Here is a 42,309-nt window from a genome sequence, read left to right as displayed (position 1 = left end):
AACCCCCCCCGCCCGTCTCGGGCGCTCGGCCCGCCCCGCGCTGCCCCCTTGCAACCGCCCCGCCCTAAATGCCCCGTTTGGCCCGGGGCCCGGCTACCGGTTACCTCTCCGTTCGCGGCGACCTTCGCCAGCACGCCGCAGCCCACCCCGCAATAGGGGCAGGTGGTCCTCACCTCGCGCGCTTCGTCAATCTTCATAATTCAAGCCGCGCGACTGGCCAGCGCTTCCAGCGCAATGAACAGGCGCTCGCCCTCGATCCGCACCGGAATGGTGCGCACCGCACCTTCGTCAGCGCCAAGCGCCTTGCCGGTTTCCAGCGAGATCACCCAATTGTGCAGAGGACAGGTTACCGCCGCGCCATGGACGATCCCCTGCGAGAGCGGCCCGCCCTTGTGCGGGCAATGGTCCTCCATGGCAAAGACCTGGTCGTCTGCCGTGCGGAAGACGGCGATCTTGCCTTGAGGCGTGGCGACGCAGCGCGCGCCGCGGCGCGGAATGTCTGAGAGCGTGCCGACAGCAATCCAATTCATCATCATCACTCCGCCGCCTGCGCGAAGCCGACCGAAGCCATCGGCCGGAATTCGTGCTTGTCCTTGCCGGAAACGCGTTCCGACCACGGGTCGACCTGGGCGAATTTCTGCGAAAAGACGAAGCGGTCGAAATAAGCCTTGCGCTTCTCGCCATCGTCCATGATCTGGCGCTTGATCTCGGCGATGCCGATGCGCTTGGCCCATTTGTAGATGCGCTCGAGATAGCGGCCCTGCTCGCGATACATCTGCGTCAACGCCACGATATGCTCCAGTGCCTCGTCCTCGGTCTTGACCAGGCCGAGTACCTCGGTGCCCTTGATGTCGAGGCCGGCCGCCCCGGCGAAATGGATCTCGTAGCCTGAATCGACGCAGATCACGCCGACATCCTTGCAGGTTGCCTCGGCGCAGTTCCGCGGGCAGCCCGACACCGCCATCTTGACCTTGGCCGGCGTCCACGAGCCCCACATGAATTTCTCGATGCGGACGCCGAACCCCGTCGAATCCTGCGTGCCGAAGCGGCACCAGTCCGAACCGACGCAGGTCTTTACAGTGCGCAGTCCCTTGGCATAGGCGTGGCCGGAGACGAAGCCGGCCTGGCCGAGATCGGCCCACACCGCCGGCAGATCCTCCTTGCGGATGCCGAGCATGTCGATGCGCTGGCCACCGGTGACCTTGACCATTGGAATTTCGAATTTGTCGACGACGTCGGCAATGGCGCGCAGTTCGGCGGCATTGGTGACGCCGCCCCACATGCGCGGCACCACCGAATAGGTGCCGTCCTTCTGGATGTTGGCGTGTACACGTTCGTTGATGAAGCGCGACTGGTAGTCGTCGGCATACTCATCCGGCCAGTCGCAGACGAGATAGTAATTGAGCGCCGGCCGGCATTTGGCACAGCCGCAGGAGGTGGTCCATTCCAGTTCCTGCATGACGGCGGGAATGGTCTTCAGGCCCTTGGCCTTGATCAGCCGGCGGACCTCATCATGGCCGAGCGTGGTGCAGCCGCACATCGGCTGCACCGCCGCCGGATTATATTTGTCGCCGATGGTAAGTACCATCAGCTTCTCGACCAGCCCGGTGCAGGAGCCGCAGGAGGCGGACGCCTTGGTGTGAGCGCGCACGTCGTCGAGCGAGGTCAGGCTTTTGGCCGTGATCGCGCCAGTGATCTTTCCCTTGCAAACGCCGTTACAGCCGCAGATTTCCGCATCATCCGGCAAGGCTGCAACGGCCGCCATAGGGTCCAGGGAGGCGCCTCCCTGGTATGACTGGCCGAAAATAAGCGTGTCGCGCATTTCCGATATGTCGGTCTGCTTCTTCTTGAGGTCGTTGAACCAGGCGCCGTCCGCCGTCTCGCCGTAAAGCACGGTGCCGATGATGCGGTCATCCCTGAGCACCAGCCGTTTGTAGACGCCGGCGGCGGCGTCGCGCAGCACGATCTCCTGGCGGTCCTCGCCCTCGGCAAAGTCGCCGAGCGAGAACAGCTCGATGCCGGTGACCTTGAGCTTGGTCGGCGTGTCCGAATGGACGAAGGCGGCGGCCTCGTCGCCGGCCAACTGGCTGGCGGCGACACGCGCCATCTCATAGAGCGGTGCGACCAGGCCGTAGACCATGCCGTTGACCTCGGCGCATTCGCCGAGCGCGAAGATGTCGGGATCGTTGCTGCGCATGCCGGCGTCGACGACGATGCCGCGATTGACGGCAATGCCGGCGTCTTTCGCCAGCGTCGCATTCGGCCTGATGCCGACCGCCATGACGACCAGCGTCGCCGGGATGACGGTGCCGTCGGCGAGTTCCACCTGCTCGACCTTACCCTTGCCTGTGATCGCCTGGGTGTTGGCCTTGGTGATGACCTTGATGCCGCGTTGCTCGACAGCGCGCTGCAGCAGATAGCCGGCGGCCGGATCGAGCTGACGCTCCATCAGCGTCGGCATGACATGCAGCACGGTGACGTCCATGCCCTGCGCGTTCAAGCCCGCTGCCGCCTCCAGCCCGAGCAAGCCGCCGCCGATGACCACGGCCTTGGCCCGTGACTGCGCGGCCAGCATCATCGCCCGAACATCGTCGAGATCGCGATAGGTCAGGACGCCCGGCAGATCATGGCCGGGCACCGGGATGATAAACGGCACCGAGCCGGTGGCGATGACGAGCTTGTCGTAGGGCTCGGTCACGCCATGATCGGAGGTGACGGTCTTTGCCTGCCTGTCGATGGCGACGATCTTGTGGCCCTTGTAGAGGGTGATCCCGTGCTTGATGTACCAGCCATCGCCATGGATGATGATCTCCTCATAGTCCTTTTCGCCTGACAGAACCGGCGACAGCATGATGCGGTCGTAGTTCACGCGCGGCTCGGCATTGAAGATGGTGACCTGGTAGAGGTCCGGCGCCTTTTCCAGCAGGTGCTCCAGCATGCGCCCTGGGGCCATGCCGTTGCCGATGATGACGAGTTTTTCGGTCATGTCCTGATCCACTCCTGTCTCATTCAGCCGCGTAGGAAAGGCCTGAAGCTTCGGCGGCGGCCGCGCGCTCCATCCGCCGGATGCTGAAGTGCATCCAGGCAAAGCAGGTGGCGACGATGACGAAGAGCAGCATGAAGCAACTCGACCAGACGCCGGTGAGGTCGTTGAGTGCGCCGAAGGCGATTGGCAGGATAAAGCCGCCGAGCCCGCCAATCATGCCGACAACGCCGCCGACCGCGCCGACACTCTGCGGGTAGTAAACCGGGATGTGCTTGTAGACGGCGGCCTTGCCAAGGCTCATGAAGAAGCCGAGCACGCAGGCAACGGCTATGAAGGCGAACGGGCCGATCTCGAAATGGAAGGCGATCGGCCCGCTGATGCCGTGCACGACGTAGTCTGCCGAGGGGAGAGACAGAACGAGAGTCACGACGGCACTGACCGCGAAGGTCCAGTAGAGCACGGTGCGGGCGCCGATCCGGTCGGATAGCACGCCGCCATAGGCGCGAAAGATACTCGCCGGGATCGAATAGGCCGCGCCGATCATGCCGGCGGTCGCGATGCCGAATCCGTAGACGCCGATCAGGTAGCGCGGCAACCACAGCGACAGCGCCACGAATGCACCGAAGGCGAAGAAATAATAAAAGGCGAAGCGCCAGACCTGCAGGTTCTTGAGCGGCGCGAATTCCTGCAAGAAGCTTCTCGCGGGCGCTGCCTTGCCGGCGCGGCGCTCGCGGATGACCGGATCGTCGTCGGTGGTGAACCAGAAGACGGCGGCCATGACCACGAGTGCTGCCGCCCAGATCAGCGCGACCGACTGCCAGCCCCAGGAGAGAAGCACGAATGGTGCCAGGAACTTGGTGACCGCGGCGCCGACATTGCCGACACCGAAAATGCCAAGCGCCGTGCCCTGCTTGCCGGCCGGGAAGAAGCGCGAGACATAGGCGACACCGACGGCGAAGGAACCACCGGCGAGCCCAACGCCTAACGCGGCGACCAGCATCTGTCCGTAGGTTTGCGCAAAAGCGAGCAGGAAGGTCGCGACCGCCGCCGCAAGCATGGTCGCGGTGTATACCAGCCGTCCGCCAAAACGGTCGGTCCAGACACCGAGCACCATGCGCACGAGCGAACCGGTGAGGATCGGCGTGCCGACCAGCAGGCCGAACTCCGTCTCGTTCAGCCCAAGGTCCTGCTTTATGCGCACGCCGATGATTGAAAATATCGTCCACACCGCGAAGCAGACGGTGAAGGCGATGGTGGACATCACAAGCGCCTGGCGGGGAGCATTGTCCTGGCTGGGCGCGGCTGGGAGATTTGCGGTCAACGTCTGGCTCCGGTTTGCGGCGTGGGAGGCACCGCGGATGTTTGTGGGTGAATGATCAGCGGCGCGGCATCGGTGCGTGCAACGAGACCGGGCTCGCCACGGTCAGGTCCTTGCTTTCCGTCTTGGCGCCGACGGGAAACAGCAGGAGCGCGGCGGTGAACAGTGCCGCCGTCAGCGCGCTGCTGGCCAGAAAATCGCGGCGCGTGAAGTCCGCGAGGGACGCGCCAGTTCCGATCCGTTTCGTCATCGTCGTCTCCGGTTGGGCGCCGCTTGGGACCAGCGCCGTCGATCGCGTAAAAACAAAAAAGCCGCCGGTCAGGTCTTTGCGCGTCCGTCCATCCGGGATCGCGTATTGACCTGAGCGGCAGCTTTGCCTGTGGCGCCCGCCATTGGACGCCGGTGTCACTTGGCCCTTTCGGACCCACAATCTGAAAAGCAGGAAGCGTGCCAATTCGACAGCGCTCCAGATTATCAAATGAAATCAATGTGAACCGCAGCCGCGCGATTTTTGACAAAGCCCGGCAGCGGATCAAAGATTAGTCAGAATGCCTTGCACAGCAGCATAATATTTGTGCAATGCGGTAGATTGCCCATTGCCGATGCAGATTGCCAATTGTGGATGATGACGCGATTTCCGGCCATGGCCTTACTCCGCGGCTTCCACGAAGCGGTGGCGTTCGTAGAGGAACTTCAGCACCGCCTCGCGGCAGCGCAGGAAGGTCCGGTCGGAGGAAAGCTCGATGCGCCGGCGCGGCCGGGCCAGCGGCACCGCAAGCACCTCGCCGATGGTCGCCGCTGGACCGTTGGTCATCATGACGATGCGATCGGACAATAGCACCGCCTCGTCGACATCGTGCGTGATCATGATCGTCGTCGAGCCAAGCCTCGAATGGATATCCATCACCGCATCCTGCAGATGGGCGCGCGTCAGAGCGTCCAGCGCACCGAAGGGCTCGTCGAGCAGCAGGATCTTCGGCTCCATGGCCAGCGCGCGGGCGATGCCGACGCGCTGCTTCATGCCGCCCGATATCTCGGCGGGCCGCTTGTCCCTGGCATGCGCCATCTGCACGAGGTCGAGATTGCGCATGATCCAGTCATGCCGCTCGGCCTTGGTCCTGGTCGAACCGAAAACTTTCGACACCGCCAGATTGATGTTCTCGTAGACGGTGAGCCACGGCAAAAGGCTGTGGTTCTGGAATACCACGGCGCGCTCGGGTCCGGGGCTGTCGACCTCCTTGTCCTCGAGCAGGACCGCGCCGGCGGAGACTCTGGTCAGCCCGGCGATCAGGTTGAGCAAGGTCGACTTGCCGCAGCCGGAATGGCCGATGATGGAGACGAATTCGCCTTTGTCGATGGTCAGCCGGATGTCTTTCAGCACCTCGCTGACCTGGCCGCCGCGGGCAAAGGATTTGTCGATATGGTCGAGTTTCAGGTAGGCCGTCATCGCCCCTTTCCTCACTTTGCCGTTGTGCCGCGGGTGACGAAGGCGCCGACCGCCGCGACCAAGCGGTCGAGGCAGAAGCCGGTGACGCCGATATAGGCGAGCGCGACGATGATGTCGGGCAGCCGCGACGAGTTCCAGGCGTCCCAGATGAAGAAGCCGATGCCGACGCCGCCTGTCAGCATTTCGGCGGCGACGATGGCGAGCCAGGACAGGCCGATGCCGATGCGCAGGCCGGTGAAGATGTAAGGTGCCGCGGCCGGCACCATGATCTTTACGAAGAATTCGAGCTGGTTGAGCCTGAGGATGCGGGAGACGTTTCGATAATCCTCTGGAATGTTGCGGACGCCGACGGCAGTGTTGATGATCACCGGCCAGATCGAGGTGATGAAGATGACGAAGATCGCCGACGGGCTGGAATCGCGGAAGGCAGCCAGCGACAGCGGCAGCCAGGCGAGCGGCGGCACGGTGCGCAGAATCTGGAACACCGGATCGAGGCCGCGCATGGCCCAGATCGACTGGCCGACCAGCGCACCGAGCGCGACGCCGACGATGGCAGCCAGGCCGAAGCCGATGGCGACCCGCTGCAGCGAGATCAGCACCCGCCAGGCCAGTCCGATATCCTGCGGACCATAGTCGAAGAACGGATGGGCGATCAGATCGTAGGCCTCGTTCCATACTTGGCTAGGTGGCGGCAAGCTGGCATTGGGCGACGAGCAGGCGACCTGCCAGACGACGAGCATGACGATGATGACTACGGCCGGCGGCACCAGCGTGCTCGCCAGCTTGCCGGCGATCGCGGCGGGATCGAAGCGGCGCCTCACCTTGGCGGTGAAAGCTATGACCTCTGCAGGCTTGGCAGGCGCGGGGAACGCCTTCACCTTGGTGTCCTCGATGGCTTGAATAGACATTTTCGCAAAAAGCTCCTTGAACACTGGCAAGCGGCGCAGCGGGCGGCGCTTGCCGTCGACGTCAGGCCGATGCCTTGATCTTGAGGCTGTCGAGATAGGCGGACGGGTTGGCCGGATCGAAAATCTTGCCGTCAAAGAAGGTCTCGACGCCGCGCGATGGAGACGCCGGGATATCGGCCGCAGCAACGCCAAGATCCTTGGCCGCCTCGCGCCACAGATCTTCGCGGTTGACTTGATCGACCAGCGCCTTGATGTCGGTGGTCGCCGCGAATTTGCCCCAGCGGATGTTTTCGGCGAGGAACCAGCTGTCGTGGCTCTTGAACGGATAGGACACACCGCCCTTCCAGAACTTCATGTAGAGGTCGGTGCCGGTGGCGACGCGGTCATTGCCGTAATTGATGTCGCCCTTGAGGCGGCCGATGATGTCGGCTGTCGGCACGTTCATCCATTGCCGCTTGCCGATGATGGCCGCCATCTCGTCCTTGTTTTCCATGGCTTCGCACCATTGCTGGGCTTCCATGACGGCCATCAGGATCGCCTTGGTGGCGTTCGGGTTCTTGTCGATGAAGGCGGCGCGCAGGCCGAGCGCCTTTTCCGGATGGCCTTTCCAGAGTTCGCCTGTCGTGGCGGCGGTGAAGCCGACGCCCTGGTGGACGAGCTGCTCGTTCCATGGCTCGCCGACGCAGAACACGTCCATGTTGCCGACCTTCATGTTGGCGACCATCTGCGGTGGCGGCACGACGATGGTCGAGACATCCTTGTCGGGATCGATGCCGCCGGCGGCCAGCCAATAGCGCAACCAGAGATCATGGGTGCCGCCCGGGAAGGTCATGGCGGCCTTCACCTCCTTGCCTTCGGCCTTCTTGGCCGCGAAGGCGTCCTTCAGCTTGGAGGCATCGAGGCCGACGCCGGTGCCGGCATATTCCTGCGCGACGGAAATCGCCTGGCAGTCGTAGTTAAGCCGCGCGACGATCGCCATCGGCATCGGCTGATTGTTCTGCGTCACCTTGCCGGTGTGCATCAGGTAAGGCATCGGCGTCAGGATATGGGCGCCGTCGATGCCGTTGGCTTCGCCGCCGAGCATCAGATTGTCGCGCGTCGCGCCCCAGGAGGCCTGCTTGAGCACCTCGACATCGGGCATGCCGAATTTCTCGAACAGGCCCTTCTCCTTGGCGATCATCAGCGGCGCCGCGTCGGTCAGCGCGATGAAGCCGAGCTTGGCGCCGGTGACTTCCGGAGCTGCCGTCGCCGCATAGGCGCCGGACGGCAGCAGCGCGCGCGCCGCTGCCAGGGTTGCCGCGGTGGCAGCACTTGCCATCAGAAAATTGCGGCGGGTCATGCCCTCGAGAGGGGCTTCAGTCTTGATGCGTTTCGTCATCGTCGTCTCCCGTTGGGCACTGCTTGGGATCAGCGCCGTCGATTGCCGTGCTCGGTCAAAACAAAAAAGCCGCCGGCCAGGCCGCGCGCGTCCGTCCATCCGGGATCGCGTGTTGACCTGAGCGGCAGCTTTGCCTGTAGCGCCCGCCATTGGACGCCTGTTCCGTGACCCCGAGAAGAGTCTGCTTATTGCAAAGCAGGAACCGTGCCAGTTTCGGAATGGATGAAAAACACCAATGAGATCAACGGCATGCCACAATCATCGGCGCGCTGGCCCGCTGGGCGAGCAAGCCAAAGATTGTTCATTAGCGCGGTTGCACGCATAATTTTTGTGCAATGCACAAGAATGGCGCGAAAATGATCAGGCTTCGGCGCGCGCCAATTTCTGCCCGGCAATGTAGGCGTCGACCTCGTCGGGATCGAATATCTGGCCATCGAAGAAACCATCGGGGCCGAGCACCAGACTGGCGCCGGCGGAGCCGACAGGTGTGGCAGACGCCAGCGCGCCCTCCACCTTAGAATTGGCGCCGGGAAGTGCGACGCCGAGCGGCTTCAGCGCTGCGCGATAGAGGTCGGGCCGGTAGCTGTCCCGCGCGAGCGCCACGTGGGCAGCGCTGTGCTTGACCTGCCCCCAACGAACCATCTGCGTGTAGAACCACAGCGCGTGGCTTTTCCACGGGAAATTTGCCGCCTTGCCGAAAGGCAGAAAGAAGTCCTCGACGGTCAGTTCCGCGCCGCCGCCCAGCGCAAGATGTCCGGTCAGAATCGGCATCTGCAGCGCCGGCGAAAGGCCGAGGAAGGAAGGCTGCGCAATCAGGGCGGCCAGTTCGCCGCGGTTTGCCGGATCCTGGCACCAGCGCGCGGCGTGATGGAGCGCGCGCAGCAGCGCCGAAAGCGCTTCCGGGTGTTTTTCGGCCCAGGCCTTGCGCACGCCGACGACTTTCTCGGGGCTGGTCTTCCAGATGGTGGCCTTGACTGTGGCGATATGGCCGGTGCCGGCGACGACCGAGGCGCTGTTCCAGGGTTCGCCGGCGCAGTAGCCGTCGATCCTGCCGGTGGCGAGTGCGTCGGCCATGAACGGCGGCGGCACGATGACGATTTCTATTTCGCGCGACGGATCGATGCCGCAGGCGGCGAGCCAGTAGCGCAGTTCGTAATTGTGTCCGGAGTGCGGATGCACGACCGCAAAGCGCAGTGGGTCGCGACCGGCATTTGCCCGTTCACGGATCAGCGCTCCCAAGGCCTTGCCGGCCCGCGCCGGATTGAGATCGGGCAAGGCGCCGTGCGCGGCCATGCCTGCCCAGAGCGTGTTCGAAACCGTTACGCAGTTGCCGCCCAGCCCCAGCGAGAACGGCACGATCGTGTCGGAGGCGAGTGGGGTGAGCCCCAGATTGCATGCGATCGGCATCGGCCCCAGCATATGCGCCAGGTCGAAATGTCCGATCGCGATGCGGTCGCGGATGTTGGCCCAGGACGTTTCGCGACTAAGCGTCAGGTCGACGCCTTCGCGCGCGGCAAAGCCGATCTCCTTCGCTGCGACAAGAACGGCGCTGTCGAAGAGCGGCATGAAACCGGCATTGATCTGGTGTTCGGCCGCCATGCTCAACTCTCTCCGGGATCCAGAAGGCCTGCCGCCGTCACCAGGCTCTGCGCGATTTCGCTGATCTTGCGGTTCTGGTTCATGGCTGTCTTGCGCAGAAGCGTATAGGCCGCGTCCTCCGACAGGCCGCGGGATCGCATCAGGATGCCCTTGGCGCGGTCGATGACCTTGCGGTCCTCCAATTCACTGCGGGCTTCCTCAAGTTCGCGCGCCATCCGCGAGAACGCGTTGAAGCGGCTGATCGCCATGTCGAGGATCGGCTTGACGCGCTCCTGTCGCAGCCCGTCGACGACATAGGCGGAGACCCCCGCTTCCACCGCAGCTTCGATTGAAGCCTGATCCGACCGGTCCACGAACATGGCGATCGGCCGCTTCACCACGCGCGAAAGCTGGAACATGTTTTCAAGCATATCGCGGTTGGGATTTTCGAGATCGATGACGATTACGTCCGGTTCGATCTCGGCGATGCGCCGCGCTATTCCCGCAACATCGTGAACGACCGTGACCTGCTCATGCCCGGCCTCCCGCAATCCCGCCTCGATGATGGAGGCGCGGATGTGGTTTTCGTCGATCACCAGGACGGTGAGGGATTTCCGGATCATGCCGCATTTTGCGCACGCAGCGTGATTGTGCAATGCGGCATGGCGAGAATTGACGAAGTCATCGCTTCGGGGACCGTAACATGTTCGCGGAACCGACCGTTAAGCCTCTCTAAACGCATCTGACTTTGCTTTTGTATCCACCGCGCTATTTCCCAATTGCGACCTTGTCTCGCTGGCTTTGAAATTGGAGGTTCCATGGATCGGCGATTATTTTTGACAGGAGTGTTGGGCGTTGCTGGGGCAGCAGCCCTTGCGAGCGCAGTTCGGCCAATCAACGCGGTGGCCGGCGTACCGAGCGCCAGAAGTGGCATCCTCGATGAACTCGACGCGCTGGAGACAGAGCCGTTCGAAGATGAGGATACTCAGGCGGAGCCGGTCCGACATCGGAGCTGGCACCGCAGGCGGCGGCGCCGGCGGCGGGCTTGGAGAAGGGCCTGTCGTCGTGCCTGGCGATATGGCCGTCTGCGCAGACGGTGTTTTCGCAGGCGTGTTTGGGTCTGGGGCTGGTATTATTAGCAGTTAGTGTGCTGAAAACCCCGGTGGTTGCCGGGGTTTTCAGTCTCAGACTAGCCGAATACGGATCAGCCAGTCCTTCGCGCTCAGAAATTTCTACCAATCATTCCTAACCCCTAATGCAACCATTCCGTGACCTGCGAGTTGCGGCAGGGCGGGGTAGGGACATGCAGACATGGCAAAGCGTGAAAGGCTGGGCTACCCCCCCACTTGCCGAGGCCATTCGGCAGTTCATCAGCGCTGAAGACAATCGCCACCACGTACACAAGCTGCTTGGGCTGGAGGTCGAACAGGAATTGACGCCAACGCTGGCATCATTGCTTGAGGCGATCGGCAAGGCCGGTCGGGACGAAACTCCATAGCTGCCCTGACGGGTCCTGCTAAGGGAAGCCCGCCGCCGTTGAGGAACAAGCGACGGGCCCACAACGGCTGTGCTTCCACGGAGAACTGGCCGCCGCAATTCTAAACCCGCGCGGGCCTACATCGTTCCTCTTCCCGCTCTAAATTACCCTCCATGGCAACCTACTGGTTCTCCCCTCCGGTGTTCGTGAAGACCGAAATGGTCGGTGTCAGCTATGCCTGTAACAATGTCCGAGGTGCATCCGAGCAGCTCCTGAAGTGGTCCAAGAGGGCCCAAGTGGGAACGTGCGTCGGCCCTCTGCCTTCAAGCCCTGGGGGGTGAGGAGGTTGACCCTAAGGAAGTACGCAAGGACTTGGAGGCTGCTGCCGAGGAGGAGGGGGTACTATGGCCCATGAAGCTCTCACTTTAGCTCGCATGAGCCTGTTATCCGATGGGTCGTAAGAAAATTTGGCCCGGGATATTCCGACCCTCCTTTTGACCCGTTGAACCCGCTCACCCGAATTGTCTATCCGAGCTAGCTCAAGCGGCCGATTTGGGGGCGATCTTTATCGGCTACTAATGACCTGTCGCTTGACGCTGGGTTGGGTGGGCACGCGCGTCAGGCCGGGTGTGTAGGCTGGGGTTACGGAAGTCGCAATCTTTGAGGGTCCGTCCCCGGCCGCACGCTTGAGACACCCGCCCGGGTGGCCTTGGGGGCGGCACTAGCCGGTGTAAGACTGACAGGGTGCCCAAGGCTCCACTGTCTGGGTCATGTCATCGCTCAGTCACTATTTAGTTGTGCTGCCACTGCACCCCGCGAAGGCAGCTCAAAGCAGCGGGGACTAACCCCAAGCCCCCCACCCGGTCCCCGCTGCTCATTTACCGTCACGGAACCCCGAAGGTCGAGCCGACCCAGAGCGCCATCTTCAGCGCCTATGCCAGCGCCTTCCGCATCGCCCTCGTCGCATGCTCCAGCCGCCTCTCAGGCCCGCCGTATCGTTCGCTACGTCGCCAAGCGCGTGGCCCTCTCTCCCAAGCATCCGTGCCTAGGCCCTCGCCTCTACCAAACACATGAGCATCCCTAAATTACCCTCATAGCTCTCCATTGGTTTCACCCTCCGGTCAACATCGAGACAGACCGACCTGGACTCACCTATGGCTGCAACAACGTCGAGGGTGCCGCCACGGAACTTATGAAGTGGGCCAAGCGAGGACCCAAGAAGCCTGCATGGCCTGCCTTGGAGGCGAGGGCACACCCGACGACGTAAGGAAGGCCTTAGAAGCCGCTGCCAAGGAGGAGGGGTTGCTGCGCTCCCTGGTTAGGTTTCCATTTGCGTTATTTGTTCTATCTCGTCTCACGTTGGTCGCTACAGTGCGTTTGATGGGGCAGCCCGGCAGCCCTACTTGGGGGCGCAACGGCCGCCGGGCCTGGCCGGCTGGCAGGTCGGGGGGCGGTCGCCGGCTTGGGCGAAATTGTATGCCGCTTCATGCATCGTTGCTAATTTAGTAAAATGGTCATGGTCCGTTCCCCTAGCCATCAAATCGGATGAGCCTACACTCGAACCTGTGCGTAAACGAGTGACTGCCGGTGCTGGCCGGCTAGAGTTCATTCCTCCGATGATGCCTACCTTGGTCGCCAAGCCGCCCCAAGGCGACGACTGGATGCATGAAGCCAAATTCGACGGCTACCGCTCCCAAATCATCATCGACGCCGGCGGTGTGCGGATCTTCACCCGCCGCGGCCTAGACTGGACATCGAAGTACCGCGATCTAGCTGCGGCGGCGCGAACGCTGGACGTCGAGAATGCCATCATCGACGGCGAAGTCGTCGTCTTGAATGAGGCTGGGCCTGTCGGACTTTGCCGCGCTGCGCAAGGCCATCACCAGACGCCAGCACGACCTCTATTTCGTTGCGTTCGATCTCCTGCATCTCAACGGCCACGATCTGCGCGACATGGTACTTGAGGATCGGCGGGAAATCCTAGCCGGCCTCATAGGGTCTGACAGCCGCATCCAGTTCAGTGAGACCATGCCGGGCGAGGCTAATGCGATCTATCATCTTGATCGACGCGGCTGGCCTGGAAGGGATGGTATCGAAGCGTCGGGACAGCAAATATCGCAGCGGCCCGACCACCAATTGGCTGAAGACAAAATCCTTCACAGAAAGCGAGTTTGAACTACTCGGCGTCGAACGCGAGAGGGGCAAGCCCGCGTTTGCTCTGATGGCTGACCCAGCCACCGCAAATATGTCGGCAGCGCGTTCGTGAGCGTCAATCGCGAGATGCGGGAACGACTTTGGAAAAGGGTCCAGGAGCATGCCGGGTCACCGCCCAAGGACATGCCAAAGCGACCGGCAACGCAGTGGGTCAAGCCGGGCATCAAAGCCCGCGTGAAGCACCTCAGGGGCGAGGACGACCTTCGCCACGCTTCGCTTCAGGACTTCTGGGATGAAAGCTAGCTTTCCGCGTTCTATGCGCTGCCGCTTGTCTCGCTTTCCTCGTCAAGTGCTGAGGCACCGGCAAAATAGGCGTTGGCAATCAGCCAAATTAAGCGGACTAATGGTTTCCAGCAAAGGACGCGCGGCGTGGTATACCATCACTATCCGGGGAAACATTGGATACGCAGCCGCTCAGCGCCATCAAAATCAACACCAAAAATAGTCGCATCTTTCCCTCCGAATTGGGGGCACTTAGCACGGATGTCATGCTGGTGCCTGGCCGCCGACCGAAAGCGAGGCCCGTTCAGAAACTTATGGAGACCGACATTCCCCGGATGAACCCGGTTCTGGCGACACAGTAGCCGTCATGGCCGCCCCAGGCAATGTTGAGCGCGGTGCGGGAGGGTAAGGCCGCCATTGCACAGCTGCCCTGCGACATGCGAGTTTGTCAACCAAATGGCTCATCATGGGAGTCTCGTCATGTCCATTCGCCGGATTGCGTTGACCTCGGCAGCGGTCATGCTTGCCTTCACAACCCTCGCCCAGGCCAGGCCGGACCCCGCGCCATGACCTGCCAACAGACGCAGGCGCTAATCCAGAGCCATGGCTCGGCGGTGCTGACCACCGGCCCGAACACCTATGCCCTCTACGTCCGCCGGTACAGCAATGCGTGCGACTGGTCGGAAATCCCAGCGGTAGGGTTTGTGCCGACGCTCGATGGCCAGTGCCTGGTTCATCGATGCAGAGAGCCGCTCTACACTCCTCCCGGCTGACGGTGACGAGCATAGCTATTCTGCTGCGCCTTTCGGCAGGTAGCCCTTAGCCTCAAGGTTTTCTCGACATAGGCAGCAACCATGCGCCTGTCTGGGAACGGAGTCGCATCATCGGCGTTACCGGCCAGCCAAACGCTGCGATGATATGGAGGAACGGCGTGATCGAGTTGACTGAGAAGGAAAAGCGCTTTCTCAAGCGCGTTGACACCATCACTCACGTTCCCTGGTCGAACAAAGTCACCGCGCAGATGCCAAAGGCAAGCCCATGCGTATCGCAAGGGGAACGTTTGCCCGATTAAGAGACGACGGTATCATCATCCGATCTACAAGCGACCTGACCTCGAACACCTACGTCATTAATCCTGCACCCGTGACGCCACAAGTCGAGGAAGTGCAGGAAGCGTCCTGATCGGGCGGGGGCACGGCGGCGCGTCAATCCTCAGCCTCACGCCGGCGCCGCCACCATTCTCTAGGCCGGAGGGTGATGACGCGCAAACATTCGCCGTCGAGCGTTCGCAATGAGAGAGGCGGGCGCTCATTCCGCCTCTCGGTGTCGACTCAAAACGTCGTGCAGTTCACGGTGTTGCCGAAGCGGTTGCAAGTCGTCGTTTTCGGCTGACTGTTTTGCATGTTGGCAAATGCCGCATTCGCCCTGGCAGATGCCCTGCCGCGAGACGAAATGGACTCGTTTTGGATGCATTGGGCCATGGCCGGGGTCCCTGGCTCGAAGCCGTAGGAAACGCATCGGTTGCGGAAATAGGTTGCCTGTTCCGCCTGCGGTGTGGTGGCAAACCAAGCAGGTGAGCCAGGCATACCTAGGCCCGAACCGGAGCAGCCGCTTAAAAGGATGGTCGCGGCCCCTGCCGCCGCGAAAATATGGTATTTGCGCATGCTGCCCCCTGCGCATGCACTGAACTTCAAAAGCTTCGGCCCCGCAAGGGCCGGCGCGGCGCGCAAATATCCCTTCGAAGCCGAACTTTGGGCAGCGCAGCTGGCGGCGTCGGTTTTCCAGCTGGCTTCCGGAGGGGACGCATCAGCATGAGCGCCGGCGTCAAGACAAAGGCGCTGGCTGCATTCGTGCGGCAGTGCCTTGATCCGCTGCCCGATGCCGTCCTCATCGACACGCACCACAATCAGCTCATGCGTCAGGCGCGCCGACTTCCTTGGCGCAAGGCCGATGCTGTCACCAGCCTGGCAAGAGCGAAAACGGCTTACTGGCAAGAGAAAAGCATTCACGCGATGTACGTCCTGGAGGACGAGGACAAATCTAGCGCCTATTCTGACAAACGGATGATCAGCGTCGACAGGAGCCGGCAGGCTGTGGCCGATCAAATCCGAGTTCCAGCGCCCGATCTAATGGCCGTCCAATGGAAGCGAGAAGCCGCAAGGGACCGATATCTGCCGATCGGCGAGGACGAAGTCGCCAAGCTCATTGCGGCGGACGTTTCTTGCAGCGCATCCGATCACGAAGCGACCTCGTAGAAAGCGTGGGGGAGCGACCATCACTGAACCGGGCAAAAACTGTCATAGCCCGCTGCCTCACGGTGGCGGGTTTTTCTTTGCGTGAACCTCCGATTAGGATTGACACCTAGCGGCGCATTTCTCCCTCGCCCGTCATGACCGAACCGTAACCTCGACCGGCAAGGGGGAGCGCTGGTTTTGCAGCGAGGCAGAAGCCCGAGCGGCCGGCTGGCGAAAAGCGCGACGGTGGCGTCCGCCTTGCTCCTGTCCCTCAGCTATTGCGCGACTTTGGTTCCGTTGACGCCCGGCAATCATGGAAGGCCGAGGGGCGAGTGATCGAGTTCCGGTTCCCATAGCACACTAGCCCAGCACTAAGCCTGCAATCAAAACGGCAAATCCGATAGAAAGCGGGACCGCCAAAAGCCAGCCAGCCTCCAAAACGCTATTTTCTTGCCGATCCATAACAGTCTCCTCTTTGACGCCGCCCCTGATTACGAAAGCCATTGGGAGCGGTTCGGTTCCGACGATTTTGCCAAGGACCCGGGGAGATGGCACCACCGGGTGCTCGCGTTCGTCCTCACCATTCGCGTGTTCGGCATCGCATCGCGTCGCGTCAGGTCGACGCTGTTCGAACCGCTCGCGCGGGGATAAGCGGTTGAGGATCTGAGTCCTACTTGAAGGTACCGCAATTGCTCATCGCGTTCGCCATATCTGTAGGTCTTCGCACTGGTAACGGTTCTGATGCACTATGAAGTGCTAAATATCGCCGGAACGATGAGGCGTCGTTTTTCACTTCCGATGCGGGTTGATCTGCTGCTCTTGGTCGTCGCAGCAATCATTGCTCACGTGGTGGGGATCTGTCTTTTCGCGCTCGCCTACGCCTGGATGCACCACCATCCAGACCTTGGAGGTCTCGCAGGCTTGTTTTCCGGAAGCGCAGCGGATTTCTTCTGTTTCTCGGTTACCTGCTACACGACGATCGGCTTTGGCGAAGTCTATGCCACTGGGCCGATGCGAATCGTTGCTGCCTTGGAGGGTCTCAACGGACTCGTCCTGATCGCTTGGTCAGCATCGTTCGCATACGCATCGACTTCGGATCTGTGGAAGCGGGAGCAAGACTGATGCGCGTTTCAGAGGTCGTGTTCCTTCGTCATAGCTGTTCGCGCCGAAAGGTGCGGCGGGCTTTTCGTTCGGGCGCCAAGGAGCTTGTAACTGTTTGCCTGAATGTTCCCCATAGGGGCTTATTCAAAATTTCGCCACTGCACCGCTATCAGAACGGCCCGTTGCTATAGCGTGGTAATCGCGGCCATTATCCCCTATTGGGGAGGGTAATTTCGGGACCGGACGCGCATGCTCGCGAGGGGGAGTTAGTTCAAAAGCCCCTATAGAGGACAATGGCTTAGGCCAATTTAGTTAACAGGTTTCCGGTTAATAGGTCGCTTGGCCGCAGCGCATCGAGGACCACTTCGTAGACACTCCCCTATGTCTTCCTCGACCTCGACTTCGCCGATACCTACAGCTGCTTACTGCCGGTCCGGGCGATAGACGAGGAAAGCGAGACGGACGGCAGCGCGTAGACTGGGACGCGACCTCTATGCAGAAGACCCGCCGCTACATTTGCGAAGCGACGGGCCTCCGCCCCATTCCCCCATACCTGACTATGCAACTGCCGTGCCAGACTTATTGACCCATCGCGAGACACCTTATGGCTTCTTCGCAGACCTCGATGTTGCAACAAGGATATGACAGTCGAACCAGGCTCGGCTGTGGGAATTCCCACACCGGGGAAAACATTGGAAAAATCCGCTCCCAGTTTTGCTTTCCGGAAAGCGGGGCCTGCGGCCATCAAATTTCCTTGGATAGGGAGTAAGATGAAGTACACCTGATTGAACAAGAGGCTGTTGTGACAGGCTCTCCGGCCTTCATCTCAAGACTTTGCGATGCCGACCTCGCCGCGCTGACCAAACGGTGGCACGAGCGCAGCGATCGACACAACGAGCTGATCATTTCCCACGGCGACACTGGTCGCGAAGTCTACTTCCTGCTGGAAGGACGGGCTCGCGTGACACTGGTTTCAGCGGACGGCAGGGAGATAGCGTATCGCGATGTCGAACCGGGTGACATTTTCGGGGAGTGCACGCCGCAGCCTGAATTTCATTCGAGCAGTCGGCCAGACTTTGCCTCGCCCCGAATGTCGAAGCTGGCCAGCGTCGTCTGCACCGCCTCATGGAAGCTCTCAGGGGTGTCTAAAATAGATGGTGAGTAGATTGCTGGACAGAAGACCGGCGGACGCGAGCCGGCCCCGCAACGTCTGGTCGGCCAGGGGGCTCGCTGTCCGACTCTTGCCGGCGTCTCAGGTCCATCATTATTCCGCGAAGTTTGATCGGAAGACCCGCTGGTTGCTGGCTCCGCTAACACAGCGTTTCGCACGGGGTCCCGTCGCCATCGCGATCCAGCTTGGAAATGTGCGGAACCGTACGAAGCGGATTGCACGCAACCAACGCGGTGGCCGGGCATTAATTTAGCAAAGCATCAAATAGGAAAGCATCGGGAGGAAGACCATGCTGCACCTTAACATGCCTGGCGAATTTGAGGTCGGCGATGAGGTTGCGCTAGCAGGTACCGTCATCACCATTCTCCCTAGCGGCCGAGCCAGAGTGAGCATTCCATCCTATGACCATCCTTACACGCTAGAGCCGCCACCCAAAGCCCGGGCCGGCGACCGAGTAGTTCTTGTTGGGGACGTCACCCGCATCGATCGCGGAGCAGACAAACTCACCGTGCGGATTGACTGCGGCGGCGTGATTACGGTCGACAGGTCGGCAATCACTCGGCTGAGGAAGCACCGCCGGGCTTCAGCCGGTTGACGCTACGGCGACACAACGGCCTGCGCTCGTCGGCATACGGAACATGCAAGCGTATCGTGCCTCAAGCCAATCTAACTTCGAGGGACCTAGGCCCGCGCTAAAAAGTCCGAACATTTCCCATCCCCTCGCCTTTCGGCAAATCTGGCGGAAAACGGAGACTAGGCAAATTTTGCGACCCCCAAAAAACGCCTCGGGGTGCCCCGGCGGTGCCCCGAACCATTTCAGGGCAACAGGCCCCCGAGGGGGAGAATGCTAATCAACTGAAATCATTATAGAAATTTTGGTGGAGCCAATCGGAATCGAACCGACGACCTCTTGAATGCCATTCAAGCGCTCTCCCAACTGAGCTATGGCCCCACTCCGGCAGTCAACCGGCGCCGTTGCCGGCGAAGAGATCCGGCGCGGGTTGAGACCGCGCCGTTAGTGCAGGCGGCTTCTAACCCCGCCTTCCGTCAATATCAAGCCTTTAAGAGCCGCTTTTTATCAAGAACCCGCGAAAGTCGGCGGGCGCTGTGTGAGAGGCCGGATCAGACTTCGTCGTCGTCATCGCCGACGCCGATCATGTCGGCGACATCGTCGTCCTCTTCCTCTTCGTCGGCGAGGAAGGTATCGTCGTCGTCGCCGAGGTCCACATCGTCCTCGTCATCGCCGAGATCGGGAAGATCGTCGGGCTTCGTATCCTCGTCCGCCTCTTCGAGCGAGACGACCTCGACGCCCTCTTCCTCCTCGGCGTCGACTTCCTTCTCGGCAACTTCCTCTTCCTCCTCAAGGGCGGCAATCTTGCCTTCCTCGAAATAAGAGCGGGGATAGTTCTTGCCGGTATAGGGCGAGACGATCGGATCCTTGTTCAGATCGTAGAATTTTTGACCCGTCTCGGGGTCGATGCGTTTGGTGCCAAGTTCGGGTTTTGCCACAGCAAGCCTCGTCGATGAAAGTTTGGTCCCCATAACCACAGTTTACGGCGCTGTCAAAGCCTAAAGCCAGCGTCACAAATCCCCGCGTTGAGCGACCTCTCGCAAGGGGATGACCAATTCCGCCCGCCGTGATACGAGACCGCGCAAACCAGAAGAAAAAGGCCAGCCACCGGCGTTTTTCACCCAAGGAAAACCCATGTCGCATACTGCCGCCCCGAAACCGGCCACCGCCCGCAAATCGCCAGCGCTTTCAGGCACAGCACGGGTGCCCGGCGACAAGTCGATCTCGCACCGCTCGTTCATGTTCGGCGGCCTCGCCTCCGGCGAAACCCGCATCACCGGCCTGCTGGAAGGCGAGGACGTGATGCGCACGGGCGCCGCGATGAAGGCAATGGGCGCGCATATAGAGAAGCGCGGCGCTGAATGGGTGATCCACGGCACCGGCAACGGCGCGCTGCTGCAGCCGGAAGGCCCGCTCGATTTCGGCAACGCCGGCACCGGCTCGCGCCTCACCATGGGCCTGGTCGGGACCTACGACATGGAGACGACCTTCATCGGCGACGCCTCGCTGTCCGGCCGGCCGATGGGCCGCGTGCTCGAGCCGCTGCGCCAGATGGGCGTGCAGGTGCTGAAGGCGACGCCCGGCGACCGCATGCCGATCACGCTGCGCGGCCCCAAACACGCCGCGCCGATCACCTACCGCGTGCCGATGGCCTCGGCCCAGGTGAAGTCGGCGGTGCTGCTCGCCGGGCTGAACACGCCCGGCATCACCACCGTCATCGAGCCGGTGATGACGCGCGACCACACCGAAAAGATGCTGCAGGGATTCGGCGCCAATCTGTCGGTCGAGACCGACGAGCGCGGCGTGCGCCACATCTTCATCGAGGGCCAGGGCAAGCTCACCGGCCAGACAATCGCTGTGCCGGGCGACCCGTCATCGGCCGGATTCCCGCTGGTGGCGGCGCTGATCGTGCCGGGCTCGGACATTACAATCGAAAACGTGCTGATGAACCCGACCCGCACCGGTCTTTTGTTGACGCTACAGGAAATGGGCGCCCGGATCGACGTTCTCGAGCCGCGCAATGAAGGCGGCGAGGATGTCGCCGATCTGCGGGTGCGCTACTCCGAGCTGAAGGGCGTCACCGTGCCGCCCGAACGGGCGCCGACGATGATCGATGAGTATCCGGTGCTTGCTGTCGCGGCGAGCTTTGCCGAGGGCGAGACGCTGATGCAGGGACTGGAAGAGCTGCGGGTGAAGGAATCGGACCGGCTGTCGGCGGTCGCCGAAGGGCTGAAGCTCAATGGTGTCGACTGTACCGAGGGCGAAGCCACACTGGCGGTGCGTGGAAAACCCGGCGGCAAGGGGCTTGGCCAACATCCGAACGGAAAGAGCACCATCGTCCAGACCCATCTCGACCACCGCATTGCCATGAGCTTTCTCGTCATGGGACTGGCAACGAAAAAGCCTGTCACCATCGACGACCAGGCGATGATCGCGACCAGCTTTCCGGAGTTCATGGGGCTTATGAAGGGCCTGGGGGCGGAGATCAGCTAAGGTCTGCGAATGTTTTGGACGTTGCTCGTCGGCGGTTTGGTTTTGACGGCATTGGTCGGGCGCGTGGCGGCGCAGTCAGGTTTCGATCTGGGATATTCCGACAGGAAGCCAGGTGCGATTAGCCTGATCGGGTTTCTTTTTTTCCCGTTTTGGATCGTCCTCTTCATCTTGCTGGCGACAACGGCGCATTTTTTTCCAGACGTTAGCGGCGCTCTCATGCCATATGTTTCGAACTTCGTTTTTAAGCTGGCTGCCGGGATCACATTCGTCGCGATCGCCACGTTTCCCATTTCCGTACCGCTTCTGATAGGAATTCCCGTTGGATTCTTGGCCGGATATTGGACCGGACGGCGGTCTTCCGGACTTTGACGTTGAACCCGTATGATTGGTTCTTGATTTAACGACCTTCCTCCGTTTGAAGCGGCACGTATGAGCTCAATCACTGATAAAGCTGGCTTCACCATCGCCATCGACGGCCCAGCAGGCGCGGGCAAAGGCACCCTTGCCCGCCGACTGGCCGACCATTACCGGCTGAACCTGCTCGACACCGGCCTCACCTATCGCGCAATGGCGCATGCGCTGCTTCGGCTCGGCCTGCCGCTCGACAATGTCTCGGCCGCCGAGACCGCTGCCCGGCAGGTCGACCTGGCCAAGCTCGACCGGTCGGTGCTGACGGCGCATGCGGTCGGCGAAGCGGCTTCGAAAGTGGCTGTCATCCCTTCGGTGCGGCGCATACTGGTCGAAAAGCAGCGCGAATTCGCCAAGGCGCCGCCGGGCGCCGTGCTCGACGGCCGCGACATCGGCACCGTGGTCTGTCCCGACGCCGACATAAAACTCTATGTGACGGCGAGCGCCGAGGTGCGGGCACAACGCAGGCTGGCCGAGATCGAGAGCATCGGCGGCACCGCCGATTTCGACGATATCCTCGCCGATATCCTGCGCCGCGACGAGCGCGACATGGGTCGCGCCGACTCGCCGCTGAAGCCGGCCGCCGACGCGCACTTGCTCGACACGTCGGAAATGGCTATAGAAGCCGCGTTCCTGGCGGCCAAGGCGATCATCGACGACGTTCTGGCCAAGAGAAACAAAGCCTGAGCCGGGTTTCCTGCTGTTGCCGATTGCCGGCGGCGAAAAGATACCCATATCGGGCACGAACCAGCCTGCCAGCATTCTTCATGCGCCGGAATTGCCGCTTAGGCGGCCAAGGGCTTTTTTGAGGCCCGGAACGCCGGCAGGCCAACGCAACGCTAACCCACGGCGCCCGCCCCGCTTGAGATGCGGGGCATTCCAGGAGAAACTATGTCAGTTGCAAATCCCACTCGCGATGATTTCGCGAGCCTGCTCGAAGAATCTTTTTCCGCCGGCCATTCCGGCGAAGGCCAAGTCGTCAAGGGCACGATCACTGCGATCGAAAAGGACATGGCAATCATCGACGTCGGCCTCAAGGTCGAAGGTCGCGTGCCGCTGAAGGAATTCGGCGTCAAGGGCAAGGATTCGACGCTTAAGGTCGGCGACACAGTCGAGGTCTATGTCGAGCGCATCGAGAACGCGCTTGGCGAAGCGATGCTTTCGCGTGAGAAGGCCCGCCGCGAAGAGAGCTGGGTCCGCCTCGAAGAGAAGTTCACCAAGGGCGAGCGCGTCGAAGGCGTCATCTTCAACCAGGTCAAGGGCGGCTTCACCGTCGATCTCGACGGCGCCGTGGCCTTCCTGCCGCGCAGCCAGGTCGACATCCGTCCGATCCGCGACGTCTCGCCGCTGATGCACAATCCGCAGCCTTTCGAGATCCTCAAGATGGATCGCCGCCGCGGCAACATCGTGGTGTCGCGCCGCACCGTGCTCGAGGAGAGCCGCGCCGAACAGCGTTCGGAAATCGTGCAGAACCTCGAAGAGGGCCAGGTGGTCGAAGGCGTCGTCAAGAACATCACCGACTATGGTGCGTTCGTCGACCTCGGCGGCATCGACGGCCTGTTGCATGTCACCGATATGGCATGGCGCCGCGTCAACCATCCGACCGAAATCCTCAACATCGGCCAGACGGTCAAGGTGCAGATCATCCGCATCAACCAGGAAACCCACCGCATCTCGCTCGGCATGAAGCAGCTCGAGAGCGATCCGTGGTCCGAGATCGGAACGAAATTCCCGATCGGCAAGAAGATCAAGGGCACCGTCACCAACATCACCGACTACGGCGCGTTCGTCGAGCTGGAGCCGGGCATCGAGGGTCTCATCCACGTTTCGGAAATGTCGTGGACGAAGAAGAATGTACATCCTGGCAAGATCCTGTCGACGACGCAGGAAGTCGACGTGGTGGTGCTCGAGGTCGATCCGGCCAAGCGCCGCATCTCGCTCGGCCTCAAGCAGACGCTCGAGAACCCGTGGCAGGCTTTCGCCAGCAGCCATCCGGTCGGCAGCCAGGTCGAGGGCGAGGTCAAGAACAAGACCGAGTTCGGCCTGTTCATCGGCCTCGAAGGCGATGTCGACGGCATGGTCCATCTTTCCGACCTCGACTGGACCCGTCCGGGCGAGCAGGTGATCGAGGAGTACAATCGCGGCGACATCGTCAAGGCGCAGGTGCTCGACGTCGACATCGACAAGGAGCGCATCTCGCTCGGCATCAAGCAGCTGGCCAAGGATACGGCCGGCGAGGCGGCGACTTCGGGCGAACTGCGCAAGAACGCGGTCGTCACCTGCGAGGTTACCGGCGTCAAGGATGGCGGCCTGGAAGTGCGGCTGGTCGACAGCGGCATCGAGACCTTCATCAAGCGCTCCGACCTCAGCCGTGACCGCGACGAGCAGCGCCCCGAGCGCTTTACGGTCGGCCAGAAAGTTGATGCCCGCGTCATCGCCTTCGACAAGAAGACCCGCAAGCTGCAGGTCTCGATCAAGGCGCTGGAAATCGCCGAAGAGAAGGAAGCGGTTGCCCAGTACGGCTCGACCGACTCCGGCGCTTCGCTGGGCGACATCCTGGGTGCCGCGCTGAAGAAGCAGGGCAGCTAACTCTACAACGCCGCGCCTCTCGCGCGGCCAGCAAACAAACCCCGCCGGAGCGATCCGGCGGGGTTTTTGTTTGACCATGGTCAAGCATCGGACCCAAAAGCCTGCCCCTCGGACCTGCCGGGGATGGACGCGATTTTGCGCAAAATCCGCGCTCAAGCAGAAAGAGGGATCAGGCCCTGCCGTAAAGCGGCACCAGTGTGCCGCTCATCGCCAGATTGGCCGGCGAAGCGAGATAGGTGATGGCCTCCGCCGCCGCTTCGAGGCTGACCCATTTGCCGAAATCGGCGGCCGGCATGTCAGCCCGGGTGGCCGGCGTGTCGAGGGTCGAGGGCGCGACCGCGTTGACCAGGATGCCCTTGCCCTTGAGTTCTTCCGCCATCGCCACCGTCATTGCCGCAACGGCCGCCTTGCTGGCGGCATAGGCGACCATGCCGGAACCGCGCCGCAGGTCGAGCCCGGCGCGGGCCGTGACATTGACGATGCGGCCCGATACGGAAGATTCCAGCATCGAGCGGATCGCCGCGCGGCAGCACAGGAAGGTGGTGCGGGCGTTGGTGTCCATCATTTCGGCAAAGGACGCGGGCTCGATCTTCTCGACCGGCGCGGCGGTGAAGCCGCCGGCCAGGTGGATGGAGGCCCACAAGTCGGTAACACTGGCGTAGAACGCATCGACCTTGGCGGGGTCGGCGAGATCGACATTGTGCGCCAGCCTGACGCGCTCATGTGCCGGGAAGGGAAAATGCGCGGGCGCGGCGGCATGGGCATTGGGCACATGGCAGACCGCGCCCTGCTCCAGCAGTTTGCCGACAACCGCGCCACCGAGCGCCCCGGTGCCGCCGGTCACCACAACATGCCTGCCGTCCAATTTATCCGTCATCTTCGACCGCTCCAGTCACTCATATGCCGCTGCCCGCCGCAGCCGAAGGTCGCGCCTTTCGCGCGATCACTCAACCGAAATCTCGATGACGGGGCGTCGTTTGCGCGCTTCAAGCCGGCGGCCATCAGTCGAGGATCGCATCCCCAAGACGCTGCCACAGCACTCAATCGACAGTGATCTCGATGACATAAGGCAGTCCGGTCGCACGCGCGCGCTTGAGTGCGTCTGCCAGGTGACCGATGCTGGCGAGCCGCTCGGCGGCAATGCCGTAAGCTTCGGCCAGCTTGCAGAAATCAGGCGGCGCCGGCGAGACGCCGACCGGCTCGACGCCGACATCGAGCATCGAGGTTTCGATTTCGCGATAGCCGAGATTGTTCCAGACGACGAAGATCACCGGAGCCGCAGCGTCGAGTGCGGCGCCAAGCTCGGGCAGCGTGAACTGGAAACCACCGTCGCCGGTGAGACAGACGACCGGCGCATCAGGCACGGCAAGGGCTGCGCCGATCGCCGCCGGCGGACCATAGCCCAGCGCGCCGAAGCCGGTGGCGGCGTTGAACCAGCCGCCTGGACGGTCGTGATCGTAATAGAGGTTGGCGGCATAGACCGGCTGGGTCGAATCGCCGACGATGATCGAGCCCGGCAATGCATCGCGGATCATCTCGACGGCGCGGGTTTGCGCCTGGAGGGCCGGAGCCATTTCGGCAAAGGCTGCTTGCCTTGTCGCAGCGGCGCGAGACTGGCCGTCGCCCGATGGCGGCTGGTCCGTACCAATCTCGACAAGCAGCGCCTCGAGTGCTGCGCCGCAATCGGCATGGATCGAAATCCGGGCGGGCCGGCGGGCAAGCTGGTCGGCGCCGATGTCGATGCGGATCAGATTGGACGGCAGGACAAAGCCACCGTCGCTATATCCGTCGTAGTCGGTCGGGCCGAATTCGGTGCCGGCGGCAATGACCAGATCGGCCTCGGCCATCAATGCACGCACCGCCTTCAGACTGGGGCTGGCCGGCACGCCGAGCGGATGGCGGTGCAGCAGGCCGCGGGCATTGGCCGTCTGGACAACCGGCGCTCCCAGCCTTTCGGCAAGGCGCTGTAACGGCGCTTCGGCTCTCTTGGCGCCGCCGCCGGCAAGGACCAGCGGGCGGCGGGCAGCCGCGCAAAGTTTTGCCGCCTCTGCTATATCAGCCGGATTCGGCTCGGGCGGCGCGACATTCGTCAGCAAAGCGGCGATGCCGCCGGCCGGCTTGACCATGATATCGGTCGGGATCTCGATGTGCACCGGGCCCGGACGCGACGACGAAAACAGGGCGAAGGCGCGGGCAAGAACGCCCGGCAGTTCGTCGGCGTCGGTGACACGGTGCGAAAACAGCGCGACCTTTTCCATCATGCCGCGCTGGTCGGGCAGTTCGTGCAGATGGCCAAGGCCCTTGCCCAGTGTCGGCGTGGCGTTGACGCCCGAGATCACCAGCATCGGAACCGAATCGGCACGGGCCTGGCCCATGGCGGTGATGGTGTTGGTCAGCCCCGGTCCGGTGATGACGAGGGCGATGCCGGGCTTGCCGCCGGCGCGCGCATAGCCGTCGGCCATGAAGCCGGCGCCCTGTTCATGACGCGGCGTGACGTGGCGAATCTTCGAGCGCGCCAAGCCGCGATAGAGTTCGACCGTATGCACACCCGGAATGCCGAAAACCGTGTCGACATCATGGGCTTCGAGCAAAGTGATGAGCGCTTCGCCGACTGTCGTCATTGCCTGAGCACCGGACGTGTGAGGCAGGTCGGTCCGCCCTCGCAGGCGATGCACAGCGCGTCCGCCTCGAAGGTTGAAACCCTGCAGCCGGCGGCCGCCATGGCCGCCGCCGTCTTCGGGAAGCCGGCAACGGCGATCACCTCGCGCGGCGCGGTCGGCAGCACATTCAGGCTGAGGCCGTTGGAGGCGAAGAATTCCCCGGCGTCGCCTTCGACCAGGCGAATGCCTCGCGCCCGCAGCATCTGGTAGAAGGCAGCCGGCAAAAGCGGTGCATAGACCAGCGCCAGATCGTCGGCGAGCGGACTGATCACCGACATCAGATGCAGGCAGGCGTCCTCGCCATGCCAGAGCGGCAGGTCGTAGCCATAGACCTGGATACCCTTGGGGGTGAGCAGGTTGGCGAGTTGCTGGATGCCGTCCTGGTTGGTGCGCACACCGCGGCCGACGGCCAGGGTCCCTGAATCCACCCAGACGCAATCACCGCCCTCGACCTGTCCGGGAGGCTCGATGCGGCCGAGGATTGGTACGCCCATGCGCTTGTAGGCCGCCTCGTGCAGGCCGGGCTCGGCACGGCGCAGCGCCTTGCCCATGGCGAGGATGATGGCGCCGTGGTCGGTCATCAACGATGGATCATGCGTGAAGACCGAATCGGCAAGCCCGTCATCGGCTTCGGTCAGCCATTCGATCGCGGCGCCGGACGCAAGAACCAGCGTCGTCAGCGCCTCATGCTGGGCGGCGGCCTTTTGAGGATCGAAGCCCGCACCATAGTGCCATTCCGATGTTTTGGCGCGGGCCATGGCGCTTGCGGCGGACCGCATCAGCACGCGCTGCAGGGGCCCGGCCATGGACTGCGACCCGTATGCTTTACCCACCAAGTGCTCCTGAACCATCCCATCCAGCCAATAGCCACTCAGCGAGCAGTGATCAATGGTCCAAAAAGCATGGTTGACGGAGGCAAGCGGAACGGTACATCTTGAGAATGAGAAGTCTGTCCAGTGATGGTAATGGGTAAAAAATTCCAGCAGCGACGGGTCTGGCCATTTCGTGAGGCACCGCAAAGGTGATAGCGCAAGGCACCGCCCCCGCCCTGAAGTACACGGCGCAGAACGACGCCGCCGAAGCCATCCATGTCGAGAACCTGCATAAACGATTCGGCGAACTGCATGTGCTGAAAGGCGTTTCGCTGTCGGCGCGCGACGGCGAGGTCATCGCTATCATTGGCGGCAGCGGCTCGGGAAAATCGACCCTGCTGCGCTGCATCAATTGCTTGGAGAACCCGACCAGCGGGATCGTTCGCGTCAATGGCGAGGAGATCCGGATGAAGGCCGACAGTCACGGCCACACCGTTCCCGCCGACCGCAAGCAGATCGAGCGCATCCGCTCCAAGCTCGGCATGGTTTTCCAGAATTTCAATCTGTGGAGCCACATGACGCTGATCGAGAACGTCATCGAGGTTCCGGTGCATGTTCTGGGCGTCAAGCGCGATGTGGCCATCGCCGAGGCGGAAAAGCTGCTTGCCCGCGTCGGCCTGGCCGAAAAGCGCGATGTCTATCCGGCCTATCTGTCAGGCGGCCAGCAGCAGCGTGCGGCCATCGCCCGGGCGCTGGCCATCAATCCGCGCGTCATGCTGTTCGACGAGCCGACCTCGGCGCTCGACCCGGAACTGATCGGCGAGGTGCTGAAGGTGATCGGCGACCTGGCACGCGAAGGCCGCACCATGGTGCTGGTCACCCATGAGATGAAGTTCGCCCGCGAGGTCGCGACGCATGTCGTCTACCTCTACAACGGACTGGTCGAGGAAGAAGGGCCGCCGGAGCAGATCTTCGGCGCACCGAAATCCGAAAGGCTGAAGCAATTCATCCGCAACATCGGTTAAGCCGAGGCGGACGAACAACGGGAACAACAACAAACTGGGAGTTTTTGGCATGAAGACCGTTCTGAAAACATTTGCCGCAGCACTTCTGCTCGGTGTCGCCGCGATGAGCATGGCAAAGGCCGAGCCGGTCAAGATCGGCGTCGCTGCCGAACCCTATCCGCCGTTCACCTCGCCGGATGCTTCCGGCAAATGGGTTGGCTGGGAGATCGAATTCATCGACGCGGTCTGCGCCGAGCAGAAACTCGATTGCGTCATCACCCCCGTCGCCTGGGACGGAATCATCCCGGCGCTGACGACCAAGAAGATCGACGTCATCGCCAGTTCCATGTCGATCACCGACGAGCGCAAGAAGACGATCGACTTCTCCGACAAATATTACAACACCCCGACAGCTATCATCGGACCGAAGGACCAGAAGTTCGGCGCTACCCCGGAAGATCTCAAGGGCAAGATCATCGGCGTGCAAGTTTCGACCGTGCATGCCGACTACGTCAAGAAGCACTTCACCGAAGCCGCGGAAATCAAGGAATATCAGACCCAGGACGAAGCCAATCAGGATCTTGCCGCCGGCCGTGTCGATGCCGTGCAGGCCGATTCCATCGCGCTCGATGCCTTCCTGAAATCGGATCAGGGCAAGCAATGCTGCGATCTGAAGGGCACGGTCGCGCCGGATCTGGCGATCCTCGGGCCCGGCGTCGGCGCCGGTGTCCGCAAGGAGGACACGGAGTTGAAGGAGAAGATCAACGCCGGCATCAAGGCGATCCGCGCCAACGGCAAATATGACGAGATTTCGAAGAAATACTTCGATTTCGACATCTATGGCGCCGACCCACAGTCGAATTGACGGCGTGCATCCCCGAGCGAACAACCACGCGGCGCAGACAGCGCGCCGTGTGGCTTCGTCGAACTCTACCTACGCAAGCTTTCCGCTGACGGCATCGCCGGTGGTTTTGGCGCCAGCAATTCGGGGGCGACGCTGATCGACGCATTTCTTCCGGCCTCTGTGGCCCGCATCATCGAACTGCTTTCGCCGACGCCACCCGGTTGGGGCGCAACGCTTCTGGTCGGACTGCTCCACTCGGTCGAGATCGCTGCCGGTGCGTTCGGTCTCGGCCTCGTCATCGGCATTTGCGGTGCGTATGGCAAGCTCTATGGCGGGCCTGTGGTGCGCGATCTGCTGGCAGTCTATACGACGATCGTCCGCGCCGTGCCGGAGCTAGTGCTGATCCTGCTGCTCTATTATGCCGGCACCGATTTGATCAACCAGTTGCTGACGGCAATGGGATATCAGCGCATCGATATCAGCGGGCTGGTGGCCGGCATTGCCGTGCTCGGCTTCGTCCAGGGCGCTTATTCGACAGAGGTGATGCGCGGCGCGATCCTTGCCATCCCGCAGGGACAGATCGAAGCCGCGCGCGCCTATGGCATGTCTCCCGGCCTGCTGCTGCGACGCATCACGCTGCCGGCGATGCTGCCTTTCGCCATACCGGGCCTTGCCAATCTCTGGCTGATCGCCACCAAGGACACCGCCCTGCTGGCGGTCGTCGGCTTCTTCGAACTGACATTGGCGACGCGGCAAGCGGCGGGCGTAACCAAAGCCTATCTTACCTTCTTCCTCGCCGCGGGCGTGATCTATCTTCTGTTGACGCTGGTCTCCAATCTGATCATCGGCCGCATCGAGGTCTGGGCTCGGCGCGGCATGCCCTCGCTCAAGGAGGCGCGTTGATGGCTGTCGAAACGACCATCGTCAACGTAGCCGCCCGCGCGTCGCTGTGGTTGCAGCCGCACCGCATCGTGCTGATTGTGACTGGACTGGCGCTGGTTTTCGCGGCCGCTTTTTTCATGCGCTGGGACTGGCTGCCGCAATATTACGAAATGGCGCTTGTCGGCCTCTGGCGCACGCTCTGGATTCTCGCCGTCACCTGCACACTGGGCTTCCTGCTCGCCGTGCCGCTCGGATTGGCGCAGGCTGCCGGCCCGTTCTGGCTCGCGGCGCCTGCAAAGGCCTTCTGCACCGTCATCAGGGGAACGCCCCTGCTGCTGCAGCTCTGGCTGCTCTACTATGGGCTCGGCTCGCTGTTTCCACAGTACCCATGGGTACGCGAGTCCTGGATGTGGCCGTATCTCAGGCAAGCATGGCCCTATGGCGTCCTGGCGCTGACCTTGTCCTTCGCCGGTTACGAGGGGGAAGTCATGCGGGGTGCCTTGGCCGGCGTGCCGAAAGGACAGTTGGAAGCGGCGCGCGCCTTCGGCATGAGCCGCTGGAAGATCCTGCGGCGGATCTGGCTGCCACAAGCCTTCTACCGGGCGCTGCCGACGCTGACCGGCGAAACCGTGCTGCAACTGAAATCGACGCCGCTGGTGGCGACAATCAGCGTGATCGACATATTCGCCGTCTCGTCAAAGGTGCGGCAGAGCACTTTCCTCACCTATGAACCCTTGCTGCTCCTGGCGTTGATCTATATGGCGATCACCGGCATCCTGGTCTTCGCCCTCGGCAAGATCGAGGCGCGGATCCCGAACAAAATTGGTTAGTGAGAAGCGAATAGGAGTAGCGAATAGCGAATAGTTCGCTGATTTCCTCTACTCCCTATTCGCTACTCGCTAGAGCTTCAGGGCAGCTAAAGATGCAACTCAGTCTCGACCAGGCGACAGGGCTGTGCCGGATGGCGGCGCTCGGCGCCGGCGCCAATGAGGAAGCGGCGCAGTCGCTTGCAGCCTCCGTGGTGGCGGCCGAGGCAGAAGGTCTGTCGACGGTCGGACTGTCGCATTTCATCGACTATCTCGAAGCGCTGGAGGCCGGCCGCATCGATGGCAAGGCCGAGCCGGTCATCACCAGGCCGGCTTTGGCGATCTATCTCTCCGACGCGCGCGGCGGTCTGGCGCATACCGGCTTCGACCGCACCATCGACGATCTCGCCAAGGCGGCGCGCCTGTTCGGCGTAGCCATCTTTTCGCAGAAGAACGCCTATACATGCGGCGCGCTCGGCTATTTCACCGGGCGGCTGGCCGCGCAGGGACTGGTGTCCTTCGCCGCGACCAATGGACCGGCCGTGCTTGCCGGCTCCGGCTCGGTCAAGCCGGTCTATTGCACCAACCCGATGTCCTTCGCCGCGCCCGCCGCCGACGGAGCGCCGCTGGTGATCGACCAGTCATCGAGCGCCACCGCCTTCGTCAACATCCGCAAGGCAGCCGAGGACGGCAAGAAAATTCCAGAAGGCTGGGCACTGGACGCGAGCGGCAACCCGACCACCGATCCCGCCGCCGCCATGAAAGGCGCGATGCTTGCATTCGGCGGCCAGCGTGGCGCCAACATCGCGCTGATGGTCGAAGTGCTGGCGGCGGGCCTGTCGGGCGCCAACTGGTCGCTCGATGCGCCGTGGTTCACCGACGGACCGGACAGTCCCGGAACCGGCCTCTTCGTGCTGGCCGTCGAGCCCAAGCTGCTCGATCCAAATTTCGAGAAGCGCATGAAAGATCAACTCGACCGGTTGCGCCGCCGCTACGGCGTGCATGTCCCCGGCCGTGCCCGGGCCGAAGCGGCGGAGAAGGCAGCGGCACGGGGCATAACGGCTCCGAAAGCCGTGGTGCAGCGCATCTCCGAATTCGCCGCCCGGTATTCTTCCTGAAGACGTCCACACCTTCGGATAGTTGATCGCGCGACAGCGGGCGTACTTGCCGTTACGCCCAGGCTGCCTCGTCGAACCACGTTTCGGAAACAGCCGGAAACCCTCGCGTCGGCTGGGTTTTTCCGGGCTCTCCGCATCTGACCAGTAACATGCATTTCCCGGTCAACTTTTGTTCATTTGACTTTGACTGGGGTGGCGGCTGTTTGCGAGGAGCATCAAAAGAGGGACCCCAATGGCCGTAAGCACCGACAATCCCAGCACCAATCTTTTCGTTCCGGCCCTTGGCAGCCTCTATGCGGCGCTGAACACCACCTCTGAAACCATGCTGCGCGCCGTGGCCGGCATCTTCCTCACCATCCATGGCTCTGGCAAGATCACCGACCCGCTCGGCGCCGCTGAGATGGTCGAAGGCCTCGGCTTCTATCCTGGCGCGTTCTGGTCGGTGCTGCTGGCCTGCACCGAGTTCTTCGGCGGCATTTTCATCGCCATCGGTTTCTTGACCCGCCCGGCCGCCGTCGCCGGAATGTTCGTGCTCCTGGTCACCGTCTGGTTCCACTGGGTCACCTTGGGAGAGGGCTTTTCGGGTGCCGAAAAATCGCTGCTGTGGGCGGCGATACTGTTCTTCTTCGTCATCCGCGGCGGCAACCGCCAATCGGTCGACGCGCGCATCGGCAGGGCGTTCTGAACCAACCGACACCGCGGCAAACGGCGACAAAGGATCGCCCTTTGCCTTCGGCGCGAAACGGATTATGAACGGCTTCAGCCAAGCCCAGTAGATCTGGAAAGCGCGCCGGAGCCAGCCATGACCGAAATCCTGCAGACCCCAAAGCTCGTCGTCGTGTTCGGCGGCTCCGGCTTTGTCGGCCGCCATGTGGTGCGGGCGCTGGCCCGGCGTGGCTATCGCATCAGGGTCGCCTGCCGCCGGCCCGATCTCGCCGGCCATCTGCAGCCGCTCGGCAATGTCGGCCAGATCCAGCCGGTGCAGGCCAATATTCGCGTGCGCTGGTCGGTCGACCGCGCCGTGCAGGGCGCCGACCATGTCGTCAATTTGGTAGCCATCCTGCATGAGAGCGGCCGGCAGAAGTTCACGCCCGTCCACGAGTTCGGCGCACGCGCGGTCGCCGAAGCGGCGCACGCCGTCGGCGCCGGGCTCACCCATATCTCGGCGCTGGGCATCGATCTGAACGCGCAATCCGAGTATGCGCGCACCAAGGCGCTCGGTGAAAAAGCGGTCCTGGAGACGATCGAGGATGCGGTCATCTTGCGGCCCTCGATCAATTTCGGCCCCGAGGACAGCTTCTTCAACCGCTTCGCCAGCATGGCGCGCTATTCGCCGGTCCTGCCACTGATCGGCGGCGGGCGGACCAAATTCCAGCCGGTCTATGTCGGCGATGTCGCCGAAGCGGTGGCGCGCTCGGTCGACGGCAAAGTCCAGGGTGGCCGGATCTACGAGCTTGGCGGACCTCAGGTGCTCACCTTCAAGCAATGCATGCAGGAAATGCTCGCCATGATCGACCGCAAGCGGCTCCTGGTGTCGGTGCCGTGGTGGGTGGCGAACATGCAGGCATCGATCCTTGGGCTTTTGCCCAATCCGCTGCTGACCAAGGATCAGGTCCTGCAGTTGCGCGGGGACAACATCGTCTCGGAAGCGGCCATCAGGGAAAACCGGACGCTCGCCGGTCTCGATATCCAGCCACAGTCGATCGGCAGCATCCTGCCGAGCTATCTCTGGCGCTACCGGCCCGCCGGCCAGTTCCAGCGCAAGACGGCGGAATAGCCAATCAGGCGGCTCGCTAAAGCGCGTCGCGTTTGACCGGCCTCATGCGACGCGCTTTAGGTTGTTGTCTCATGCATGTCGTTATCGCAAAACCGCTGCACACCCTCGGGTCAGGCCCGAGGGCATGCTTTTGCGCGACATGCATTAAAGCGCCGCGTGACCTGCATCGGCAAGCCGCCCTGTGGTTGCGTCGTCAGTTTCTGCACCGGCCAGGGTTTGGTCTCGGCGGTGGTATCGAAGCGGAAGCGCGACAGCATGATCGCCAGAGCGATGATCGCCTCCTGCATGGCAAAGCTGGCGCCGATGCAGACGCGAGGACCGGCGCCGAACGGCAAATACTGAAAACGGTCGATCTTCTCGCGATTTCCCGGATGGAAACGTTCGGGCATGAAGGCGTCGGGCCTGTCCCACAACTTGCGATGGCGGTGGACGACCCAGGGCATGACCAGCACCGCGGCACGCCTCGGTATGTAGAGGCCGTTCCAGGTTTCGGGCTCGATCGGCTCGCGGTTGATCGACGGCGCCGGCGGATAGAGCCTGAGCGCCTCGTCGAAGGCGGCGCGGGTGAACGGCATGGCGTCGAGCCACTTTGTCGGGTCGGGCTCGCGCGCCAGCACGGCGTCGATCTCGCGCTCGACCTTTTCGCGCTCCCAAGGCGCTTCGGCCAGGCAATAGAGCGTCCAGCCGAGCGCACGCGCCGTGGTCTCGTGACCGGCGCCGATGAAGGTGATGATGTTGTCCTCGACCTCGGCGCGCGTCAGCCCGTCCGGTCCCTCCGCCTTGAGCAAAAGCGTGAGGAAATCCTGCGGCACCTTGTCCGGATCGTGCTTGACCCGCTCTTCGCGCATCTTGACGGTGTCGGTGACGATCTTGCGGAAGTAGGCCATGGTTTTGCGGCCGCGGATGCGGGTCAGGCGCGGCAGCCAGTCTGGCGCCCGCAACAGGTCGAGCGGATCGACGCGGCCCATGGTTTCGAACAGCCGGTCGATCTCCTTGGCGAAGCTGCCCGGCTCACCCGATATCTCACCGGAAAACAGCGTCTCGGCCAGGATGTCAAAGGTAAGCAGCGTCATGTCGTGGGCGATGTCCGACGTGCCGCCGCCCTCGTAGCGGGTGACGAACTCCCGCGTACGCCTCAGCATCGGCTCGGCAAAACCGAAGATGTGGCGCGGCGTGAACACCGGCGCCATCGCCTTGCGTGAACGCCGCCAGACCTCACCCTCGGCGGTCAGCAGGCCGTCGCGCAGGATCGGCCGCAGGATCATCTGGCGAACCGTCGCCATCTTGTAGTTTTTGGCATTGTCGACCAGCACGTGGCGAATGAGGCCGGGATCGTTGGCGATGACCAGCGGCCCGCCGATGCCGGTCACCGAAATCCAAGGCTGGTTGTAGGTCGGCTCGCCCCACAGTTCGAGCGGATTGCGATAGACGATGCGGATCATCTCCAGCGTCGAAGGGGGCGACGTGCGCGGCTTCGGCGCCGGCGGGACAAAGGGGGCGGGCTGACTGTCCATGGCGTGCTCCGCTGGTGACCTCAATGTAGTGGCTTGCAGGGCAAGCGTCCATGTCGCCGGCTGTAACGGGGTATTAGAAAGTGCCTGAGCGTCGGAACAGGTCGCCCGCTTTTGTGCGGCCGCTCTGTTCCCAAAACCGGTTCCACTTTTGGGTCCGATGCCGTGGCCCGCCAGGCGTGCTCTTCTTCCATTCGGAAATGCTTGCAAACCTTGGAAAAACCGCCTTTTGCACCTATATCTGGACCATCAAGGACGCGCGATTCGGAGCCGATTTTTTGCGCTGGATGTGCGGCATCAATCAGACAGGTTTTCATGAGCGATCAGATCGACAACGCCAACGGCGCTGAGGCCGAGTACGGCGCCGATTCCATCAAGGTTTTGAAGGGCTTGGACGCCGTCCGCAAGCGGCCCGGCATGTATATCGGCGATACCGACGACGGCTCGGGCCTGCATCACATGGTCTATGAGGTCGTCGACAACGCTATCGATGAGGCGCTGGCCGGCCATGCCGACCTCGTCACGGTGACGCTCAATCCCGACGGTTCGGTGACGGTCATCGACAATGGCCGCGGCATTCCGACCGATATCCACACCGGCGAAGGTATTTCGGCGGCCGAAGTGATCATGACGCAGCTGCATGCCGGCGGCAAGTTCGACCAGAACTCCTACAAGGTGTCTGGTGGCCTCCACGGCGTCGGCGTCTCCGTCGTCAACGCGCTGTCGGCCTGGCTGAAGCTGAAAATCCGCCGCAACGGCCAGATCTACGAGATGAGCTTCTCGCATGGCAATGCCGACGGACCGCTGAGGGTCACCGGCAGCTATGAGCAGCGCAAGGTTGCCGGCACCTATGAGGGGCGCAGCGGCAGCGAGATCACCTTCTTTCCGTCGACCGAGACTTTCACCATGGTCGAGTTCGACTTCGGCACGCTGGAGCACCGGCTGCGCGAACTCGCCTTCCTGAATTCCGGCGTGCGCATCATTTTGACCGATGCCCGCCATGCCGACGTCGTGCGCCATGAGCTGCATTATGATGGCGGGCTCGAGGAGTTCGTCAGATATCTCGACCGCGTCAAGAAGCCGCTGATCGACAAGCCGATTGCTATCAAGGCCGAGCGCGACGGTATCACCGTCGAAGTCGCCATGTGGTGGAACGACAGCTACCACGAGAACGTGCTGGCCTTCACCAACAACATTCCGCAGCGCGACGGCGGAACGCATCTTGCCGGTTTCCGCGGCGCGCTGACGCGCCAGATTACCGGCTATGGCGAATCCACGGGCCTCACCAAAAAGGAGAAGGTGGCGCTGATCGGCGACGATTGCCGCGAAGGACTGACGGCCGTGCTGTCGGTCAAGGTTCCCGACCCGAAATTCTCTTCGCAGACCAAGGACAAGCTGGTCTCATCCGAAGTCCGTCCGGTGGTGGAAGGGCTCGTCAACGAGGCGCTCGGCACCTGGCTCGAAGAGCACCCGACCGAGGGCAAGGTGGTCATCGAGAAGGTCATCCAGGCGGCAGCGGCGCGCGAAGCCGCGCGCAAGGCGCGCGACATCACCCGCAAGAGCTCGCTCGGCGTCACTTCGCTGCCCGGCAAGCTGGCCGACTGCCAGGAACGCGACCCGGCGAAGTCCGAAATCTTCATCGTCGAGGGCGACAGTGCCGGCGGCTCGGCCAAGGGCGGCCGTTCGCGCCAGAACCAGGCCATTCTTCCGCTGCGCGGCAAGATCCTCAACGTCGAGCGGGCCCGGTTCGACCGTATGCTCGGCTCAGACATGATCGGCACGCTGATCACCGCGCTCGGCACCTCGATCGGCAAGGACGAGTTCAACGCAGACAAATTGCGCTACCACAAGATCATCCTGATGACCGACGCCGACGTCGACGGCGCCCACATCCGCACCTTGCTGCTGACCTTCTTCTTCCGGCAGATGCCGGAGCTGATCGAGCGCGGGCATCTCTACATCGCCCAGCCGCCGCTCTACAAAGTGACGCGCGGCAAGAGCTCGCAATACATCAAGGACGAAAGCGCCTTCGAGGAATTCCTGATCGGCTCAGGGCTGGAAGAGGCGTCGCTTGCGCTCAGCACCGGCGAGGTGCGGGCCGGGCAGGACCTGCGCAGCGCCATCGACGATGCGCTGGCGGTGCGCCAGCTCATCAACGGGCTGCACACCCGCTATAACAGAGGCGTGGTTGAGCAGGCGGCGATCGCCGGCGCGCTCAGTCCGGACGTCTTCGTCGATCTCGGCCGGGCCAACGCTATGGCCGAGCGTGTCGCCCGGCGCCTCGACATCATCGCCGAGGACACCGAACGCGGCTGGACCGGCCGCATGTCGACCTCAAACGAAGGGGTCGGCGGCTATGTGTTCGAGCGCACTGTGCGCAGCGTCAAGGAGTTCGCGCATCTCGATCTGGCGCTGATCAATTCGGCCGACGCCCGCCAACTCGACCGCTATGCGCCGCGCCTCGCAGAAGTCTATGGCGAGCCGCCGGTGCTGCGCCGCAAGGATGTGTCCGAAACCATCTCGGGACCGCTGGCGCTGCTCAATGCCGTGTTTGCCACCGGCCGCAAGGGCCTGACCATGCAGCGCTACAAGGGCCTCGGCGAAATGAACGCCGAGCAGCTCTGGGAGACCACGCTCGACCCGAATGTGCGCTCGCTTTTACAAGTCAAGGTCAATGACGCCACCGATGCGGACAGTCTGTTCTCGCGGCTGATGGGCGACGAAGTCGAGCCCAGGCGCGAGTTCATCCAGGAAAACGCGCTATCGGTCGCCAACCTGGATATTTAAAGCCCAAGCAGCTGCTCAGCTTCGGACACTTAAGGTATTGGTAGGCCCAGGCCCACCAACGATCCCTGCTGCGTCGCAACAAAGGATCATGAGGGCCGGTCGGAACGGAAGAGCATCCAAGGCATTGTAATCGATCACAATCGCCGCAGGAGGCACTCATGGGACGTGGCATTTTGCTCTGGCTTCTCGGAGTCCCGATTCCGATCATTATTCTCATCATGCTTTTCGCACGTTAGGGGGCTGACATGCAGTCAACCCTAACGGCTGTCGACGTTTCCGCACCGACGGAATCCTCTTCTACCGCTGTCAGCTGGGGGCCAATCGTGGCCGGCGCCTTTGCTGCCTCGACGCTAACATTGATCCTGATGCTGCTCGGCTCCGGGCTCGGGCTGACGATGGTTTCGCCGTGGTCCGGCTTGAGCACCTCAGTCACAACTTTCGCGGCCTCCACGGCTGCGTGGCTGATCATCGTGCAGTGGCTGTCGTCGGCCGTAGGCGGTTATCTTGCCGGGCGCCTACGCACCAAATGGGTCGGCGTCCACACCGATGAGGTCTTTTTCCGCGATACCGCACACGGCTTCCTCGCCTGGGCGCTTGCAACGTTGCTTGTCGCCGGTGTGCTCGGCTCGGCGCTTTCCGCAGCTGTCGGAACCGGCGTCCACGCCGCTTCGACAGTCGCGTCGGGCGCGGCAATGGGCGCTTCGGCAGGTGCTACCGCAAACGCCGGAGGCGCCGCGACCGACAACGCAACGTCGTACTTCGTCGATGCGTTGTTCCGCCCGGCCGATGCGGCCAGGCTTGCTGCCGCCAACCCGGAGAGCGATGCGGCGGCGACGGCGCAGGCCTCGCGCATTTTGATCGCGAGCGCAGCAGCAGGGGAAGTGTCAGCCGACGACAAGACCTATCTGTCGCAGTTGGTAGCCGCCCGCACCGGGCTGTCGGAACCCGATGCCAGGGCCCGTGTCGATGCCGTGCTTGCCAGGGTCGAAGAGGCGAAGGTCCAGGCCCAGCAGGCTGCCGATACCGCCAGGAAAGCCGGTGCCACCTTCGCGCTGCTTGGCGCTCTGTCCCTGGTCGTCGGCGCTTTCATCGCAAGCGCCCGGCAGCACTTGGGGGCAGGCAGCGCGACGACGAGGAGGCGGTCTTCCTGACCGACCGTTGATCGGTGCTTGAGGGTTCTATCGACGCCGAGACTTTCCCCGGCATCGACCGGTTGTTTTGACGACGTCATCGCCATGAACTGCGCGCTGAATTCGCACAAACGAGCGTGCCCTATCTTCCGGCAGAAGTCGTCGGTGCCGGCTGGCTTGGCTCCAGTTTGCGGCCGAGATCGACGGCGTCACGCAGCACGTCGATATGCGAGCGCGGCGGGGTGCCGGCGGCAGGCTGCTGGTCCTCCACACCGAATCCAGGATTTTTTTGCCCAGGTGCGGGTGGCACACCGTTACCGTTACCTGTCTTTGGCTCAACCTATTCAGGTTGGGCTGAGCGTCCCCCGATACGCCACGATCAGGCCGATCAACGGCATCGAAATTTCCACATCAAAGCAGAATTGCCCGTCCCGTTCCGTTTCGAAGCTCGAGCCTTTGGGAAGGAGGAAGCCGGGCATTGGAATACCCAGCAGCGACCATCGTCTCGGAACCAGGGTCAGACGATCGCCGTCCACCACCAGAGCCAACGCGAAGGACGCGATCCCAAACCGTTCCACCAGAAGATGCTGGTCCCTCCCAGTGCCGGCCGACTGAATCGAAGAAAACCACTTGCCGTCGAAATTACGGATCCAGTGTTCAGAGCGGTTCTCGGGCGAAAAGGTCACCGTGACCGGCACCCGTGGCGCAGCTTTCGGGAAGCCGACAAGCGCCGCCACGAACGCGGCCGCCGGGCGGCGACCGCGTCGTACCTCGGCGAAGCCCGTCCATTGGCGGGTGGCGGTGCTGCCATGCAGATCCTGAAGTCGCGGAGCAAGTGAGGAGAAAGCGGATCCGAGAATCCCGCAGTACAGGGGCGCAACGATCTCGTGTCCCCGAAACCCGGTGAATATCTTCCGGCTTTGGAACAGCGCCTCATAGTCGGCAAGCTCAAGGGCGCGGACCCCGGACCGTGCTCCGGCCTCCGGACGAATGCCCGTCAGCAATTTGCGGATGATCGCTTCGATGGCCATCGATGGAATGTATGGCCCGTCATCCCCTTCGGCCAAAAGATGCCAGCTCCGTTCGGCGTCCTGCCCATCCGTGGTGCCGTACGCGCTGACGAACATACCGCCGCGATGCTCGCCAAAACGCATTCGGTTGAGCACCGCGTAGAAGAGACGCGAGAAAGGTTCCAGCGACGAGAGCCTGAGCCTCGCGCGCGCCTTCGCCAGGAGGTTGAGGGTCCGGTGCAAGATTTCCGGGACTGGCCCGGCTCCCATCCAGATATCGGTCATTGAGGGATGCTCGGGCGGGATGACCTGCAAGTCCGGCACGTCCACCAGCGAGAAACGGATGTTCCGGAGCGGCAGCCGGCCCGGCACCGCGATGGTGAAGCGCATGCTTTCAGCCAGAGCGATGCCATGCGATTGCACCCCATGTCGTCGCAGCTTCACCGGGGCGCCGGCATAGCCCACCACCGCACGCATGACGTTGAGGCCGATTCCGGCATAGGGCGAAGGGGCGATGCCGCCTTTCACAGAGACGATGTCCATCGTCTTCGCCATCTCGCGCAGGACGGCGGCGGTCAGCACAGGAAAGCTGCTGATGCCCGATAGAATGAATATGCGTGCGTCCTTTGCTTGCGCGTCGAACTGAGGCACGCCGAACACAAAGTCGGCGGCGTCGGCAAAGTCGAGATAGTCGATGCCAGCGTCGATGCAGGCCGAAATCACACGATAGCGATTGGTTCCATAATCTTGGAACGGCCCGGAGGCGTCGACGACGAGATTGGGCCGTTGCGCGCGCAGGCCGGCCACAATTTCTGCGCGATCAAGCGCAAGCGGCCTAACCCGGGCCTGCCCTCTGTAGCGCGCGCAGAACGCCTCGGCGCGAGAGAAGTCGCGGCCGCAGATGATGAGTTCAATCTCCGCTATGTCGGATAGAAGCTCCGCCAGGCGCCCGCCGAAAACGCCGTATCCGCCCAGGATCAGGATTCTCATGCGTGCTTTCAAACGTTTCCGCTTTTCAGCGACAGAACCGTCGCAATTTTCGGTTTGCGGTAGGGCAATTTTCGAAAGCCGCTTGACATTGATCGCACCAACTTATCGAGGTTATTGAGAACTCTTTCGGTTTTTTGTGAGACTGCGCACCGGATATTTGGGGTATTGGCATGCTCCGGCGCGCCAATCCGCTTTATGCTTCGGGTCGTTCCAGTTTTCGGCCGAGATCGACGGCGTCACGCAGCACGCCGATATGCGAGCGCGGCGGGGTGCCGGCGGCTGCCGCGACCTCGACGCCGGTCGCCTCCAGCGACCAGTAGAGCCTGTGGGTGAAGATGCGGCCAAGCGAACTGCGCAGTTCGACCTGAATGTTCTCCACGCCGGGGCCGAAATTATCCGCCATCGATCCTGAGATCGGGTCGCCGGTCAGCCAGCCATTGCCCCTGTCGAAGATATTGGTCCAGCGCGTCGCGGCAAACACCGCACCGTGATGCACCGCCCGCTGCGGCTTGCCAGAACGGCTGCGCCCTTCCTGATAGAGGACGGTTCCACCGGCCGCCGTCTCGGCGATCGGCGGACATGCCGAGAACAGCCGCTCAGCGATGCCGCGCCTGAATTCGGCGAGATTGTAGGTCACCAGAAATTCGCTGTGGGTCAGCGGACTGCCGAGCGTGACGAAATCGCTGATCTTCCAAGGCAATGGATGATCGGCGTCGCCGGCGCGGAGGTGGCGGTAGAGCTCCCATTGGGCGCGCCGGAATCCGGAAAAATCATCCAATTTGTCTGGCCACGCAGAACCATCTGACTTGAGCGTAGCCTTGTCGACGGCGCGGATCGCTTTCAGTCTCGCCTTGTCGCGGGCGGCTTCCAGCTTTCGTGGCCT

37 protein-coding genes, 1 tRNA gene and 2 pseudogenes (1 of these 40 running past the window's edge) are annotated in these 42,309 nt (G+C 62.5%); 20 read left to right on the top strand and 20 right to left on the bottom strand.

All coding sequences use genetic code 11. From position 1 onward, the window contains the following. The 10 genes from AC0L2Z_RS05655 to AC0L2Z_RS05610 form a co-directional block, all read right to left on the bottom strand. On the bottom strand, window positions 1–197 hold a 197-nt coding region (locus AC0L2Z_RS05655; RefSeq protein WP_473627066.1), incomplete at its 3' end, for a hypothetical protein. A 3-nt stretch (window positions 198–200) separates the two neighbouring features. Then, window positions 201–536 carry a nitrite reductase small subunit NirD gene (gene nirD / locus AC0L2Z_RS05650; protein WP_473627020.1) on the bottom strand — a complete coding sequence of 112 codons (336 nt, stop codon included), beginning with the start codon at window positions 534–536 and terminating at the stop codon, window positions 201–203. Next, the gene (gene nirB, locus AC0L2Z_RS05645; RefSeq protein WP_473627019.1) at window positions 536–2,986 is read right to left on the bottom strand and encodes a nitrite reductase large subunit NirB; all 2,451 of its coding nucleotides are present in this window, start codon (window positions 2,984–2,986) and stop codon (window positions 536–538) included. Before nirB ends, nirD begins: the two co-directional genes overlap by 1 nt. Before the next feature lie 19 nt (window positions 2,987–3,005). Continuing rightward, window positions 3,006–4,247: an MFS transporter gene (locus AC0L2Z_RS05640; RefSeq protein ID WP_473627064.1), complete on the bottom strand. Its 1,242-nt coding sequence runs from the start codon at window positions 4,245–4,247 to the stop codon at window positions 3,006–3,008. 115 nt (window positions 4,248–4,362) lie between these two features. Beyond that, a complete protein-coding gene (locus AC0L2Z_RS05635) occupies window positions 4,363–4,554 on the bottom strand; it encodes a hypothetical protein (protein WP_236392143.1) in 192 nt (63 codons plus the stop codon). 399 nt (window positions 4,555–4,953) lie between these two features. Beyond that, complete coding sequence (locus tag AC0L2Z_RS05630) at window positions 4,954–5,751, bottom strand: ABC transporter ATP-binding protein (protein WP_023796767.1); 798 nt, start codon at window positions 5,749–5,751, stop codon at window positions 4,954–4,956. An 11-nt stretch (window positions 5,752–5,762) separates the two neighbouring features. Continuing rightward, a complete protein-coding gene (gene ntrB / locus AC0L2Z_RS05625) occupies window positions 5,763–6,659 on the bottom strand; it encodes a nitrate ABC transporter permease (RefSeq protein WP_128172929.1) in 897 nt (298 codons plus the stop codon). A 61-nt stretch (window positions 6,660–6,720) separates the two neighbouring features. Next, on the bottom strand, window positions 6,721–8,037 hold the full coding sequence (locus AC0L2Z_RS05620) for a CmpA/NrtA family ABC transporter substrate-binding protein (protein WP_473627017.1): 1,317 nt from the start codon (window positions 8,035–8,037) through the stop codon (window positions 6,721–6,723). Window positions 8,038–8,397: 360 nt separating this feature from the next. After that, window positions 8,398–9,636: a CmpA/NrtA family ABC transporter substrate-binding protein gene (locus AC0L2Z_RS05615; protein ID WP_473627016.1), complete on the bottom strand. Its 1,239-nt coding sequence runs from the start codon at window positions 9,634–9,636 to the stop codon at window positions 8,398–8,400. Between the two features lie 2 nt (window positions 9,637–9,638). Continuing rightward, window positions 9,639–10,238, bottom strand: a complete 600-nt coding sequence (locus AC0L2Z_RS05610; protein WP_023796771.1) for an ANTAR domain-containing response regulator — start codon at window positions 10,236–10,238, stop codon at window positions 9,639–9,641. A gap of 680 nt (window positions 10,239–10,918) precedes the next feature. Here AC0L2Z_RS05610 and AC0L2Z_RS05605 point away from each other — a divergent pair. From AC0L2Z_RS05605 to AC0L2Z_RS05590, 4 genes and pseudogenes are all read left to right on the top strand, one after another. Continuing rightward, window positions 10,919–11,113, top strand: coding sequence for a hypothetical protein (locus AC0L2Z_RS05605; RefSeq protein WP_473627014.1), 195 nt, complete (start codon window positions 10,919–10,921; stop codon window positions 11,111–11,113). 1,595 nt (window positions 11,114–12,708) lie between these two features. Then, a pseudogene (locus tag AC0L2Z_RS05600) lies at window positions 12,709–12,885 on the top strand (ATP-dependent DNA ligase); the annotation flags it as partial. Window positions 12,886–12,928: 43 nt separating this feature from the next. Then, entirely contained in the window at window positions 12,929–13,267 is a 339-nt protein-coding gene (locus AC0L2Z_RS05595; protein ID WP_473627013.1) for an ATP-dependent DNA ligase, read from the top strand. Between the two features lie 827 nt (window positions 13,268–14,094). Next, window positions 14,095–14,301: a hypothetical protein gene (locus AC0L2Z_RS05590; RefSeq protein ID WP_306454983.1), complete on the top strand. Its 207-nt coding sequence runs from the start codon at window positions 14,095–14,097 to the stop codon at window positions 14,299–14,301. A 558-nt stretch (window positions 14,302–14,859) separates the two neighbouring features. Here AC0L2Z_RS05590 and AC0L2Z_RS05585 read toward each other — a convergent pair. After that, window positions 14,860–15,192 (bottom strand): hypothetical protein, encoded by a 333-nt coding sequence (locus AC0L2Z_RS05585; protein WP_473531428.1) that lies wholly within the window; start codon window positions 15,190–15,192, stop codon window positions 14,860–14,862. A gap of 147 nt (window positions 15,193–15,339) precedes the next feature. Between AC0L2Z_RS05585 and AC0L2Z_RS05580 the strand changes: the two genes are divergently transcribed. From AC0L2Z_RS05580 to AC0L2Z_RS05570, 3 genes are all read left to right on the top strand, one after another. Next, window positions 15,340–15,783 carry a hypothetical protein gene (locus AC0L2Z_RS05580; protein ID WP_473627012.1) on the top strand — a complete coding sequence of 148 codons (444 nt, stop codon included), beginning with the start codon at window positions 15,340–15,342 and terminating at the stop codon, window positions 15,781–15,783. Window positions 15,784–16,503: 720 nt separating this feature from the next. Beyond that, the gene (locus AC0L2Z_RS05575) at window positions 16,504–16,884 is read left to right on the top strand and encodes an ion channel (protein WP_473627010.1); all 381 of its coding nucleotides are present in this window, start codon (window positions 16,504–16,506) and stop codon (window positions 16,882–16,884) included. 781 nt (window positions 16,885–17,665) lie between these two features. Next, entirely contained in the window at window positions 17,666–18,028 is a 363-nt protein-coding gene (locus tag AC0L2Z_RS05570) for a Crp/Fnr family transcriptional regulator (RefSeq protein WP_473627009.1), read from the top strand. Window positions 18,029–18,173: 145 nt separating this feature from the next. On the opposite strand, the gene AC0L2Z_RS05565 is transcribed toward AC0L2Z_RS05570, so the two are convergent. The 3 genes from AC0L2Z_RS05565 to AC0L2Z_RS05555 form a co-directional block, all read right to left on the bottom strand. Beyond that, window positions 18,174–18,263, bottom strand: a complete 90-nt coding sequence (locus tag AC0L2Z_RS05565; protein WP_128181921.1) for an excalibur calcium-binding domain-containing protein — start codon at window positions 18,261–18,263, stop codon at window positions 18,174–18,176. 647 nt (window positions 18,264–18,910) lie between these two features. Next, window positions 18,911–18,986 (bottom strand) — tRNA-Ala (locus AC0L2Z_RS05560). 170 nt (window positions 18,987–19,156) lie between these two features. Next, window positions 19,157–19,543, bottom strand: a complete 387-nt coding sequence (locus AC0L2Z_RS05555; RefSeq protein ID WP_023796772.1) for a TIGR02300 family protein — start codon at window positions 19,541–19,543, stop codon at window positions 19,157–19,159. A 196-nt stretch (window positions 19,544–19,739) separates the two neighbouring features. Between AC0L2Z_RS05555 and aroA the strand changes: the two genes are divergently transcribed. The 4 genes from aroA (at window position 19,740) to rpsA (ending at window position 24,095) form a co-directional block, all read left to right on the top strand. Further along, entirely contained in the window at window positions 19,740–21,098 is a 1,359-nt protein-coding gene (gene aroA / locus AC0L2Z_RS05550; protein WP_473627007.1) for a 3-phosphoshikimate 1-carboxyvinyltransferase, read from the top strand. A gap of 9 nt (window positions 21,099–21,107) precedes the next feature. Beyond that, complete coding sequence (locus AC0L2Z_RS05545; RefSeq protein ID WP_473507784.1) at window positions 21,108–21,467, top strand: hypothetical protein; 360 nt, start codon at window positions 21,108–21,110, stop codon at window positions 21,465–21,467. Between the two features lie 60 nt (window positions 21,468–21,527). Then, window positions 21,528–22,193, top strand: coding sequence for a (d)CMP kinase (gene cmk / locus AC0L2Z_RS05540; protein WP_473627005.1), 666 nt, complete (start codon window positions 21,528–21,530; stop codon window positions 22,191–22,193). Between the two features lie 204 nt (window positions 22,194–22,397). After that, a complete protein-coding gene (gene rpsA / locus AC0L2Z_RS05535) occupies window positions 22,398–24,095 on the top strand; it encodes a 30S ribosomal protein S1 (protein ID WP_027151507.1) in 1,698 nt (565 codons plus the stop codon). A 169-nt stretch (window positions 24,096–24,264) separates the two neighbouring features. Here rpsA and AC0L2Z_RS05530 read toward each other — a convergent pair whose 3' ends face one another. From AC0L2Z_RS05530 to AC0L2Z_RS05520, 3 genes are all read right to left on the bottom strand, one after another. Then, entirely contained in the window at window positions 24,265–24,972 is a 708-nt protein-coding gene (locus tag AC0L2Z_RS05530) for an SDR family NAD(P)-dependent oxidoreductase (protein WP_473627003.1), read from the bottom strand. A 163-nt stretch (window positions 24,973–25,135) separates the two neighbouring features. Continuing rightward, window positions 25,136–26,716: a 5-guanidino-2-oxopentanoate decarboxylase gene (locus AC0L2Z_RS05525; protein WP_473627002.1), complete on the bottom strand. Its 1,581-nt coding sequence runs from the start codon at window positions 26,714–26,716 to the stop codon at window positions 25,136–25,138. Continuing rightward, window positions 26,713–27,561, bottom strand: coding sequence for a dimethylarginine dimethylaminohydrolase family protein (locus AC0L2Z_RS05520; protein WP_473627063.1), 849 nt, complete (start codon window positions 27,559–27,561; stop codon window positions 26,713–26,715). The genes AC0L2Z_RS05525 and AC0L2Z_RS05520 overlap by 4 nt, the downstream gene beginning before the upstream one ends. Before the next feature lie 218 nt (window positions 27,562–27,779). Here AC0L2Z_RS05520 and AC0L2Z_RS05515 point away from each other — a divergent pair, with 218 nt between their 5' ends. From AC0L2Z_RS05515 to AC0L2Z_RS05485, 7 genes are all read left to right on the top strand, one after another. Then, window positions 27,780–28,592, top strand: a complete 813-nt coding sequence (locus AC0L2Z_RS05515) for an ABC transporter ATP-binding protein (protein ID WP_036261459.1) — start codon at window positions 27,780–27,782, stop codon at window positions 28,590–28,592. 49 nt (window positions 28,593–28,641) lie between these two features. Continuing rightward, window positions 28,642–29,436 (top strand): transporter substrate-binding domain-containing protein, encoded by a 795-nt coding sequence (locus AC0L2Z_RS05510; RefSeq protein ID WP_128168366.1) that lies wholly within the window; start codon window positions 28,642–28,644, stop codon window positions 29,434–29,436. Between the two features lie 159 nt (window positions 29,437–29,595). Next, window positions 29,596–30,318: an ABC transporter permease gene (locus AC0L2Z_RS05505; RefSeq protein WP_473521361.1), complete on the top strand. Its 723-nt coding sequence runs from the start codon at window positions 29,596–29,598 to the stop codon at window positions 30,316–30,318. Then, on the top strand, window positions 30,318–31,127 hold the full coding sequence (locus tag AC0L2Z_RS05500; protein WP_473627000.1) for an ABC transporter permease: 810 nt from the start codon (window positions 30,318–30,320) through the stop codon (window positions 31,125–31,127). The genes AC0L2Z_RS05505 and AC0L2Z_RS05500 overlap by 1 nt, the downstream gene beginning before the upstream one ends. A 92-nt stretch (window positions 31,128–31,219) precedes the next feature. Continuing rightward, on the top strand, window positions 31,220–32,221 hold the full coding sequence (locus AC0L2Z_RS05495; protein ID WP_473626999.1) for an Ldh family oxidoreductase: 1,002 nt from the start codon (window positions 31,220–31,222) through the stop codon (window positions 32,219–32,221). 232 nt (window positions 32,222–32,453) lie between these two features. Continuing rightward, window positions 32,454–32,906, top strand: a complete 453-nt coding sequence (locus AC0L2Z_RS05490) for a DoxX family protein (protein WP_473626998.1) — start codon at window positions 32,454–32,456, stop codon at window positions 32,904–32,906. A 117-nt stretch (window positions 32,907–33,023) separates the two neighbouring features. Next, window positions 33,024–33,998, top strand: a complete 975-nt coding sequence (locus tag AC0L2Z_RS05485) for a complex I NDUFA9 subunit family protein (RefSeq protein WP_473626996.1) — start codon at window positions 33,024–33,026, stop codon at window positions 33,996–33,998. Between the two features lie 110 nt (window positions 33,999–34,108). Here the strand turns inward: AC0L2Z_RS05485 and AC0L2Z_RS05480 are convergent, their stop codons facing one another. Further along, window positions 34,109–35,512: a cytochrome P450 gene (locus tag AC0L2Z_RS05480; RefSeq protein WP_473626995.1), complete on the bottom strand. Its 1,404-nt coding sequence runs from the start codon at window positions 35,510–35,512 to the stop codon at window positions 34,109–34,111. A gap of 312 nt (window positions 35,513–35,824) precedes the next feature. On the opposite strand from AC0L2Z_RS05480, the gene gyrB reads away from it, so the two are divergent. Further along, entirely contained in the window at window positions 35,825–38,296 is a 2,472-nt protein-coding gene (gene gyrB, locus AC0L2Z_RS05475; RefSeq protein WP_473626993.1) for a DNA topoisomerase (ATP-hydrolyzing) subunit B, read from the top strand. Between the two features lie 245 nt (window positions 38,297–38,541). Further along, a pseudogene (locus AC0L2Z_RS05470) lies at window positions 38,542–39,458 on the top strand (hypothetical protein). 312 nt (window positions 39,459–39,770) lie between these two features. Here the strand turns inward: AC0L2Z_RS05470 and AC0L2Z_RS05465 are convergent. Further along, a complete protein-coding gene (locus AC0L2Z_RS05465; RefSeq protein WP_473626992.1) occupies window positions 39,771–41,426 on the bottom strand; it encodes a DUF4166 domain-containing protein in 1,656 nt (551 codons plus the stop codon). Between the two features lie 193 nt (window positions 41,427–41,619). Next, window positions 41,620–42,309: the 3' portion of a hypothetical protein gene (locus AC0L2Z_RS05460; protein ID WP_473626991.1), read on the bottom strand. 810 nt of this gene lie beyond the right edge of the window; 690 of the gene's 1,500 nt are visible here — the last part of the coding sequence; its start codon lies beyond the right edge, outside the window; the stop codon is at window positions 41,620–41,622.

This window comes from Mesorhizobium sp. WSM4850 (assembly GCF_055811735.1).
The sequence above is the reverse complement of the archived record's forward strand: the minus strand, read 5'-3'. Positions and strand labels throughout refer to the sequence as shown.

Coding starts and splice junctions, on each gene's coding strand:
- nirD (WP_473627020.1), bottom strand. CDS start 536: ATGATGATGAATTGGATTGCTGTCGGCACGCTCTCAGACATTCCGCGC.
- nirB (WP_473627019.1), bottom strand. CDS start 2,986: ATGACCGAAAAACTCGTCATCATCGGCAACGGCATGGCCCCAGGGCGC.
- AC0L2Z_RS05640 (WP_473627064.1), bottom strand. CDS start 4,247: ATGTCCACCATCGCCTTCACCGTCTGCTTCGCGGTGTGGACGATATTT.
- AC0L2Z_RS05635 (WP_236392143.1), bottom strand. CDS start 4,554: ATGACGAAACGGATCGGAACTGGCGCGTCCCTCGCGGACTTCACGCGC.
- AC0L2Z_RS05630 (WP_023796767.1), bottom strand. CDS start 5,751: ATGACGGCCTACCTGAAACTCGACCATATCGACAAATCCTTTGCCCGC.
- ntrB (WP_128172929.1), bottom strand. CDS start 6,659: ATGTCTATTCAAGCCATCGAGGACACCAAGGTGAAGGCGTTCCCCGCG.
- AC0L2Z_RS05620 (WP_473627017.1), bottom strand. CDS start 8,037: ATGACGAAACGCATCAAGACTGAAGCCCCTCTCGAGGGCATGACCCGC.
- AC0L2Z_RS05615 (WP_473627016.1), bottom strand. CDS start 9,636: ATGGCGGCCGAACACCAGATCAATGCCGGTTTCATGCCGCTCTTCGAC.
- AC0L2Z_RS05610 (WP_023796771.1), bottom strand. CDS start 10,238: ATGATCCGGAAATCCCTCACCGTCCTGGTGATCGACGAAAACCACATC.
- AC0L2Z_RS05605 (WP_473627014.1), top strand. CDS start 10,919: ATGCAGACATGGCAAAGCGTGAAAGGCTGGGCTACCCCCCCACTTGCC.
- AC0L2Z_RS05595 (WP_473627013.1), top strand. CDS start 12,929: ATGAGGCTGGGCCTGTCGGACTTTGCCGCGCTGCGCAAGGCCATCACC.
- AC0L2Z_RS05590 (WP_306454983.1), top strand. CDS start 14,095: ATGACCTGCCAACAGACGCAGGCGCTAATCCAGAGCCATGGCTCGGCG.
- AC0L2Z_RS05585 (WP_473531428.1), bottom strand. CDS start 15,192: ATGCGCAAATACCATATTTTCGCGGCGGCAGGGGCCGCGACCATCCTT.
- AC0L2Z_RS05580 (WP_473627012.1), top strand. CDS start 15,340: ATGAGCGCCGGCGTCAAGACAAAGGCGCTGGCTGCATTCGTGCGGCAG.
- AC0L2Z_RS05575 (WP_473627010.1), top strand. CDS start 16,504: ATGCACTATGAAGTGCTAAATATCGCCGGAACGATGAGGCGTCGTTTT.
- aroA (WP_473627007.1), top strand. CDS start 19,740: ATGTCGCATACTGCCGCCCCGAAACCGGCCACCGCCCGCAAATCGCCA.
- AC0L2Z_RS05545 (WP_473507784.1), top strand. CDS start 21,108: ATGTTTTGGACGTTGCTCGTCGGCGGTTTGGTTTTGACGGCATTGGTC.
- cmk (WP_473627005.1), top strand. CDS start 21,528: ATGAGCTCAATCACTGATAAAGCTGGCTTCACCATCGCCATCGACGGC.
- rpsA (WP_027151507.1), top strand. CDS start 22,398: ATGTCAGTTGCAAATCCCACTCGCGATGATTTCGCGAGCCTGCTCGAA.
- AC0L2Z_RS05530 (WP_473627003.1), bottom strand. CDS start 24,972: ATGACGGATAAATTGGACGGCAGGCATGTTGTGGTGACCGGCGGCACC.
- AC0L2Z_RS05525 (WP_473627002.1), bottom strand. CDS start 26,716: ATGACGACAGTCGGCGAAGCGCTCATCACTTTGCTCGAAGCCCATGAT.
- AC0L2Z_RS05520 (WP_473627063.1), bottom strand. CDS start 27,561: ATGGCCGGGCCCCTGCAGCGCGTGCTGATGCGGTCCGCCGCAAGCGCC.
- AC0L2Z_RS05510 (WP_128168366.1), top strand. CDS start 28,642: ATGAAGACCGTTCTGAAAACATTTGCCGCAGCACTTCTGCTCGGTGTC.
- AC0L2Z_RS05500 (WP_473627000.1), top strand. CDS start 30,318: ATGGCTGTCGAAACGACCATCGTCAACGTAGCCGCCCGCGCGTCGCTG.
- AC0L2Z_RS05495 (WP_473626999.1), top strand. CDS start 31,220: ATGCAACTCAGTCTCGACCAGGCGACAGGGCTGTGCCGGATGGCGGCG.
- AC0L2Z_RS05490 (WP_473626998.1), top strand. CDS start 32,454: ATGGCCGTAAGCACCGACAATCCCAGCACCAATCTTTTCGTTCCGGCC.
- AC0L2Z_RS05485 (WP_473626996.1), top strand. CDS start 33,024: ATGACCGAAATCCTGCAGACCCCAAAGCTCGTCGTCGTGTTCGGCGGC.
- AC0L2Z_RS05480 (WP_473626995.1), bottom strand. CDS start 35,512: ATGGACAGTCAGCCCGCCCCCTTTGTCCCGCCGGCGCCGAAGCCGCGC.
- gyrB (WP_473626993.1), top strand. CDS start 35,825: ATGAGCGATCAGATCGACAACGCCAACGGCGCTGAGGCCGAGTACGGC.
- AC0L2Z_RS05465 (WP_473626992.1), bottom strand. CDS start 41,426: ATGAGAATCCTGATCCTGGGCGGATACGGCGTTTTCGGCGGGCGCCTG.